General features: G+C 72.6%; 37 protein-coding genes (2 of these 37 only partly in view). 27 read left to right on the forward strand and 10 right to left on the reverse strand.

Annotated elements, in window-relative coordinates; all coding sequences use genetic code 11:
* The 12 genes in view from ACIRSS_RS25625 to ACIRSS_RS25680 are tightly spaced (at most 53 nt apart) and all read left to right on the forward strand, a layout consistent with a single transcriptional unit that may run on beyond the window.
* Window positions 1-148 carry the 3' end of a glutamate synthase-related protein gene (locus tag ACIRSS_RS25625; protein WP_400899075.1) on the forward strand. 1106 nt of this gene lie to the left of the window's left edge, so only the last 148 of its 1254 coding nucleotides appear in the window; its start codon lies beyond the left edge, outside the window; it ends in the stop codon at window positions 146-148.
* Complete coding sequence (locus ACIRSS_RS25630; protein ID WP_400899077.1) at window positions 145-1392, forward strand: MFS transporter; 1248 nt, start codon at window positions 145-147, stop codon at window positions 1390-1392. Before ACIRSS_RS25625 ends, ACIRSS_RS25630 begins: the two co-directional genes overlap by 4 nt.
* Entirely contained in the window at window positions 1389-1595 is a 207-nt protein-coding gene (locus ACIRSS_RS25635; protein WP_400899079.1) for an MbtH family protein, read from the forward strand. Before ACIRSS_RS25630 ends, ACIRSS_RS25635 begins: the two co-directional genes overlap by 4 nt.
* Window positions 1596-1612: 17 nt before the next feature.
* Complete coding sequence (locus ACIRSS_RS25640) at window positions 1613-21730, forward strand: non-ribosomal peptide synthase/polyketide synthase (protein WP_400899081.1); 20118 nt, start codon at window positions 1613-1615, stop codon at window positions 21728-21730.
* A complete protein-coding gene (locus ACIRSS_RS25645) occupies window positions 21727-25707 on the forward strand; it encodes an amino acid adenylation domain-containing protein (RefSeq protein ID WP_400899083.1) in 3981 nt (1326 codons plus the stop codon). Before ACIRSS_RS25640 ends, ACIRSS_RS25645 begins: the two co-directional genes overlap by 4 nt.
* 11 nt (window positions 25708-25718) lie before the next feature.
* On the forward strand, window positions 25719-26642 hold the full coding sequence (locus ACIRSS_RS25650) for a kinase (protein ID WP_400899085.1): 924 nt from the start codon (window positions 25719-25721) through the stop codon (window positions 26640-26642).
* A 5-nt stretch (window positions 26643-26647) separates the two neighbouring features.
* Window positions 26648-27670, forward strand: coding sequence for a pyridoxal-phosphate dependent enzyme (locus tag ACIRSS_RS25655; RefSeq protein ID WP_400899087.1), 1023 nt, complete (start codon window positions 26648-26650; stop codon window positions 27668-27670).
* Complete coding sequence (locus tag ACIRSS_RS25660; RefSeq protein ID WP_400899090.1) at window positions 27667-28860, forward strand: ATP-grasp domain-containing protein; 1194 nt, start codon at window positions 27667-27669, stop codon at window positions 28858-28860. The genes ACIRSS_RS25655 and ACIRSS_RS25660 overlap by 4 nt, the downstream gene beginning before the upstream one ends.
* The gene (locus tag ACIRSS_RS25665) at window positions 28857-28979 is read left to right on the forward strand and encodes a hypothetical protein (protein WP_400899092.1); all 123 of its coding nucleotides are present in this window, start codon (window positions 28857-28859) and stop codon (window positions 28977-28979) included. Before ACIRSS_RS25660 ends, ACIRSS_RS25665 begins: the two co-directional genes overlap by 4 nt.
* Complete coding sequence (locus tag ACIRSS_RS25670) at window positions 28976-30451, forward strand: argininosuccinate lyase (RefSeq protein ID WP_400899093.1); 1476 nt, start codon at window positions 28976-28978, stop codon at window positions 30449-30451. Before ACIRSS_RS25665 ends, ACIRSS_RS25670 begins: the two co-directional genes overlap by 4 nt.
* 17 nt (window positions 30452-30468) lie before the next feature.
* Complete coding sequence (locus tag ACIRSS_RS25675; protein WP_400899095.1) at window positions 30469-31584, forward strand: GntG family PLP-dependent aldolase; 1116 nt, start codon at window positions 30469-30471, stop codon at window positions 31582-31584.
* A 53-nt stretch (window positions 31585-31637) separates the two neighbouring features.
* On the forward strand, window positions 31638-32072 hold the full coding sequence (locus ACIRSS_RS25680) for a VOC family protein (protein ID WP_400899097.1): 435 nt from the start codon (window positions 31638-31640) through the stop codon (window positions 32070-32072).
* A gap of 6 nt (window positions 32073-32078) precedes the next feature.
* Here ACIRSS_RS25680 and ACIRSS_RS25685 read toward each other — a convergent pair whose 3' ends face one another.
* Complete coding sequence (locus tag ACIRSS_RS25685; protein WP_400899099.1) at window positions 32079-32357, reverse strand: DUF6355 family natural product biosynthesis protein; 279 nt, start codon at window positions 32355-32357, stop codon at window positions 32079-32081.
* 265 nt (window positions 32358-32622) lie between these two features.
* Here ACIRSS_RS25685 and ACIRSS_RS25690 point away from each other — a divergent pair, with 265 nt between their 5' ends.
* Window positions 32623-33660: a glycoside hydrolase family 43 protein gene (locus ACIRSS_RS25690; protein ID WP_400899101.1), complete on the forward strand. Its 1038-nt coding sequence runs from the start codon at window positions 32623-32625 to the stop codon at window positions 33658-33660.
* Window positions 33661-33700: 40 nt separating this feature from the next.
* On the opposite strand, the gene ACIRSS_RS25695 is transcribed toward ACIRSS_RS25690, so the two are convergent.
* From ACIRSS_RS25695 to ACIRSS_RS25705, 3 genes are read right to left on the reverse strand one after another with little or no spacing between them, the layout of a single operon-like run.
* Complete coding sequence (locus ACIRSS_RS25695) at window positions 33701-34456, reverse strand: SDR family NAD(P)-dependent oxidoreductase (protein ID WP_400899103.1); 756 nt, start codon at window positions 34454-34456, stop codon at window positions 33701-33703.
* An 11-nt stretch (window positions 34457-34467) separates the two neighbouring features.
* Window positions 34468-35460, reverse strand: a complete 993-nt coding sequence (locus ACIRSS_RS25700; RefSeq protein ID WP_400899105.1) for an LLM class flavin-dependent oxidoreductase — start codon at window positions 35458-35460, stop codon at window positions 34468-34470.
* Complete coding sequence (locus ACIRSS_RS25705; protein WP_400899107.1) at window positions 35457-37004, reverse strand: long-chain fatty acid--CoA ligase; 1548 nt, start codon at window positions 37002-37004, stop codon at window positions 35457-35459. The genes ACIRSS_RS25700 and ACIRSS_RS25705 overlap by 4 nt, the downstream gene beginning before the upstream one ends.
* Window positions 37005-37120: 116 nt before the next feature.
* On the opposite strand from ACIRSS_RS25705, the gene ACIRSS_RS25710 reads away from it, so the two are divergent.
* Window positions 37121-37732 carry a TetR/AcrR family transcriptional regulator gene (locus tag ACIRSS_RS25710; RefSeq protein WP_400899109.1) on the forward strand — a complete coding sequence of 204 codons (612 nt, stop codon included), beginning with the start codon at window positions 37121-37123 and terminating at the stop codon, window positions 37730-37732.
* Between the two features lie 9 nt (window positions 37733-37741).
* Here the strand turns inward: ACIRSS_RS25710 and ACIRSS_RS25715 are convergent, their stop codons facing one another.
* From ACIRSS_RS25715 to ACIRSS_RS25730, 4 genes are read right to left on the reverse strand one after another with little or no spacing between them, the layout of a single operon-like run.
* The gene (locus tag ACIRSS_RS25715) at window positions 37742-38920 is read right to left on the reverse strand and encodes an NADH:flavin oxidoreductase (RefSeq protein ID WP_400899111.1); all 1179 of its coding nucleotides are present in this window, start codon (window positions 38918-38920) and stop codon (window positions 37742-37744) included.
* The gene (locus tag ACIRSS_RS25720; RefSeq protein WP_400899113.1) at window positions 38917-39504 is read right to left on the reverse strand and encodes a TetR/AcrR family transcriptional regulator; all 588 of its coding nucleotides are present in this window, start codon (window positions 39502-39504) and stop codon (window positions 38917-38919) included. The genes ACIRSS_RS25715 and ACIRSS_RS25720 overlap by 4 nt, the downstream gene beginning before the upstream one ends.
* 47 nt (window positions 39505-39551) lie before the next feature.
* Window positions 39552-40181 carry a 3-oxoacid CoA-transferase subunit B gene (locus tag ACIRSS_RS25725; RefSeq protein ID WP_400899115.1) on the reverse strand — a complete coding sequence of 210 codons (630 nt, stop codon included), beginning with the start codon at window positions 40179-40181 and terminating at the stop codon, window positions 39552-39554.
* 1 nt (window position 40182) lies between these two features.
* Window positions 40183-40953, reverse strand: coding sequence for a CoA transferase subunit A (locus ACIRSS_RS25730; RefSeq protein ID WP_400899117.1), 771 nt, complete (start codon window positions 40951-40953; stop codon window positions 40183-40185).
* Window positions 40954-41058: 105 nt separating this feature from the next.
* Between ACIRSS_RS25730 and ACIRSS_RS25735 the strand changes: the two genes are divergently transcribed.
* A complete protein-coding gene (locus ACIRSS_RS25735) occupies window positions 41059-41820 on the forward strand; it encodes an IclR family transcriptional regulator (RefSeq protein WP_400899119.1) in 762 nt (253 codons plus the stop codon).
* Window positions 41821-42114: 294 nt separating this feature from the next.
* Here ACIRSS_RS25735 and ACIRSS_RS25740 read toward each other — a convergent pair whose 3' ends face one another.
* Complete coding sequence (locus ACIRSS_RS25740) at window positions 42115-42807, reverse strand: IclR family transcriptional regulator (RefSeq protein ID WP_400899121.1); 693 nt, start codon at window positions 42805-42807, stop codon at window positions 42115-42117.
* Between the two features lie 105 nt (window positions 42808-42912).
* Between ACIRSS_RS25740 and ACIRSS_RS25745 the strand changes: the two genes are divergently transcribed.
* The 10 genes from ACIRSS_RS25745 to ACIRSS_RS25790 all read left to right on the forward strand — a co-directional run bounded on the left by ACIRSS_RS25745 (window position 42913) and on the right by ACIRSS_RS25790 (window position 54776).
* On the forward strand, window positions 42913-43299 hold the full coding sequence (locus ACIRSS_RS25745) for a nuclear transport factor 2 family protein (protein WP_400899123.1): 387 nt from the start codon (window positions 42913-42915) through the stop codon (window positions 43297-43299).
* A gap of 28 nt (window positions 43300-43327) precedes the next feature.
* Window positions 43328-44161 carry an SDR family NAD(P)-dependent oxidoreductase gene (locus ACIRSS_RS25750; protein WP_400899125.1) on the forward strand — a complete coding sequence of 278 codons (834 nt, stop codon included), beginning with the start codon at window positions 43328-43330 and terminating at the stop codon, window positions 44159-44161.
* A complete protein-coding gene (locus ACIRSS_RS25755) occupies window positions 44154-44930 on the forward strand; it encodes an SDR family NAD(P)-dependent oxidoreductase (protein WP_400899127.1) in 777 nt (258 codons plus the stop codon). Before ACIRSS_RS25750 ends, ACIRSS_RS25755 begins: the two co-directional genes overlap by 8 nt.
* On the forward strand, window positions 44927-46357 hold the full coding sequence (locus tag ACIRSS_RS25760; RefSeq protein ID WP_400899129.1) for an FAD-dependent oxidoreductase: 1431 nt from the start codon (window positions 44927-44929) through the stop codon (window positions 46355-46357). The genes ACIRSS_RS25755 and ACIRSS_RS25760 overlap by 4 nt, the downstream gene beginning before the upstream one ends.
* Window positions 46354-47655, forward strand: coding sequence for an MFS transporter (locus tag ACIRSS_RS25765; protein WP_400899131.1), 1302 nt, complete (start codon window positions 46354-46356; stop codon window positions 47653-47655). Before ACIRSS_RS25760 ends, ACIRSS_RS25765 begins: the two co-directional genes overlap by 4 nt.
* A gap of 32 nt (window positions 47656-47687) precedes the next feature.
* Complete coding sequence (locus ACIRSS_RS25770; RefSeq protein WP_400899133.1) at window positions 47688-48209, forward strand: MarR family winged helix-turn-helix transcriptional regulator; 522 nt, start codon at window positions 47688-47690, stop codon at window positions 48207-48209.
* A gap of 81 nt (window positions 48210-48290) precedes the next feature.
* Window positions 48291-49490: a homogentisate 1,2-dioxygenase gene (locus ACIRSS_RS25775; RefSeq protein WP_400899134.1), complete on the forward strand. Its 1200-nt coding sequence runs from the start codon at window positions 48291-48293 to the stop codon at window positions 49488-49490.
* Window positions 49487-50287: a hypothetical protein gene (locus ACIRSS_RS25780; protein ID WP_400899136.1), complete on the forward strand. Its 801-nt coding sequence runs from the start codon at window positions 49487-49489 to the stop codon at window positions 50285-50287. Before ACIRSS_RS25775 ends, ACIRSS_RS25780 begins: the two co-directional genes overlap by 4 nt.
* Window positions 50284-51450 (forward strand): fumarylacetoacetase, encoded by a 1167-nt coding sequence (gene fahA / locus ACIRSS_RS25785; RefSeq protein ID WP_400899138.1) that lies wholly within the window; start codon window positions 50284-50286, stop codon window positions 51448-51450. The genes ACIRSS_RS25780 and fahA overlap by 4 nt, the downstream gene beginning before the upstream one ends.
* Window positions 51451-51983: 533 nt before the next feature.
* On the forward strand, window positions 51984-54776 hold the full coding sequence (locus ACIRSS_RS25790) for an AAA family ATPase (protein ID WP_400899140.1): 2793 nt from the start codon (window positions 51984-51986) through the stop codon (window positions 54774-54776).
* Here the strand turns inward: ACIRSS_RS25790 and ACIRSS_RS25795 are convergent.
* A complete protein-coding gene (locus ACIRSS_RS25795; RefSeq protein WP_400899142.1) occupies window positions 54749-55999 on the reverse strand; it encodes a cation:proton antiporter in 1251 nt (416 codons plus the stop codon). The genes ACIRSS_RS25790 and ACIRSS_RS25795 overlap by 28 nt on opposite strands.
* A gap of 291 nt (window positions 56000-56290) precedes the next feature.
* On the opposite strand from ACIRSS_RS25795, the gene ACIRSS_RS25800 reads away from it, so the two are divergent.
* Window positions 56291-57532 (forward strand): NAD(P)/FAD-dependent oxidoreductase, encoded by a 1242-nt coding sequence (locus tag ACIRSS_RS25800; protein WP_400899144.1) that lies wholly within the window; start codon window positions 56291-56293, stop codon window positions 57530-57532.
* Window positions 57533-57575: 43 nt separating this feature from the next.
* On the forward strand, window positions 57576-57671 hold the 5' end (the start) of the coding sequence (locus ACIRSS_RS25805; protein ID WP_400899146.1) for an SDR family NAD(P)-dependent oxidoreductase. The gene runs 10266 nt beyond the window's last position; only the first 96 of its 10362 coding nucleotides appear in the window; its start codon is at window positions 57576-57578; its stop codon lies off the right edge, out of view.

A 57671-nucleotide genomic window follows, 5' to 3' on the forward strand; every position in this document is an offset into this window, starting at 1 on the left:
CGGACTGATCCGCTTCGTGGAGGCGCTGGCGTTGGAGCTGAGGTTGCTGCTGAGCGCACTGGGCCAGTACCGAGCGGACGCGTTGACTCCGGACGACGTGTGGTTCCCGGGCCAGGCGGAGCGAGTGGCCGAAGAGGTGCTGTCATGACGACGGCCGCCGAGCCGAGCACCACAACACCGGCGAGCCCCTCCACCAAAGCCCTTCCGGCACCCTTCCTCGGCCTGGTCCTCGCCATGGGTCTGTCCTCCTTCGGCGACGCGGTCTGGCTCATCGCCCTCTCCGTCACGCTCGTCGGCACCGCGGGGCCCGCCCTCGCCGGTCTCGTCCTCGCCCTCGGCTCGCTCCCGAAAGTCCTCACCCTCCTCGTCGGCGGCGCCGTCGCCGACCGGACCGGGCCGCGGCGGGTCCTCATCACCACCGACCTCATCCGCGCCGGGGCCATGCTCGCCGGAGCGGCCGGGGTCCTCCTCGTCGGCCCCGAACTCCCGCTGCTCACCGGCCTCATCGTCGTCATGGCCGTCGCCAGTGCGTTCTTCATCCCGGCCTCCGATGCCCTCCGGCCGAACCTCCTGCCGCCCGAACACCTCGTGCGCGGCAACGCCGTCTACCTCGCCGCCGTGCGGGGCGGGCAGGCCGCCGGGGGTGCGCTCGGGTCCTGGCTGGCCGGGCTCGGCGGGCTCGTCACCGTCGCCGTCGTCAACGGCGTCAGCTTCGCCGTCTCCGCCCTCGCCGCCGGGAACACCAAGACCCTGACCCGCACCGAACCCCGGCAGCGCGTCAAGCTCAAGCAGCTCGGCACGGAGATCGCCGAAGGCTGCCGGTACGTCGCCCGCCGGCCCGCCCTGCGGACCGCCATGATCGTCACCGGCCTGCTCGAACTCAGCGGCGCCGGCCCGATCAACCTCGGTCTGGTCCTGCTGGGCGGACAAGCCGGCGCGGGCTGGCTGCTCACCGCCATGACGCTGGGCGCGTCCCTCGCCTTCGTCGTCTCGGTCAAGTGGCCACCGCGCGAAAAGGCCGGGCGGCTCGCGACGGCCGGGCTCGCCGCGCAGGTCGGCTGCCTCGCCCTGCTCGCCACCGCGAACGTCGCCGTCGGCATCGCCGCCTTCTTCACCCTCGGCCTGGTCGCCGGGCTCACCGCGCTCGTGCTCGTGAGCCTCGCCCAGCGCTGGGCCACCCCGGACATGCGCGGCCGGGTGATGTCGATCCTCGCGCTGTTCACCCTCGCCGCCACCCCGGTCGGCAACCTGCTCATCGGCGTCCTGGTCGAGACGCTCGGCGTCCCGCTCACCATGCTCGCCCACGCCGCGGTCGCGCTCGTCGCGCTCGCCCTGCTCGTCGCCACCCCGGCACTCGGCCGGGCCGCACTGACAGAGGAGAAGCAGTCATGACCAACCCCTTCGAAGACGAGAACGGCACCTTCCTGGTCCTGGTCAACGCCGAGAACCAGCACTCGCTCTGGCCGTCCACCGTGGACATCCCGGCCGGCTGGACGAAGGTCCACGGCGAGGACACCCGCGCCGCGTGCCTCGAGTACGTCGAGCAGAACTGGACCGACCTGCGCCCGGCGAGCCTCATCGCCGCGATGCGCTGACCCTTCCCCCGCCGGCAGTGAACGAACTGGAGCTGATCACCGTGAACCACGACGCCCGGCAGCTGCTGGCGGCCTGGAACGACACCACCACCGACGTCCCGGAGGCGGGCCGCACGCTCACCCGGCTGCTCGCCGAGCAGGCGGCCCGCACCCCGGAAGCGCCGGCGCTGGTGTTCGAAGGCGAGTCCCTGACCTACCGCGAACTCCACCGGCGGGCCGACGGACTCGCGAACCTCCTGGTCGAGCGGGGCGTGGGCCCCGGTGTCCTCACCGGCGTCTGCGCCGACCGCAGCCTTGAACTGGTGATCGCCCTGCTGGGGGTGCTCAAGGCCGGCGGCGCCTACGTCCCGCTCGACCCGGACTACCCGGCCGACCGGCTGGCCTACATGGTCGCCGACAGCGCCGCGCCCGTCGTCCTCACCCAGACCCACTACCGAACCCTGTTCGACGCCGAGACGATCTGCCTCGACGACGTCGACTTCGCGGCGCACCCGATCGAGCGTCCACAAGAGACGTCCACAAAGGATCTCGCGTACGCCATCTACACCTCCGGCTCCACGGGCCGCCCCAAGGGTGTCCTGGTGCCGCACGAAGGCATCGTCAACCGCCTCGCGTGGACGCAGGCCCAGTACGGCCTCACCGCCGACGACCGCGTCCTGCAGAAGACGCCGTCCAGCTTCGACGTCTCCGTCTGGGAGTTCTTCTGGCCGCTGCTGACCGGCGCGACACTCGTCGTCGCCCGTCCCGGCGGCCACCGCGATCCCGCTTACCTGGCCGAGCTCATCCGCACCGAGCGGATCACGACCGTCCACTTCGTCCCGTCGATGCTGCAGGCGTTCCTGCTCGACCCCGCCGCCGCGACCTGCACCGGCCTGCGCCGCGTCCTGTGCAGCGGCGAAGCCCTGCCCGCCGAGCTGCAGGCCCGGTTCTTCGCCACCCTCCCGGGCGTCGAGCTGCACAACCTCTACGGCCCCACCGAAGCCTCGGTCGACGTCACCTACTGGGCATGCCAGCCCGAAGAAACGACTGTCCCCATCGGACGTCCGGTGTGGAACACCCGCACGTACGTCCTCGACGCCGAGCTGAAGCCGGTCGCGCCCGGCGTCCCCGGCGAGCTGTACCTCGCCGGGATCCAGATGGCCCGCGGCTACCACGGCCGGCCCGGCCTGACCTCCGAGCGGTTCGTGGCCAGCCCGTTCACGCCGGGGGAGCGGATGTACCGCACCGGCGACCTCGCCCGCTGGTCCGACGACGGCGCCCTGCACTACCTCGGCCGCACCGACCACCAGGTCAAGATCCGCGGCCTGCGCGTCGAGCTCGGCGAGATCGAGGCCGTCCTCGACCGCCAGCCCGGCGTCGGCGGCTCGTGCGTCCTGGCCCGCGAGGACCGCGAAGGCGACCAGCGCCTGGTGGGTTACGTCGTCCCGGACGGCGCCGCCCCCGACGTCGACGCCCTGCGCGCGGCACTGGCCGGGAACCTGCCGGAGTACATGGTCCCGGCGGCGTTCGTCGTGCTCGAAGACCTGCCGCTGACGCCGAGCGGCAAGCTCGACCGCAAAGCCCTCCCCGCGCCGGACTGGTCCGCCGCCCGCACCGGCCGCGCCCCGCGCACCCCGCGTGAAGCCGCGCTGTGTGAACTGTTCTCCGAGATCCTCGGCGTCGACGGCGTCGGCATCGACGACGGCTTCCTCGCCCTCGGCGGCCACTCCCTCCTGGCCGCCAAGCTCGTCTCCCGCATCCGCGCCACCCTCGGCGTCGAAGCCGGCATCGGCGACGTCTTCCGCGCGCCGACCCCGGCCAGCCTGGCCGAACTCCTCGAGGACGCGCCCGAGGCGCGCCCGGCCCTGACCCCGCGCCGCCGTCCCGAGCCGATGCCGCTGTCGTTCGCGCAGCGCCGGCTGTGGTTCCTCGACCAGGCCGACACCCGGAACGCGAGCTACCACGTCCCGCAGGCCGTCCGCCTCGACGGGCCGGTCGACGCCGGCCTGCTGCGGCTCGCCATCGGCGACGTCGTCGCCCGCCACGAGGCACTCCGCACGGTCTTCACCCGCATCGGCGACGAGCCGGTGCAGCAGATCCTGCCGGCCGGTGAGGTCCGGTGGGCGGTCGAACAGTCCACTGAGGACACCCTGGCCGAGGATCTGACCGCGGCTACCGAGGCCGGCTTCGACCTCACCCGCGAACTGCCGATCCGCGCCACCCTGTTCACCTTGCCCGGCGACACCGCCGTGCTGCTGCTGGTCGTGCACCACATCGCGAGCGACGGCTGGTCCTTCGCCCCGCTCCTGCGCGACCTGTCGACGGCCTACACCGCCCGCGCCACCGGTAACCCTCCGAAGTGGACACCGCTGCCGGTCCAGTACGCGGACTACACGCTGTGGCAACAAGAACTCCCCGTAGAGCGCGACCTCGCGTACTGGCGCGCGACCCTGGCCGGGTTGCCCGAGGAACTGCCGCTGCCCGCCGATCGCCCGCGCCCCGCGGTCGCGAGCCACCGCGGCGGCGTCGTCCCGATGGACGTCCCCGCCGACGTCCACCGCAAGCTGGCCGACCTGGCCGCCGCGGAAGGCGCGACGCTGTTCATGGTGCTGCAGGCCGCGTTCGCCGCGCTGCTCACCCGCCTCGGCGCGGGCGAAGACGTCCCGGTCGGCTCGCCGGTCGCCGGCCGCACGGACGCCGCCCTCGACGACCTCGTCGGCTTCTTCGTCAACACCGTCGTCCTGCGCACGGACACCGGCGGCGACCCGACGTTCCGCGAACTCCTGGACCGCGCCCGCGCGACGTGCCTGGCCGCGTTCGAGCACTCCGAGGTGCCGTTCGAGCGGGTCGTCGAAGAGCTGAACCCGGCGCGCTCGCTCGGCCGCCACCCGCTGTTCCAGGTGCTCCTGGTGCTGCAGAACAACCTCGCCGCCGAGCTGAACCTGCCAGGCGTCCGCGCCACCGGCGAGCGCGTCGACATCGGCTACGCGAAGTTCGACCTGGCCGCGATCTTCGAGGAACGCGACGGCGAGCTGACCGGCCTGCTGGAGTTCTCGAGCGATCTGTTCGACCGCGCCACCGCCGCCACGCTGGCCGGCCGCCTCCGGCGCGTGCTGGCCGCCGTCGCCGCGAACCCGGACGTCCGCATCGGCGACCTCGACCTCCTCGACCCGGCCGAGCGGCGCCAGGCCGAGACGGGCGGGCTGCCCGCGCCCGCCGCCCCGGCCGTCACCCTGCACGAGGTCATCGAGGGCCACGCCCGGCGCACTCCGGACCGCACCGCGCTGCTGTTCGAGGACCAGGTCGTCACCTACGCCGAGCTGGACGCCCGCGCCAACGGCGTCGCCGCGCTGCTGACCGGCGTCGAGCCCGGCCGGATCGTGGCGATCTGCCTCGACCGCGGCCCGGAGCTGGTCACCGCCATCCTCGGCGTGCTCAAGGCCGGCTGCGGGTACACGCTCCTGGACCCGTCGTTCCCCGCCGACCGCCGCCAGCTCCTGGCCGAGCAGGTCGACGCGCCCGTCGTGCTCGACGATCTGTCCGAATTGGACACAGTGGACGCCCGCGCGGAAGCGCCGAGCCGCGCGGTCAGCCCGGCCGGCCCGGCGTGCGTCATGTTCACCTCCGGCTCGACCGGGACGCCGAAGGGTGTCGTCGCGTCACACGAAGCCGTGGCGACGACGATCCTCGGCCAGGGCTACGCGGGTGACGTCTGGCTGCAGACCGCGCCCGTTTCCTGGGACGCCTTCGCGTTCGAGCTGTTCGGCGCCCTGCTCACCGGCGCCGCCTGCGTCCTGCAGCCCGGCCCGAAGCCCGAGCCCGCGCTCATCGCCGACCTGGTCGCGCGGCACGGCGTCACGACGATGTTCGTCTCGGCCAGCCTGCTCAACTTCCTCCTCGACGAGTACCCGGCCGTCTTCGTCCACGTCAGCGACGTCTACACCGGCGGTGAGGTCGCCTCGGTCACGCACCTGGCCAAGGCCCTGGACAGCTTCCCGGACGTGACGTTCACCAACGCCTACGGCCCGGTCGAGAACATGATCTTCGTCAGCTCGCACCGCGTCACGACCGCGGACCTCGACGCGCCCATCCCGATCGGCGTGCCGCTCAACGGCAAGCGCGCGTACGTCCTGGACGAGCGGCTGCGGCCGGTCGTGCCCGGCGTCGTCGGCGAGCTGTACGCCGCGGGCGGCGGCATCGCGGACGGCTACGTCGGCCGCCCCGGCTTGACCGCCGAGCGGTTCGTGGCCAGCCCGTTCGAGGCGGGGGCGCGGATGTACCGCACCGGCGACCTGGTGCGCCGCCGCGCCGACGGCGTCCTCGAGTACGTCGGCCGCGCCGACGACCAGGTCAAGATCCGCGGGTTCCGCGTCGAGCCGGGCGAGATCCGGACCGCGCTGGGCACCCACCCGGCGGTCACCGAGTCCGCCGTCGTCGTCCGCGAGGACCGGCCCGGCCAGAAGCTCCTGGTCGCCTACGTCGTCGGCGAGCCCGCCGACTTCCGCGCATACCTCGCCGAGCGGCTGCCGGAACACCTGGTGCCGAGCGCGTTCGTCCTGCTCGACGCGTTGCCGCTGACCCCCAACGGCAAGCTCGACCGCCGGGCCCTGCCCGCGCCCGAGCGCACGACCACGACCCGCGCGCCCCGCACCCCGCGGGAAGAAGTCCTCTGTGGACTCTTCGCGGACGTCCTCAGCGTCGAAACGGTGGGCGTCGACGACGGGTTCTTCGCCCTCGGAGGCCATTCGCTGCTCGCCGCCCGGCTCGTCGCCCGCATCGGCTCGGTGCTGGGCGCCCGGATCGGCGTCGCCGACGTCTTCCGCGCCCCGACCGCCGCCGGACTGGCTGCCGTCTTGGACAGCGCCCGGGCCGCCCGGCCCGCCGTCGTGGCCCGGCCGCGCCCCGACGTCCTGCCGCTCTCGTCGGCGCAGCGCAGCCTGTGGTTCGTCGAGCAGCTCGACCAGGCCGGCGCGACCTACAACGTGCCCCGCGCCCTGCGGCTGACCGGTGCCCTCGACGTCACCGCGCTGCGTCAGGCGTTCGCCGACGTCCTGGAGCGTCACGAGGCTCTGCGGACGGTGTTCCCGGACACCGACGGCGTGCCGCGCCAGGAGATCCGGCCGCTCACCGAGCTGCCGTGGACCGAAGCCGCGGTGGACGTCGCCGAGTTCGCCGCCCGCGAGTTCGACCTGACGACCGACCTGCCGATCCGCGCGGCGCTGCTGCGTGAGGGCGACGACCACGTCCTGGTGCTCGTCACCCACCACATCGCGAGCGACGGCTGGTCCTTCGCGCCGCTGCTGCGCGACCTCTCGACGGCCTACGCCGCCCGCGTCGCCGGTGACAGTCCGGAGTGGACGCCGTTGCCGGTCCAGTACGCGGACTACGCGCTGTGGCAACAAGAGCTGACCGATGACTCCTTGGACTACTGGACCGAGGCGCTCGCCGGGCTGCCCGACGAGATCAGCCTGCCCTTCGACCACCCGCGCCCGCCGGTCGCCAGTCACCGCGGTGCCACCCTGCCGGTGCGCCTCGACGCGGACCTGCACGCCCGGCTCCTGGACCTCGCCCGCGGTGAGCACGCGACGCTGTTCATGGTGCTGCAGGCCGGGTTCGCCGCACTGCTCTCGCGGCTCGGCGCCGGGGACGACGTCGCCGTCGGCACCCCGTCGGCCGGACGTCCCGACGCCGCGCTCGACGACCTCGTCGGTTTCTTCGTCACGACGCTCGTCCTGCGCACGGACCTCAGCGGCGACCCCACCTTCACCGAGCTCGTGCGGCGGGTCCGCGAGAGCGCGCTGGCCGCGTTCGACCACGCCGACGTCCCGTTCGAGCGGGTCGTCGAACGGCTCAACCCGGCGCGCTCGACCGCGCGGCACCCGCTGTTCCAGGTCATGCTGGCGCTGCAGAACAACGTCGCGGCCAACCTCACCCTGCCCGGCCTGGCCGCGGCGGACGTGCCGGTGACCACCGAGACCGCCAAGTTCGACCTCACGCTCAACCTGGAGGAGAACACCGGCGCCGACGGGCGACCGGCCGGGATCGGCGGGTACCTGGAGTACGCGACCGACCTCCTGGACGAAGGCACCGCGGCCGACCTCGCCGACCGGTTCATCCGGTTCCTGGCCGCGGCCGTCGAGGCGCCCGGAGCGACCTTGTCCACTGTGGACCTCTTGTCGGAGGGCGAGCGCGCGGCCATCGACACGGCCAACCGCACGACGGCGCGCTCGCTCCCGGACACCTCGGTCATCGAACTGTTCGAAGCCCAGGCCGCAGCCACCCCGGACGCGCCGGCGCTGGAGTTCGGCGCGACGACGCTGACCTACGCCGAGCTGAACACCCGGGCCAACCGGCTCGCCCACCACCTGGCCGGCCGCGGCGCCGGGCCCGAGCGGTACGTCGCCCTGGCGCTGCCGCGTGACGAGCAGCTGATCGTCGCGATGCTCGCCGTGCTCAAGACCGGCGCCGGCTACCTCGCGCTCGACCTGGAGTACCCGGCCGACCGCCTGACGATGATGCTGGAGGACGCCGCCCCGGCCCTGGTCCTCGCCCGCGACGACCTCGTCTTCGCCGACGAGACCGGGAACCTCGAGCACACCGCGTCGCCGGACAGCCCGGCGTACGTGATCTTCACGTCCGGCTCGACCGGCCGCCCCAAGGGCGTCGTCGTGCCGCGGCGGCCACTGCTGAACTTCCTCCTCGACATGGTCGACCGGTTCGGGATGTCCGCCGGGGACCGGCTCCTCGCGGTCACGACCGTCGGTTTCGACATCGCCGGCCTGGAGATCTTCGCGCCGCTGCTCGCCGGGGCCACGGTCGTGCTCGCGAGCCGGGACGACGTCCGCGACACCCGTGCCCTGGCCGCGCTCGCCGAGGACGTCACGCTCCTGCAGGCCACGCCGAGCCTGTTCCACGCCCTGCTGGCCGAGCCGGTCGACCTCGCGGGCGTGCACGTCCTGGTCGGCGGCGAAGCCCTGCCCGACGACCTCGCCGTCGCGCTGCGGGCGCGGGCCGCGTCGGTGACCAACATGTACGGCCCGACCGAGACGACGATCTGGTCGACGACCGCCCGCGTCGGCGAAGGCTCGCCGACCATCGGCACGCCGATCGCGAACACGCAGGTCCACGTGCTCGACCGCGCGTTGCGGCCGGTGCCGCCGGGCGTGCCGGGTGAGCTGTACATCGCGGGCGAAGGTGTCGTGCGCGGCTACCTCGGCCGGCCCGACCTGACGGCGGACCGGTTCGTCGCCTCGCCGTTCGCGGTGGGGGAGCGGATGTACCGCACCGGCGACCTGGTCGCCCGCCGCCGTGACGGCGAGATCCGGTTCCTCGGCCGCGTCGACCACCAGGTCAAGATCCGCGGCTTCCGCATCGAGCTGGGCGAGATCGAGGCCGTGCTGGCCGCGCACCCGGCCGTCGCGCTGCGCGCGGTCGTCGTCCGCGAGGACCGGCCAGGCGACAAGCGCCTGGTCGCCTACGTCGTGCCCAGCGGACCGGTCGACGTCGAGGAGCTGCGCCGGCACCTGGCGGCCGCGCTGCCCGGGTACATGGTCCCGTCGGCGTTCGTGCTGCTCGACGAGCTGCCCCGGACCCCGAACGGCAAGCTCGACCGCAAGGCCCTGCCCGCGCCGGCCGTCGAGAGCGGCGCCGGCCGGGTCCCGCGGACCGCGCGTGAGCACGCGCTGTGCGAGCTGTTCGCCGAGGTCCTCGGCGTGCCCGAGGTCGGCATCGACGACGGCTTCTTCGACCTGGGCGGCCACTCCCTGCTGGCCACCCGGCTGGCCGGGCGGATCCGCGCGGTGCTCGGCCTCGACGTCACCGTGCGGGCGCTGTTCGCGACCCCGACGGTCGCCGGGCTCAGCGAGAGCCTCGGCGACGCCGTCGTGGCACGCCCCGCCGTCACGCGGCGCGCGCGGCCGGACCGGCTGCCGCTGGCCCCCGGTCAGGAGCGGCTGTGGTTCCTGTCCCAAATTGACAGTGGAGACACCGCGTACCACATGCCGATCGCACTGCGGCTGCGCGGCGACGTCGACGCCTCGGCGCTTTCGGCGGCACTGTCCGATGTGGCCGGTCGTCACGAAGCCCTGCGCACGTACTACGCCGAGGACGAGTCCGGTCCGTACCAGGTGATCCTGGACTCCTTCGAGGTCCCGTTCGAGCTCGGCACCGGGTCGGTCGCCGAGGCCGCGCGGACCCCGTTCGACCTGGCCGCCGCCCCGCCGGTCCGGTCGTGGCTGTTCAGCGAGGGCGACGAGCACGTCCTGCTCGTGCTGACCCACCACATCGCCGGGGACGGCTGGTCGATCCCGGTCCTGCTGCGCGACCTCGCCGACGCGTACGCGGCCCGGCTCGACGGCCGCGCTCCCGAGTGGACACCGCTGCCCGTGCAGTACGCGGATTACACGCTGTGGCAACGAGAGCTCGACAGCGACCTCGCTTACTGGGCGGACGCGCTCGCCGGCCTGCCCGAGGAGCTCGCGTTGCCGTACGACCGCGTCCGGCCCGCCACCGCGGACCACACCGGCGGGTCGGCGGCCGTCGAGATCCCGGCCGAGCTGCACGCGCGGCTCCTGGAGCTGGCGGCCGGCCAGCGCGCGACCCTGTTCATGGTTCTGCAGGCCGCCCTCGCCACGCTGCTGGCGCGGTTCGGCGCCGGGGACGACGTCCCGATCGGCACCCCGGTCGCCGGGCGCCCCGACCCGGTTCTCGACGACCTCGTCGGCTTCTTCGTCAACACCGTCGTGCTGCGCACCGACGTCAGCGGCGCTCCGACGTTCACCGAGCTGCTGGACCGCGTCCGCGAAGCCGACCTGAGCGCGTTCGAGCACGACGACGTCCCGTTCGAGCGCCTGGTCGAGGAGCTGAACCCGGCCCGCTCGGCCGCGCGGCACCCGCTGTTCCAGGTGATGCTCGTGCTGCAGCAGGACGCGCCGGCGCCCGTGCTGTCCGGAGTGGAGTGTGAGCCGTACGAGGTGGCCCGCGCGGTCGCCAAGTTCGACCTCACCGCCGCCCTGGAGGAACGCGGCAACGGCGGGGGGATCACCGGCGCCTTCGAGTACGCGACCGCGCTGTTCGACGCCGCCACCGCCGAGCGCCTGGCGACCGCGTTCGTGCGGCTGCTGGAGCAGATCGCCGACGCACCCGCGAAGCCGGTGACGGCGTACGACGTGCTCACCGGCGACGAGCGTGACCTCGTCCTGGCGGCGGGCAACGCCGTTCAGGTGAGCGACGCGCCGGAAGACTGCCTGCACACCATCGTCGAACGGCAGGACCCCGACGCCGTCGCGATCCTGTTCGAGGGCGAGTCGCTGACCTACGGCGAGCTGAACGCCCGCGCCAACCAGGTCGCCCACCACCTCCTCGACGACGGTGTCCGCCGCGGCGAGGTCGTGGGAGTCCTGATGGACCGCGGTTTCGAGTTCGCGATCGCGGTGCTCGGAGTGCTCAAGTCCGGGGCCGCCTACACCCTGCTGGACCCGAGCTACCCGGCCGAGCGGCTGGCCGCGGTCACCGAGCAGGCGCGTGTCGAGCGGGTGCTGAAGTCCCTGCCGAGCCACGCCGAGAGCACGAACCCGGACGTCGAGCTGACCCCGGCCGACCTGGCCTGCGTCATGTTCACCTCCGGCTCGACCGGCGTCCCCAAGGGCGTCGCGACGTCGCACCGCGGGGTCGTCGCCACCATGGGCCAGGACTACGCCACCTTCGACTCCGGCCAGGTGTGGCTGCAGTGCGCGCCGGTCTCGTGGGACGGCTTCGCGCTCCAGCTGTTCGGCGCGTTGCTCTACGGCGGCCGCACGGTCCTGCAGCCCGGCCAGAACCCCGAGCCGGAGCGGATCGCCGCGCTGGTCGCCGAGCACGGCGTCACCGTGCTGCACGCCTCGGCGAGCCTGTTCAACTACCTCCTCGACCAGGAACCGCAGGTCTTCACCGTGCTGCGCCGGGCGATGACCGGCGGCGAGCCGGCGTCCGTCGAGCACGTCACGAAGGCGCTGCGCGAGTACCCGGACGTCCGGCTGATCAACGGCTACGGTCCGGCCGAAAGCATGGGCTACACGACGTTCCACCCGGTCACCGCCGCGGACCTCGGTGGCACGGCCATCCCGATCGGCCGGCCCGTCGCGAGCAAGCGCGCGTACGTCCTCGACGCGCACTTGGCGCTGGTCGCCCCCGGCGTCACGGGTGAGCTGTACCTCGCGGGCCACGGTCTCGCCGACGGCTACCGCGGCCTGCCCGCCGCGACGGCCGAGCGGTTCGTGGCTTCGCCGCATCTGCCGGGGGAGCGGATGTACCGCACCGGCGACCTGGTCCGCTGGCGCGCCGACGGCGTCCTCGAGTACGTCGGCCGCGCCGACGACCAGGTCAAGGTCCGCGGCTTCCGCGTCGAACCCGGCGAAGTCCGGGCGGTGCTCGCGCGGCACGACGGCGTCGAGCAGGCCGCGGTCGTCGTCCGCGACGGCCGGCTGATCGGCTACGTCGTCGGTACGGCCGAGCCCGCCGCCTTGCGGGCGTACCTGGCCGAGCGGCTGCCGGACTACCTGGTGCCGTCGGCGATCGTGCCGCTGGCCGAGCTGCCCCGGACCGCGAACGGCAAGCTCGACCGCCGCGCGCTGCCCGCGCCCGACTTCGCGGCGGCGTCCCGGCGGCGGCCGCGGACCGTGACCGAGAACGTCCTCTGTGGACTGTTCGCCGAGGTCCTCGGGCTGCCCGAAGTCGGCCTGGACGACGGTTTCTTCGACCTGGGCGGTCATTCCCTGCTGGCCGCCCGGCTGATCGGCCGCGTCCGCGCGGTGCTCGGCGTCGAGCTGGGCATCCGGGACCTGTTCCGCACACCGGCCGTCGCCGGGCTCGCCGAGGTGCTCGGGGACGCGGCCCCGGCCCGGCCGCCGGTGACCCGCCGGGAGCGCCCGGACCGGTTGCCGCTGTCGTTCGCGCAGCAGCGGCTGTGGTTCGTCGACCAGGCCGAGGAGGCCAACGCGGGCTACGACGTCCCGCGGGCCCTCCGCCTGCGCGGTGCCCTCGACGTGCCCGCCCTGCAAGCGGCGTTGGCCGACGTCGTCGAGCGGCACGAGTCGCTGCGGACGGTGTTCCCGTCGCACGAAGGCGAGCCGTGGCAGGAGATCCTGACCACTTGCGAGGTGCCGTGGACACTCACCCGGTCCACTGAGGACGAACTGCCGGACGTCCTCGCGGAGGCCGCGGCGCACGTCTTCGACCTGCGCGCCGAGCTACCGATCCGGGCGCACCTGGTCGCGGTGTCCGCCGACGACCACGTCCTGCTGCTGGTGCTGCACCACATCGCGTCCGACGGCTGGTCCGCCGCGCCGCTGTGGCGCGACCTGGCCACCGCCTACGCGGCCCGCGTCGACGGGCGCGCGCCGGACTGGGCGCCGCTGCCGGTGCAGTACGCGGACTACACGCTGTGGCAGCGCGAAGTCCTCGACGAGCCGGAGCTCGCCGGTCAGCTGGCGTTCTGGCGCGACACCCTCGCCGGCGTCCCCGAGGAGCTGGCGCTGCCCGCCGACCGGGTCCGCCCGGCCGTGGCGAGCCACCGCGGTGGCTCCGTGGAGTTCGCGCTCGGCGCGGACGTCCACAAGGGACTGGCCGACCTGGCCCGGGGGAGCGGCGCGACGCTGTTCATGGCGCTGCAGGCCGGGTTCGCGGCCCTGCTGTCCCGGCTCGGCGCCGGGGACGACGTACCGCTGGGGACCGCCGTCGCGGGTCGTGGCGACACCGCGCTCGACGATCTCGCCGGGTTCTTCGTCAACACCCTGGTCCTGCGCACCGACGTCTCCGGGCAGCCGACGTTCCGGCAGCTCCTGACCCGCGTCCGCGACGCCGGGCTGGCCGCGCTGGCGCACGCCGACGTCCCGTTCGAGCGGGTCGTCGCGGAGCTGAACCCGGCGCGGTCGGCCTCCCGGCACCCGCTGTTCCAGGCGATGCTCGTGCTGCAGAACAACGCGACCGCGCAGGTCAGCCTGCCCGGCCTCGCCACCGAGGGGGTCACGGTCCGCCGGGACGTCGCCAAGTTCGACCTCACCGCGGGCATCGAAGAGAACCACGCCCCCGACGGCACCCCGGCCGGGCTGACCGGGCAGCTGGAGTACGCGACCGACCTCTTCGACGCGGCCACGGCCGCGGCCATCGCGGAGCGGTTCGCCCGGTTCCTCACCGCGGCCGTCGCGACGCCGGACGTGTCCGTTGTGGACCTGGACGTGCTCGGTTCCGGCGAGCGGGCCGAACTGCTGGCCTTCGGTTCCACTCAGCCGACCGCGCCGGCGATGCGGCTGCACGAACTCGTCGAGCGGCAGGCGGCCTGGGCGCCGGACGCGACCGCGCTGGTCTTCGAAGGCTCGTCACTCACCTATCGGCAGCTCGACACCGAGGCCAACCGGCTCGCCCGGCACCTCGTCGCCGAGGGAGTCCGGCCCGGCGATCTGGTCGGTGTCCACATCGGACGCTCTCCGCGACTGGCCGTCGCGCTGCTCGCCGTCCTGAAGGCGGGCGCGGCCTACACCGTGCTGGACACGGACTTCCCGGCCGAACGCTTGCTGTCCGCCTTGCGCCGGACGTCGGCCGCGGTCGTCCTGACCGACGGCGGTGAGCTGCCCTGGCGGCGGATCGACGTCGTGGCCGACGCGGCCGCGATCGCCGTCCGCGACGGCGGTGTCCTCGGCCTGCCCAGCAGCCCGGACGACCTCGCCGTCGTCATGTTCACCTCCGGCTCGACCGGCGTCCCCAAGGCGGTCGCGGCCCCGCACCGCGCGGTCGTCGGCACGTTGACGGGTCAGAACTACGCCGGGTTCGGTCCGGACGACGTCTGGCTGCAGTGCGCGCCGGTGTCGTGGGACGCGTTCGGCACGCAGCTGCTCGGGCCGCTGCTTTCGGGCGGCACGGTCGTGCTCCAGCCCGGCCAGCGACCGGAGCCGGCGCTGATCGAGGACCTGGTCGTGGCGCACGGCGTCACGGTCCTGGACGTCTCGGCGAGCCTGTTCAACTTCCTGGTGGACGAGCACCCGGCGGTGTTCGCGACGGTCCGCCGCGCGATGACCGGCGGCGAGGCGGCCTCGCCCGCGCACCTGGCGAAGGTGCTGCGGTCGTACCCGCACGTCGCGGTGATCAACGGCTACGGCCCGGCCGAGACGATGGGCTTCAGCACGTTCCACGAGGTCACGGCGGTGGATGGGCCGGTGCCGATCGGCCGCCCGCTCGCCGGCAAGCACGCGTACGTCCTCGACGCGCGGCTGCGGCCGGTGCCCGCGGGGGTCGTCGGCGAGCTGTACCTGTCCGGCGTCGGCACGGCGCTGGGGTACCTCGGCGCGCCGGGGGCGACCGCGGAACGGTTCGTCGCCTCGCCGTTCGTGGCGGGCGAGCGGATGTACCGGACGGGCGACCTCGCGCGGTGGACCGCTTCCGGCGTCCTCGAGTACGCGGGCCGGGCGGACGACCAGGTCAAGATCCGCGGCTTCCGCGTCGAGCCGGGCGAGGTGCAGGCCGCGCTGGCCGCGCACGACGGCGTCACGCAGGCCGCGGTCGTGGTCCGGGACGGGCTGCTGGTCGCCTACGTCGTCGGGACGGCTGATCCCGCGGCGCTGTCGGAGTTCGTCGCCGCGCGGTTGCCGGAGTACCTGGTGCCGTCGGTGATCGTGCCCCTGGCGGAGCTGCCGCGGACCGCGAACGGCAAGCTGGACCGGGCAGCGCTGCCCGCGCCTCGTCCGGTCAGTGCCGGGCAGGTCGCTCCGCGGACCCCGATCGAGGTCGCGCTGGCCGCGATCTGGGCGGACGTGCTCGGGATTCCGTCGCCGGGGGTGGAGGACAACTTCTTCGCGCTGGGCGGCCACTCGCTGCTGGCGGCGAAGGTGACCGGCCGGATGCGCACGGAGTTCGGCGTGCGGCTCGGGGTGCGGGCGCTGTTCGAGGCTCCGACGATCGCTTCCTTGGCCCGGCTCGTGCCCAATGCGTCCACTGTGGACTTCGAGCCGATTCCGGTGCGCGAGCACGGGGTCCGGACGCCGCTTTCGCCGGTGCAGCGCGGACTGTGGTTCGCCGAACGGCTCGCGCCGGGCTCGGCGGAGTACTTGGTGCCGCTGGCGTTGCGCATCGGCGGCGACCTCGACGTGGCGGCGTTGGACGGCGCGCTGTCGGCGGTGGTGGCGCGGCACGAGGTGCTGCGCAGCCGGTTCGTCGAGGCCGACGGTGAGCCGATCCAGGTGGTGGACCCGGTGCGCCCGGTGCCGCTGCCGGTGACCGACCTCGCCGCGCCGGCGGCCGCCGCGAGCCGGCCCGCGGTCGACCCCGCGGCCGGGACCGCCCGGGACCAGGCGGTCGAAGCCTTCGTACGCTCGCAGGTCGGGATTCCGCTCGACCTCGAACACGGTCCCGTCTTCCGCGCCGCCCTCGGGCGGATCTCGGCCACCGACCACGTGCTTGTCCTGCTCCTGCACCACATCGTCGCCGATGGGTGGTCCATGGGTGTCCTGGCGCAGGAGCTGCGCGACCACTACGCCGGCGTGAAGCCCACGGCCCTGCCGGTGCAGTTCGGTGACGTCGCCGCCTGGCAGGCGACGGCCGACGACCAAGCCGGGCTCGACTTCTGGCGCCACGCCCTCGACGGCATGCCGCACGTCGCCGAGCTGCCAGCCGACCGGCCGCGACCCCTCACCCGGGACATCGCCGGCGCCAAGACCCCCGTGCACGTCCCCACCGAGGTCGTCGACCGCCTGCAGAAACTCGGCGCGAAGCAGGGCGCGAGCCTCTTCATGACCGTCCTGGCCGCCTTCGAGGTCCTGATCAGCCGCTACACCGCCATGCGCGACTTCGCGATCGGCACCCCGGTGTCCGGCCGCGGCCACCCGCAGACCGAGCCGCTGATCGGCCACTTCGTCAACACCGTGCCGCTGCGCGCGGACCTGACCGGCGACCCGGCGTTCACGGAACTGCTGCACCGGGTCCGCACCGGCACCCTGGCCGCGTTCGACCACGACGACGTCCCCTTCGACCGGATCGTCGAACTCCTCCGCCCGCAGCGCGACCTCACCCGCACGCCCCTCGTGCAGATCGTGTTCGCCCTGCAGAACAACGAGGAAGCCGGCTGGGCACTGCCGGGCCTGACCGTCGAAAAGGTCGCCGTGGACACCCAGGTCAGCAAGTTCGACCTCGAACTCGCCCTCGCCCAGGACGCCGACGGCGCCCTCACCGGCATCTTCGAGTACCCGACCGCCCTGTTCGACGCCACCACCATCGAGCGCCTCGCCGGCCACTTCACCACCCTGCTCGAAAGGATCGCCGAGGCGCCCGAAACCCCGATCGGTGAGCTGGACCTGCTCAGCGAGACCGAGCGGGAGCACCTCGTCCACGGCGTCAACGACACCCGGGTCGCCTACAACGAGGACGTCTGCCTCCACCACCTCATCACCGAGCAGGCGAAGAGGACCCCGGACGCGATCGCCGTCGAATACCTCGACGACCACCTCGACTACGCCGAACTCGAACGCCGGGCCGGAGTCCTCGCGGCCCGTCTGGCCGAACACGGCGTCGGCCCGGACGTCCCGGTCGGCCTGCGGATGGACCGCTCGATCGACCTGATCGTCGGCCTGGTCGCGATCCTCAAGGCCGGCGGCGCGTTCGTCCCGATCGAGACCGACGCCCCCGAACCCCGCGTCCTCGGCATCCTCGGCGACGCGCACTCTCCGGTCTGCCTGGTCAACGAGGGTGCGCAAACCCCGGCGGGAAGCCAAGTCACCTTCCTCGAAGTGTCCGATCTGGACGGTGAAGCGCCGCGGCTGACCGACACCACCCACCCCGACAACCTCGTGTCGATCTACTACACCTCCGGCTCCACCGGCAAACCGAAGGGTGTCGCGAGCACCCACCGCGGCTGGGGCAACCGGCTGCGCTGGCACCAGGACACCTACCGGCTCCAGCCGGGCGAAGGCGTCCTGCAGAAGACGACCCTCGTCTTCGACGACGCCGCCGTCGAATGCCTGTGGCCGCTCATCGTCGGTGGCCGCGTCGCGCTGATCCCGCCGGGCCTGCACCGCGACCCGGCCGCCATCCTGGAAGGCGCGATCAAGCACCGGGTCGCCAACCTGCAGTTCGTGCCGAGCATGCTGACGCTGTTCCTGGAGCAGCTGACCCCGGCCGACCGCGTCGCGCTCAAGACCGTCCGCAACGTCATCACCAGCGGCGAAGCCCTGCAGCCGGAACTGCTCAAGCTGTTCTTCGACCGCTTGGGCGAGACCGCCACGCTGCACAACCAGTGGGGCGCGACCGAGGTGTCGATCGACTCGACCATGCGCACGTGCCTCCGATCGGACCTCGACGGCGCGGGCTCGGTGAGCGTCGGCTCGCCGATCGCGAACAACCAGATCCACGTCCTCGACGAGCACCTGCGGCCCGTCCCGGTCGGCGTCCCCGGCGACCTGTTCATCGGCGGTGTCGGCCTGGCCCGCGGCTACCTCGGCGACCCGGTCAAGACGGCGTCGGCGTTCCTCGCCAGCCCGTTCGACCCGGGGGAGCGGCTCTACCGCACCGGTGACCGCGGCCTGCGCACCCCCGACGGCGCACTGACCTTCCTCGGCCGCCAGGACTCGCAGGTCAAGATCCGCGGCATCCGCGTCGAACCGGGCGAGGTCGAGCAGGTCCTCCTGGAACTGCCCGGCGTTCGCGAAGCCGCGGTCACGGTGTGGCAGCCGGTGCCGGGTGACAAGCGGCTCGCCGGGTACGTCACCCCGCAGGCCGGCGTCACGCTCACCGAGGCCGGGATCCGCGAGCAGCTGCGCGAGCGGCTGCCCGTCTACCTCGTGCCGACGGCGCTGAGCGTGCTGCCCGAGTTCCCGACCACCACCAGCGGCAAGATCGACCGCAAGGCGCTGCCCGCGCCGGCCGCGGCCGGCGCCGAGTACCGGGCGCCGGAAGGCCCGGTCGCGGAACTGGTCGCCGAAGTGCTCCAGCACGTCCTCGGTGTCGAGCGGGTGGGCGCCGACGACAACTTCTTCGACCTCGGCGGGCACTCCCTGCTGGGTGTGCGGGTGGTCGCCGAGCTGCGCAAACGCCTCTCGGCCGACATCCCGATCCGGCTCATCTTCGACTCGCCCACGGTCGCGGAGCTCGCCGGGGCCGTCGCCCGCGCCACCAAGCGCGAGTTCGAGGCCATCCCGAAGCGGCCGGACGGGCCGGCGCCGCTGGCCGGGGTCCAGGTCGGCATGTGGCTGGCCGACCGGATGGCGCCGTCGAGCGCGGAGTACCTGGTGCCCAACGCGGTCCGTCTCCGCGGACCCCTCGACGTCGACGCGCTGGCGGCCGCGCTCACGAAGCTGGTCGAGCGGCACGAGATCCTGCGGACCCGGTTCGTCGAGATCGACGGCGAACCGCGGCAGGTCGTCGACCCGGCCGGGCCGGTGCCGTTGCCCGTCACCGAGATCGACGAACTCGCGCCGTTCCTGCAAGCACAGCCCATCGACCTCGCCACCGGGCCGGTGTTCGCCGCCGCCCTCGGCCGGCTCGCCGAGGACGACCACGTCCTGGCGTTGTCGGCGCACCACATCGTCCTGGACGGCTGGTCCGAAGGCATCCTCGCCGAGGAGCTGCGCGACCTCTACGCCGGCGCCGACTTGCCGCCCCTGCCGGTGCAGTACGCCGACGTCGCGGCCTGGTCCCGGCCCAGCGAGGCGGACGTCGAGTTCTGGCGGACGCAGCTGGCCGGGGTGCCGCAGGTCGTGCAGCTGCCGGCGGACCGCCCGCGGCCGCCGGTGCGTGACCCGCGGGGCGCGCGGTACGAGTTCAGCGTGCCCGCGGAGCTGGCCGCCCGCCTCGGCGAGGTGGGCACGGAAGCCCGGGCGAGCCTGTTCATGACGCTGCTCGCGGGGTTCCAGGTGCTCGTCGCGCGGCACACCGGGCTGCGGGAGTTCGCGATCGGCAGCCCGGTCGCCGGCCGCGACCACCCGGACACCGAGCGGCTGATCGGCCAGTTCGTCAACACCCTGGCGTTGCGCGCCGACCTGACCGGCTCCCCGGGCTTCACCGAACTGCTGGAGAGGGTCCGCGAGACGGCGCTGAACTCCTTCAGCCACCAGGAAGTCCCGTTCGACCGGGTCGTCGCCGAGCTGCGGCCCGACCGCGACCCGAGCCGGAACCCGTTGGTGCAGCTGATGTTCGCGCTGCAGACGGTGTCCGAGGGCGGCTGGGAGTTCGCCGGGCTGGACTGCGAACCCGTCGGCGTCGAGACGGGCGCCGCGAAGTTCGACCTGGCCGTGGTGCTGCGCGAGCAGGCCTCCGGCGCGGTCGACGGCGTTCTCGAGTACCCGGTCGCGTTGTTCGACGAGGACACGGTCGCCGCGTTCGCCGAGCGCTACCTGCGCCTGCTCGGCGGGTTCGCCGCCGACCCGCGGCGGCCGGTCGACCGCGTCCCGATGCTCGACGCGGCCGAACTCGCGCCACTCGACGACACCGCCCCCGGCGGGACGTTCGCCGGGCTGGTCGAAGCCCAGGCGCGGCGGACCCCGGACGCCCCGGCCGTCGTGGCCGGACCGGACTCGCTCACCTACGCCGAGCTGGACGCGGCGGCCAACCGCGTGGCCCGGTCGCTGCGGAGTCAGGGCGCCGGTCCGGAGAAGGTCGTCGCGCTGCTGCTGCCGCGCTCGGCCGACCTGGTCGTCGCGCAGCTCGCGGTGGTCAAGACCGGGGCGGCGTTCCTCCCGATCGACCCGAGCTACCCGGCCGAGCGCATCCGGTACATGCTCGACGACGCGAACCCGGTACTCACGCTGCGGGAATTGCCAGCGTCCACAATGGACGACGGTCCGCTGGACGTCGAAGTGCAGCCCGAGAACGCGGCCTACGTGATCTACACGTCGGGTTCGACGGGACGCCCGAAGGGGGTCGTCGTCAGCCACGCCGGCCTCGGCACCCTGGTGGCGAACACCATCGCCGCCTACCGGGTCGGCCCCGGTGACCGGGTGCTGCAGTACGTGTCGCCGAGCTTCGACGCGTCGATCCTGGAGCTGTGCGCGTCGCTGATGACGGGCGCCGCCCTGGTCGTCACGCCGCCCGGGCCGCTCCTGGGCGACCAGCTGCGGGACGTCCTCGCCGAGGGCCGCGTGACGCACGCGCTGATCCCGCCCGCGGCCCTGGCCACGGTCGAGGACCCGGACCTGCCGGACTTCCGGACGGTCGTGGTCGGCGGCGACGTCTGCCCGCCCGAGCTGGTCGCGAAGTGGGCGCCGGGCCGCCGGATGCTCAACATGTACGGCCCGACCGAGGCGACGGTCGTCTCGACGGTGTCCGAACCCCTGGTGGTGGGCGCCCCGGTGACCATCGGCTCGGCGTTGAAGCACACGCAGGCGTACGTCCTGGACGACCGGCTCCAGCCGGTGCCGCCGGGCGTGGCCGGTGAGCTGTACGTCGCGAGCCCGGGCCTCGCCCGCGGCTACCTCGGCCGGCCAGGGCTGACGGCCCAGAGGTTCGTGGCGAACCCGGCGGGCGGGCGGATGTACCGCACCGGCGACCTCGTCCGCCGGACCCGCGCCGGGGAGCTGGAGTTCCTCGGCCGGACCGACGACCAGGTCAAGATCCGCGGCTTCCGCATCGAACTCGGCGAAGTCGAGTCCGCGCTGCGGGCGCACCCGGCGCTCACCGCGGCGGTCGTGCTCGCCAAGCCCGACCCGGCCGGGCAGAAACGCCTGGTCGCCTACGTCGCCGGCGACGTGACGGCCGCCGAGCTGCGGACGTTCCTCGGGCAGCGGCTGCCGGAGCACCTGGTGCCGAGCGCGTTCGTCGTGCTCGACGCGCTGCCGGTCAACGCCAGCGGCAAGCTCGACCGGGCCGCGCTGCCCGAACCGGCCGAGGAGACGGCGGACTACGTCGCCCCGGGCAGTCCGGAGGAACAGCTGATCGCCGACATCTGGGCCGAGGTCCTGGGCGTGCCCCGCGTCGGGCTCGGCGACGACTTCTTCGCCCTCGGCGGGCATTCCGTGCTCGCCGCCAAGGTCCGCATGCGGCTGCAGGCCGCGTTCGGCGTGGACCTGCCCCTGCCCGTGCTGTTCCAGACCACCACGGTCGCCGCGCTCGCCGCCGTGGTCCACACCGAGATCGAGGCCGAGCTCGCCGGCATGTCCGAGCAGGAGCTCCTCGACTCCCTCACCGAGGAGGCCAGCGCATGACCACGTTCGACATCCGCCCGCAAGCCGAGGCGGACGCCGACCGCGCCGCCCGCTTGCGGGCCGCGGTGCTCGCGAAGCGGTTGCGCGGCCGGGCCGCCACCCCGGCCCGGGCGTTCGGCCGGGCCGAGCGCGGCGCCCCGCTGCCGCTGTCGGCCGGGCAGCAGCGCCTGTGGTTCCTCGACCGGCTCGACCCGGACAGCGCCGAGTACGCCGTGCCGCTCCTGCTCCGGCTGGAGGGCGCCCTCGACGTCGACGCCCTCCGGCGGTCGCTCGACGCCTTGGTGGCACGGCACGAGATCCTCCGCACGACGTACACCGCGGAGAACAACCGGCCGCGCCAGGTGATCGGGGCTCCGGCGCCGGTCGACCTCCCGGTGGTCGAGGGTGACCTGGACGCGATCCTCGCGGAGTACGTCGGCCGTCCGTTCGACCTGGCCACCGGCCCGGTGTTCCGGGCGCTGCTGGTGCGTGAGGCGCCGGAGCGGCACGTCCTCGCCTTGAACGTCCACCACATCGCCTGCGACGGCTGGTCCCTGCCGATCCTGATGGACGACCTCCGCCGGCTCTACACCGGTGCGGAACTGCCGCCGGTCGAACTGTCCTATGCGGACTTCGCGGTCTGGGAACAGTCCCGCGTGGACGCCCACACGGCCGACCTCGCGTACTGGAAGGACCGGCTCGCCGGGCTGGAGACCCTCGAACTGCCCGCCGACCGGCCGCGCCCGGCCCAGCGCGACCACCACGGCGCTTCGGTCCGCTTCACCATCCCCGCGGCCGCCGCCTCCGCCGTGATCGACCAGGGCAAGGCAACCGGCGCGACGCCGTTCATGACGCTGCTCGCCGCCGCGTACGTGGTGCTCGGGCGGCACACCGGACGCGAGGACATCGCCGTCGGCACCCCGGTCGCCGGCCGTGGCCGGGCCGAGCTGGAGCACATGGTCGGGTTCTTCGTGAACACCGTCGTCGCCCGCGGCGACCTCTCCGGCGACCCGGACTTCGCCACGCTCGCCGACCGCGTCCGCGTCGCCCGCCTGGCCGACCAGGCGCACGAGGACCTGCCGTTCGAGCGCCTGGTCAAGGAGCTGGCGCCGGAGCGCGACCTCGCGCACACCCCGGTCGTCCAGGTCATGTTCGCCGTCTACGACTCCTCGGCCGGCTCGCCGGACCTGGGCGACCTGCGGGTGTCACCGGTGGACCTGCCCTCGACGACGGCGAAGTTCGACCTGATGATCTCCTTCGTCCGCCAGGCCGACGGCTCCGTCGAGGGCGTGCTGGAGTACGCGACCGCGTTGTTCGACGAGGTCCGGATGGCCCGGATGGGCGAGCACTTCGTCCGGCTGTTCACCGAGCTGGCCGCCCGCCCCGGCGTCCGGCTGTCCGAAGTGGACGTCCTCGGGACGGCCGAGCGGAAGCTGCTCCTGGAGACCTGGAACGCCACCGCCGAGCCCTACCTGCGCGGCACGCTGCACGGCCGGATCGCCGCGCAGGCGGCGTCCACTCCGGACGCCATCGCCGTCCGTTGTGGACACACCGAGCTGACCTACGCCGAGCTGGAGGACCGCGCCACCCGGCTGGCCCAGCGGCTGCGGGCGCACGGAGTCGGCGTCGAAACCCCGGTCGGGGTGCTCTGCGAACGCGGTCCGCTGCTGCTGCCGGTGCTGCTGGCCGTCCTCAAGACCGGCGGCCACTACATCCCGCTCGACCCGGCCTACCCGCAGGACCGCAAGGAGTACATGCTCCGCCAGGCCGGCGCCCGCGTCCTCGTCACGACCCGCCGCTACGCCGAAGAGGACCTCGGTGACGTCGTGGTCCTCGCCGACGAGCCGGTCGCCGACGACCCGGTGCCGTGGCAGGACCCGGTCGTCGACCCGGAGAACCTCGCCTACATCATCTACACGTCCGGCTCCACCGGCCGCCCCAAGGGCGTGCTGATCAGCCACCGCGGCGTGCTGCACTACCTGGACTGGTGCCGCCAGGCCTACCGCGCCGACGAGGGCGACGGCGCCCCGGTGCACTCGTCGCTCGCCTTCGACCTGACCGTCACCGGGCTGTTCCTGCCGCTGCTGTGCGGGACGACGGTGACGCTGGTGCCGGAGGACGAGCACCCCGTGGCGGGCCTCGCGGACGTCCTGTCCAGTGGACGCAAGTTCAGCTTCGTCAAGCTCACCCCGGCCCACCTCGAACCGCTGCGCCGCTGCCTGACGCCGGAAGCCGCCGACGCCGCCGCGCACCTGGTGGTCGGCGGCGAGCAGCTGACGGCCGAGGCGCTGGAGTTCTGGCGGGAGCACGCCCCGGATGTCGTGGTGGCCAACGAATACGGCCACACCGAGACGTCGGTGGCGAACGTGATCAACCTGCTGCCGGCCGCCGAGTGCGTGACGACACCGATCTCGGTCGGGCGCCCGATCTGGAACACCGAGGTCTACCTGCTCGACGAGCACCTGCGCCCGGTCCCGGTCGGCGTCACCGGCGAGCTGTACGCGGGCGGCGCCGGAGTCGCCCGCGGCTTCGCCGGCAACCCCGGCCTGACCGCGGCGAAGTACGTGCCGAACCCGTTCGGGCCCGGCCGGCTCTACCGCAGCGGCGACCTGGCCCGGTACCTGCCGGACGGGCGGCTGGAGTTCGTCGGCCGCACCGACCACCAGGTCAAGGTCCGCGGCTACCGCATCGAGCTGGGCGAGATCGAGGCCGCGCTGGTCGGCGGCCCCGGCGTCACCGAGGCGGTCGCCGTGGTCCGCGACGGCGCGCTCGCCGGGTACGTCGCCCCGTCCACTGTGGACGCCGACGCGCTGCGGGCGCACCTGTCCGAGCGTCTCCCGGAGTACATGGTCCCGGCGACACTGACCACATTGGACACGCTGCCGCTCACGTCGAACGGCAAGATCGACCGGATCGCGCTGCCCGCCCCGGACGCCGCGCCGGTGTCGACGTCCGGTGTCCTGCCGCGCGACGAGCTGGAGATGGCGCTCGCCAAGCTGTGGGAGGACCTGCTGGGCCGCCGCGTCGGCGTCACCGACGGCTTCTTCGACGTCGGCGGTCACTCGCTCCTGGCGGTCGTGCTGGTCGACCGGATCAAGGCCGAGCTGGGCGCGACCGTCGGCCTGGCCGAGGTGTTCCGCGCCCCGACGATCCGGGCCCTGGCCGACCTCATCCGGGCCGGGGACCACGGCGGGGGACTGGTCGTGCCGCTGTCGCCGGGCCGCGCGGGCGTCGCACCGCTGTTCCTGCTGCCGCCGACCGCCGGGAGCCCGTTCCCGTACCTGCAGCTGGTGGCCGAGCTGGACCCGGCGCTGCCGGTATTCGGCCTGCAAGCGCCCGGGTTCGCGCCCGGCGAGGACCCGGTGCACACGATCGAAGAGCTGGCCGCGGCGTTCGTCGCCGACCTCCTGCCGGTCGTGGGGGAGCGGCCGATCCGCCTGGCGGGCTGGTCCCAGGGCGGGTCGGTGGCGTTCGAAATGGCCGCCCAGCTGGAAAAGGCGGGGCGGGCCGTCGAGCACCTCTGCATCATCGACGCCACCGTCCTCGGCGTCGACGACTACGGCAACCCGCTGCCGGAGGTCGACACCAGCGACCCCCTGGCGTGGTTCGGCGAAGCCGTGCTGAAGCTGGCCCCGGGAGCCGTCGACACCCTCGACGAGATGCTCGCCGAGGCCCGGGACCGCGGCATGGTCTCCGAAGTCGCGGGCAACGCGGTCGTCGAGCAGATGGCCCGGGTCTACCTGGCCGGCAAGGACGCCGTCGAGGCCTACCGCTGCCGGGCCGTCGTCGACACCGGCATCCACCTCATCACCTCCACCGGCACCCACCCGGTGAAGGGCCGCCCGGAGGTGCGCCCGGAGAGCTGGCGCGCCCGCACGCGCGGCGAGCTCACGGTGACGCCGGTGCCCGGGCACCACTGGGACATGGTCGAACCGCCGCACGTGGCGGAGCTGGCCCGGGCCGTGCTGGCCGGGCTCGCCGTGACCGCCGACGAGTGAAGGAGAACGCCATGACCGAAGACCTCGCGGTCGCCGCACCGGCCCCCGCCACCGTCACCGACCCGCGCGCGGGGAGCTTCCGCGTCGATGCCCACCACGGCGAGATCCTGCAAGGGGTCTTCGTCGCCGACGGCCGGCTGCGCCGCGGCCTCGTCACCCTGCCGTGCCCGCTCTACAGCACCCGCGCGACCTTCCTGCCCACCGACGACGCCGGCACGACCGTGCGGCCCGCGTGGCGCAGCAAGGCCCGGCGCGCCGCCGACCTCACGCTGGCCCGGCTCGGGTACCCGGTGCCGGGCGGCCTGCTCGACATCACCAGCGACATCCCGCTGTGCCGCGGCTTCGGCTCGTCGACGGCGGACGTGACGTCGGCGATCGGCGCGGTCCTCGCCGCGACCGGCCGCCGGCTTTCCCCGGCCGAGGTCGGCGCGCTGGCGGTCGAGGCCGAAACCGCGTCCGACTCCCTCATGTACGGCGGCCGGGCGGTGGTCTTCGCGCACCGCGAAGGCGAGCCGATCGAGGACCTGGGCGAGCTGATGCCGCTGTCCGTCCTGGGGTTCGGCACCAGCCCGGGCGGCCGCGGTGTCGACACCCTCGAACTCACGCCCGCGCGCTACACGTCGTGGGAGATCGAGGCCTTCCGCCCGCTGCGTGGCCTGCTTCGCCGCGCCGTGCGGGACGGCGACGCGGGCCTGCTCGGCCGCGTCGCCACCGCCAGCACCCTGCTCAACCAGCGGCACCTGCCCGTGCCGGGGCTGGACGGCATCCTCGCCGTCGCGCGCGCCGCCGGGGCCGTCGGCGTGCAGGTCGCCCACAGCGGCGACGTCGCCGGCCTGCTCTTCGACGCCACCGACGCCGAAACCCCGGCGCGGCTGGAGTTCGCCGCGACGCGGCTCGACGTGACCGAGACCTGGCAGTTCGAAACCGAGAGGTGAGTCCGATGACCCTTGCCGCACCCGTCAGCCGGTCCGTCGTGGAGGCGACCGAGCTGCCCCGGATCATCCGGATCCGGCCCAACTTCCACGTCGCCGCCTTCGGCCTGATGAAGCTGCTGCCCGCCCGGTTCATGCTCGACCGCGCCGAGGAACGCGGCGAAGTCGGACCGGGCACGACCGTGCTCGAGACGTCGTCGGGCACGTTCGGCCTCGGTCTCGCGATGGTCTGCCGGCTGCGCGGCTACCCGCTCACGATCGTCGGCGACCCGGCGATCGACGCGCCGCTCAAGCGCCGGCTCGAACACCTCGGCGCCCGCGTCGAGATCTGCCCGGAGCCCAGCCCGGTCGGCGGGTACCAGCGCGCGCGGCTCGACCGGCTCGAGGAGCTGCGCGCGGAGTACCCGAACCACTGGGTCCCGGGCCAGTACAGCAACCCCGACAACCCGCGGTCGTACGCGCTGGTGGCCGAGCAGCTCGCCGAGACCATCGGCGTCCCGGACTGCCTGGTCGGCGCGGTCGGCTCCGGCGGGTCGACGTCCGGCACGAGCTCCTTCCTGCGGATGCTCGTCCCCGACCTGACGCTGATCGGCGTCGACACCCAGCGCAGCGCCATCTTCGGCCAGCCGGACGGGCCGCGCGTCCTGCGCGGGCTCGGCAACAGCCTGGTGCCGCCGAACGTCGACCACGGCAGCTACGACCAGGTGCACTGGATCGGCGCGGCCGAGGCGTTCGCCGCGACGCGGGACCTGTACGCCCGGCACTGCCTGTTCATGGGCCCGACGAGCGGCGCCTCGTTCAAGGTCGCCGACTGGTTCTCGCGCCGCAACCCGGACGCCACGGTCGTCGCGCTGCTGCCGGACGAGGGCTACCGCTACCAGGACACGGTCTACTCCGACGAGTGGCTGCGCGCGCAGGGACTGGCGCACGCCGGCGCGGCCGAGCCGTACGAGGTCGTCGAGCCGACCGAGCCCGGCGGGTCGTGGACCTGGCTGAACTGGGGCCGGCGCTCGCTGGCCGACGCGTCATGACGCGCACGCTGCTGCTCGTCGAGAGCAACACGACCGGCACCGGGCGGCTGTTCGCCTGGCAGGCCCGCGCGCTCGGGTTCGAGCCGGTGCTGGCCGCGGCCGACCCGTCCCGCTATCCCTACGCGGCCGAAGACGGCGTCCGCGTCGTCCAGTGCGACACGGCCGACGCGTGCGCGGTCCTGGCTGCGGAGATCGGCGAACCCGCCGGGGTGACCAGCAGTTCGGAGTACTTCATCCCGGTCGCGGCCCGGATCGCGGCGAAGCTGGGGCTGCCCGGACCCGACCCGGTCGCGGTGGCAGACTGCCGGAACAAGGCGCACCAGCGGGCGGTGCTCGGGGCGCCGTGCACGGTGGCGACCTCCGTGGAAGAGGCGGTCGCCGCGGCGGCCGAGTTCCCGGTGGTGCTCAAGCCGGCCGAGGGGTCGGGCAGCGTCGGCGTGCTGCGGTGCGAGACGCCGGAGGCGGTGGCCACCCAGGCGGCGGCGCTGCTTTCGGTGACGCACAACGAACGCGGGCTGCCGGTGCCGGCGCAGGTGCTGGTCGAGCCGTACGCGAGCGGGCCGGAGTACTCGGTGGAGATGTTCGGCGACGTCGTGGTCGCGGTGGTCCGCAAGCACCTCGGGCCGGCGCCGTTCTTCGTCGAGGTCGGCCACGACGTCCCGGCCGCGTTGCCTCCGGCGGACGAGACGGCGTTGATCGACACGGCCCGCGCCGCGGTGACCGCGCTGGGCCTGGGCTTCGGCGCGGCGCACGTCGAGATCCGGCTGACGCCGTCCGGGCCGCGGTTGATGGAGGTGAACCCGCGTCCGGCCGGGGGCATGATCCCGGAGCTGGTCCGCGCGGCGACCGGCGTCGACCTGGTGGCGGCGCAGGTTTCCGCGGTGCTGGGGCTTCCCCCGGACCTCCGCGCCACTCGGCGGGCGTGCGCGTCGCTGCGGTTCCTGACGGCCACCGCCACGTCGGTGCTTTCGGCCGGGGACGCGGTGGCGAAGGCGTCGTGCGTACCGGGTGTGGCCGAGGCCCGGCTCTACCGCGCGGACGGCACGCTCGTCCGCCCGGCGCGCGACTACCGCGACCGGGCCGGGCACGTGCTGGCCGTGGCGGACCGTCCCCGCGGCGCCCGCGCGGCCGCGGTCGCGGGACTGGATCGCCTCCGCGCGGCTCTCGTGCCGGAAGGAGCACGCCGATGACCCTGCGGTTCCTCATCACCACCGTGGCCCAGACCGCCCGCGCCGATCGCGCGGACGACGAACGGGACGAAGAACGTCCCGCACCCCACCCGGAGACCCCGGAAGGAGCACCTCGATGACCATCGCCCCAGGCGGGACCGGCCGGCTCACCAGCCCCATCTCCGCCGCGGCCCGCGAAATCCTCTTCGACCGCGACACCGCCCCCGCCCCCGACCCCGTCGCCGCCGAGCTCGGGCTGATCAGCCAGGTCGACCGCGCGCACGTCGTGATGCTCGCCGAACGCGGCATCGTCGAGCCGGGGCCCGCGGCCGAGCTCCTGCGCGGCATCGAAACCCTGCGGGACCGGCGGTTCGCGCCGCTGCACGACGTCCCCGCACCGCGCGGCCGCTACCTCGCCTACGAGTCCCACCTCATCGACACCCTCGGCGCCGAGGTCGGCGGCATCCTCCACAGTGGACGCTCGCGCAACGACCTCAACGCCACCGTCGTCCGGCTGCGGCTGCGCGAACCGCACGAACGCCTGCTCGCCGAGTCCGACGCCCTCGGCCGCGCCCTGCTCGACCGCGCCCGGCGCTGGGCCGCTGTGACTATGCCCGCCTACACCCACCACCAGCCGGCCGTCCCGATCACCTACGGCCACTACCTCGCCGGGGTGGCGAGCGCGCTGGTCCGCGACGTCGAAGGCCTCTGGCAGGCCGGCGCCGAGATCGACCAGAACCCGCTCGGCGCGGGTGCGGTCGGCGGCACGTCCCTGCCAGTCGACCAGCACCGCACCACCGCGCTGCTCGGCTTCGCCACCCCGATCGCGAACTCGCTGCACGCCGTCGCATCGCGGGACCTGGTGCTGCGGCAGCTTTCCGCGGCCACCGTCCTCGGTGTCCTGCTCTGCCGCGTCGCCCACGACCTGCAGGCGTGGACCAGCGCCGAGGCCGGGCTGCTGCGGCTGGCCGACGACGTCGTCGGGTCGAGTTCGATGATGCCGCAGAAGCGCAACCCGTTCCTGCTGGAACACGTCCAGGGCCGGGCGCTCGCGCCGCTCGGCGCGTTCACGGCGTCGGCGAGCGCGATGGCCACCGCGCGGTTCACCAACGCCATCGCCGTCGGCACCGAGGCCGTCGCCCCGGCGTGGTCGGCGCTGGAAGCCGCGACCGACGCGGTCGTCCTGCTACGGCTGGTCGTCGAGGGCGCCGAACCGGTGCCGGACCGGATGTACGCGCGGGCCGTCGACGGCCAGACCGCGGCGACGCACCTGGCCGAACGGCTCGTCGACGCGGGCGTCCCGTTCCGGCAGGCCCACCACGAAGTCGGTGCCATCGCGAAGGAGGCCCTCGACGCCGGGGCGCCGTTGCACGAGATCGCCCGCGTCCGGCTGGCCGGGCAGCCCGAGCACGTCCTCGCCGCGCTCGACCCGGCCGAGGTCGCGCAGCACGCGGCGCACGGCGGCGGCCCGGCGCGGGCGTCCGTGCTCGCCGCCGTCACCGAAGCCGAGACGGCGTTCGCCCGGATCCGCGCCGCCGCGGAAGAACGCCGCTGGCGCTGGAGCCAGGCCGAAGTCGGCCTCGACGACGCCGTCCGAACCCTCATCCGCTGACCTCCGAGGAGCCTCTTGTGACCACCTTCGCCGACGACCTCGCGACCCTCCGCCCGGAGACCGCGTCCACTCAGGACACCTACGTCGAGCTGCGCAGCGACACGTTCACCCTGCCCACGCCGACCATGCTGGAAGCCGCCGCGCGCGCCCCGCTCGGCGACGACGTCTACGGCGAAGACCCGACCGTGGACCGGCTGGAGCAGCTCGCCGCCGAGCTGCTCGGCAAGCAGGCCGGCTGCCTGATGCCGAGCGGCACCATGGCCAACCTGACCGCGCTGCTGGCGCACTGCCCGCGTGGCGGCAAGGCGATCGTCGGGCACGAGTCCGATGTGTACGTCTACGAAGCGGGCGGCGCGTCGCTGTGCGGCGGCATCGTCTACGACCCGCTGCCGAACCTGCCCGACGGCACGATCGACCCGGCGGCCATCGCCGAAGCGTGCGCGGTGGACCGCAGCGACCCGCAGATCGCGCCGCCGGCCGTGCTGAGCCTGGAGACGCCGCAGAACCGGTGCGGCGGGCTGCCCCTGCAGCTGGACTACCTCAGCGAGGTGTCGCGGCTGATCCGGTCGCACGGCATCGCCCTGCACCTCGACGGCGCCCGGTTGTTCAACGCGGCGGTGGCGCTCGGCGTCAGCGCGGCCGAGGTGGCCAAGCACGCGGACACCGTGCAGATCTGCCTGTCGAAGGGCTTGTGCGCGCCGATCGGCTCGGTGCTGGTGGGCGACCGCGTGACGATCGCGGCGGCGCGTCGCATGCGCAAGATGCTCGGCGGCGGCATGCGCCAGGCGGGGATGATCGCGGCGTGCGGCATCGTGGCGCTGACGGACATGACCGAGCGCCTGGCCGACGACCACGCCCGCGCGGCGCGGCTGGCGCGTGGCCTGTCGCGCATCCCGGGCGTCCGGCTGGACCCGGGGCCGCCGTTGACGAACATGGTGTTCTTCAAGGTCCGCGACGACCGCTACACGACCCGCACGCTGATCGAGGCGGCCCGCCGTCGCGGGATCCGGGTGGAGGAGCTGGGCACGGACCGCATCCGCGCGGTGACGCACGCGGGCATCGACGACGACGCGGTCGACCGCGCGATCTCGGTGTTCGGCGACCTCCTGGGCCACGACGCGATGGTGCGCTGAGGCCCCGGCGGCCCGGGGCCGGGCGCGGGCCCCGGGCCGTCTAGGGTGGGCGGATGGGGAAGATCAGGCAGGTGCAGATCACGTTCGACTGCGCGGAACCCGAGCGCGTCGCCCGGTTCTGGTGCGAGGTGCTGGGGTACGTCGTCCCGCCGCCGCCTTCGGGGTTCGCTTCCTGGTCGGAGTTCGACGCGTCGCTGCCCGCCGACCGCCAGGGGGCGGCGTTCGCCTGCGTCGACCCGTCCGGGGTGGGACCGCGCCTGTTCTTCCAGCGGGTGCCGGAGGGCAAGGTCGTGAAGAACCGCGTCCACCTGGACGTGCGGGTGGGCACGGGGTTGGCGGGCCAGGAGCGGCTCGCGGCGCTGGAAGCCGAGCGCGACCGGTTGATCGCACTCGGGGCGAGCCACTTCCAGACGCTGTACGCCGACGGGTTCAACGAGTCGTGCATCGTCATGCAGGACGTCGAGGGCAACGAGTTCTGCCTCGACTGAGGCGCCTCAGCACAGCTTCCCGGTGTAGTAGGCCCCGCGGTAGATGAGCGCAGGCCCGAGGTGCGTTTCGCCCGGGCCGACACACCGGTTCTTGTCGGGTTCGCCCACCAGGTCCATGCGGATCTGGATGTGGGAGCCGTCCGACGTGCAGTGGCCGTAGTAGGCCTCGATGCCGCGGATGAAGTAGCCGCAGTTCGCTGTCGTGGTCGCCGCCGCCGGCGTGGCCAGCAGGGCGGCCGCGGCCGCTGCCACGCCGAGTGCCGCGGTGATGCGGGTGAACGTCATGGGTCCCTCCTCGGGGCGGCGGTCCGGCCGGTCCGGCAACCGCCGACCTGCCCACGCCCCGGACACGGGCCCGGTTGATCACGAACCACCGACGTCACCCGGATGGCCGCGCGTGCGTGCCCCGAGTCCCGGTCACCGGTTCAGACCAATTTCGGCCCGACTGGATCGAGCAAGTACCGGCGGCCCTACCCATCCCTCTCGATCACCGGTGATCCTGCCTGAGGTTCCCGCTCTCCGGGACCGCACTCGACCGAGGGGTGGGGTCATGAAACTCGCCGCCGCTTTCCTGCTCTTCCTGACGACGATCCTCACCGGCACACCAGCCGAAGCCGGGCAGACCTCGCTCAAAGCCGCCGACCCCAGCGTTCTCCGGGTCGGCTCCACCTACATCGGCGTGCAGTCCTCCGGCGGAGGGATCGTCGTGCGGCAAGCCACCTCACCGGACGGTCTCGCGAGCGCCACCGCGCGGCGGATCTGGTCGGACACCCGGGGGCTCGGGGAAGTCTGGGCGCCGGAGATCGTCACCGACGGCGGCCGCTTCTACGTCTACTTCACCGCCGGTACCGGGGCCGCGCACCGGATGTACGCCATCAGCTCGACCACCGCCGACAGCGGGTACACCGGCGAAACCCAGCTCGCCCTCCCCGACGGCAAGTGGGCCATCGACGGCACCCTCTTCACCTTCAACGGCCAGCGCTGGTTCGTCTGGTCCGGGTGGGCCGGCGACACCAACGTCGAGCAGAACCTCTACATCGCCCGGATGAGCAGCCCGACCCAGCCGACCGGCGCGCGGTACATCATTTCGCAGCCGCGTGAAAGCTGGGAGCGCGTCGTCGGCAACCCGTACATCAACGAGGCACCCGAGGCGATCAAGGACCCCAACGGCCAGTTGCACATCGTCTACTCGGCCAACGGCAGCTGGAGCGACCAGTACTGCATCGCCGAACTGCGGCTACGCGCCGGCGGCGACCCGACCTACGTGTGGGACTGGTACAAGTCGAACGGGTGCCTCTTCGGGTCGAACCGCGCCACGATGATGACCGGCTGGGATCCGACCCTGTACGTCAACGGGCCCGGCCACAACACCTTTGTCCTGCTCAACGGCGACATCGCGACCAGCCCGCCCGCCGGCCCGCGGTTCCCGCTGATGTTCCACGCCGTCCCGAAGGGAACGCCGTACTCCTGGGCGAACCGCTCCTGGTACACCGGCACGTTCTGCTGGTGGGGCTCGACGACCTACAGCCGCGCGAACGTCCCGGGCGCGAACACCGACACCGGGTTCAGCCTGAAGTTCTTCGAATGAGGGGACCGGCGGGCCGGGGCATGGCCCGCCGGCCGGTTCCTCACACCAGCGACGCCGTCAGGCCGCCGTCGAGGACGTAGTGGCTGCCCGTGATCCAGGTCGCGCGGTCGGACGCGAGGAACGCCGCCACCTCCGCGATGTCCTGCGGGGTGCCGAGCCGGCCCTGCTTCGCCGCGACGAGGTCGCCGAACGGGACCTGGGTCGCCGCCTCGAAGTCGGGGACCAGGCGCTCGACCATGGCCGTGTCCGCGAAGCCCGGGCACACCGCGTTCACCCGGATGCCGGCGGGCCGCATCTCGACCGCCGCGACGCGGGTCAGCTGGATGACCGCCGCCTTCGTCGCGCAGTAGGAGCCGAGCAGCGGGCTGCCGCCGATGCCCGCGATCGACGCGATGTTGACGATGTTCCCCTTGGACTCCACCAGGTGCGGGGTCGCCGCCTTCATCGTCACGAACGTGCCGCGCACGTTGACCGCGAAGATCTTGTCGAAGCTCTCCGTCGACTGCTGCAGCAGCGGCGACGACACCTCGATGCCGGCGTTGTTGACCAGGACGTCGAGGCCGCCGAGGAGGTCGACCGCCTGCTGGATGGCCGCCTGGACCTGGCCTTCGTCGGTGACGTCGCAGTTGGCGACGCCGGCGGCGCCGATCTCGTCGGCCGCCTGCTTGGCCGCGTCCGCGTTCACGTCACTGATCACGACCCGGGCGCCGCGTTCGGTGAACAGCGCCGCGATCGCCTTGCCGATGCCCGCGCCGGAGCCGGTGACGAAGACGCGCTTTCCCTCGAGTTCGGACATGCTGGTTCCTCTCACATCGCTTCGATCTTGGGCAGGATCTCTTCTTTGAGACGCTTCATGTCGTCGAGCGTCTTCGCAACCGGGACGTCCTGGAACGGCGGCCACAGGAACGGCATCGTCAGCCCGGCTTCCTTGTAGCGCTTGAGCTGGTCGGTGATCTGCCCTTGCGACCCGACCAGCAGGTTGGTGCCCTTGCCCAGGAACGACTGGTCCATGTCCTGGTCGGTGATGACGAACCAGATCATGCTGGAGATCTCGAGGTCGTCGACCGAGCGCGGGGTGTCGAGGGCTTCCAGTTCGCGCTGGATCTCGGTGCGCCACTTCTTGATGTCGTCGGGCGAGTCCTGGATGCCGATCCAGCCGGCGAGGTTGTACTTGGCGATGCGGCTCGCCGAGCGCTTGGCGTCCTTGAGGCCGCTGAAGAAGATCGGCGGGTGCGGCTTCTGCACCGGCTTCGCGCCGAACCCGCTGCGCTGGAAGTCGGCGAACTCGCCGTGGTACTCGAACAGGTCGTTGGTCCAGATGCCCTGCATGATCTCCAGGGTTTCGCGGACGTGCTTGTGCCGCTTCGGGTAGATGTGCGACGCGCTCGCGGCGGCGAACTCCTCGGGCATCCAGCCGGAGCCGACGGCGACGTTCAGCCGGCCGCCCGACAAGTGGTCGATGGTGGCCAGCTCCGCGGCGAGGACGCCGGGGGCGCGGTAGGGCGTGTCGATGATGCTCATCCCGATCCGCACCTTCGACGTCTTCGCCGCGAGCCAGGGGATGAGCGGCATGCCCTGCAGGAACTCGCCCCGCGAGCTCACCGGCAGGCCCTTGGGGAACCCTTCGATCATGCCGAAGGCGTGCTCCATCTCCTCGGTGTCCGACGTCTCCGGGACGATGATCCGGTCGAGCGTCCACACGGAGTCGAAGTCGAGGTCCTCGGCCAGGGCGGTCAGGTCCTCGAGCTCCCGCACGGTCACCTTGTCGCGGAAGTTCGGCAGGTAGAGGGCGAGTTTCATGGTGTTCCTTCCAGCTGGGTGGTGAGGGTCGTGCGGATCTCGGCCTTGAGGACCTTGCCGACGGTCGAGCGGGGGAGCTCCGGCCAGACTTCGATCTGCTTGGGCGCCTTGACGCTGCCGATCCGGTCCTTGACGAACGCGACCAGCTCGCCGGCGTCCAGTTCGGCGCCGGGTCTCAGCTGGACGACGGCCGTGACGCGCTCGCCCCACTTGTCGTCGGGCAGGCCGATCACGGCGCAGTCGCGGACGGCGTCGTGGGCCATCACGGCCTGCTCGACCTCGGCGGAGTAGACGTTGAACCCGCCGGTGATGACCATGTCCTTGGCCCGGTCGACGATGTGGAGGAAGCCGTCGCCGTCGAGGAAGCCGATGTCGCCGGTGTGGTGCCAGCCGTGGGCGGACGCCTCCGCCGTGGCTTCCGGGTTGCGGTAGTAGCCCGCCATCACCAGCGAGCCGCGCACGCAGATCTCGCCGCGTTCACCTTGCGGTACCGAGTTTCCATCGGCGTCCAGGATCGCCACCGTGACCAGCGGCGACGGCCGGCCCGCCGACGACAACCGTCCCGTGTGGACGGTGCCGTCCGGGTGCCGGTGCTCGGCCGGCGACATCGTCGAGATCATCATCGGGGCCTCGGACTGGCCGAAGAGCTGGGCCATCGGCCCGATCCGGTCGAGGGCTTCGGTGAGCCGGGCCGTCGACATCGGCGCCGCGCCGTACCAGAAGCACTGCAGCGACGAGAGGTCCGTCGTGTCCAGGGCGTCGTGGCCGAGCACGAGGTAGATGAGCGTCGGCGGCAGGAACGTGTGGGTGACGCGGTGGCGTTCGATGAGCTCCAGGAACTGCCCGACGTCGGGTTTGGGCATGATCACGACCTCGCCGCCGCGGGCGAGGACCGGGAAGCACAGGACGCCGGCCGCGTGGGTCAGCGGGGCGAGCGCCAGGTACACCGGGCGGCCCTCGAAGGGGTAGCTCATCAGCGTGATCGCCGACATGACCTCGAGGTTGCGGTCGGTGAGCATGACGCCCTTGGGGCGGCCGGTGGTGCCGCCGGTGCCGACGAGGGCGACGACGTCGTCGGGCTGGGCGGCCGCGGCGGAGGGGTCGTCTTCCGCCTGGCCGATCCAGTCCCGGAAGCCGGGTGCGAAGCCGTCGCCGTCGCCGAGGCGGACGAGCGTGGTCAGCTTCGGCAGGTTCGGGGCGATCTTGCCGACCAGGTCTTCGAAGGCGGGCTGGAAGATCAACGTGGTGCAGTCGAACAGGTCCAGCAGCTCGGCGTTCTCGCCGGCGGCGTTGCGCGGGTTGATCGGGCACCAGACGGCGCCCGCCCGGGAGATGCCGAAGACGCAGGTGAACGCGGTCGGGTCGTTGGCCGAGAGGATGCCGACCTTGTCGCCGGGCGCGACCCCCGACCGGCGCAGGGCGCGGGCGACGGCCTCGGCGAGTTCGACGACTTCGCCGTAGGAGCGGGAGACCCCGTCGAGGGTGAGGCAGGGCGCCCCGGGGTCCAGTGAGGCGCCTTTTTCCAGGTAGAAGAACAGAGACATCGTCGTCCCTTCCGAACTCCGCCGGCGGCTGGTGACGACCTTGGCCGCCGTTTGGACGAATGTCAAGATTTTCTTGGACGATTGGTCAGAGAAGGTTGCGATGGTATGTTCGGCCGGTGACCAGCGCAGCCGCCGTGAGGCGCCGAGTCGACAAGTTCGAGGACCGCCGCCGGGAACTGGCCGACGCGGCGCTGCTCGCCTTGGCCGACCTCGGCTACGCCCGCACGAGCCTGCGCACGATCGCCGAGCACACGAAGTTCTCGCACGGGCTGCTGCACTACTACTTCGCCGACAAGGTCGAGCTGATCACCTACTGCGTGCGGCGGTACAAGGAAGCGTGCGTGCAGCGGTACGAGGGCGGGGTCGGGCACGCCGACACCCCCGAGGACCTCGCCGCGGCGTGCGCCGGCGGTCTGGCGGCGGCGCTCGAGGAAGCCCCGCTCATGCACCGGCTCTGGTACGACCTGCGCACGCAGTCGATGTTCGAGGAAGCGTTCCGCGCCGACGTCGCCGAGATCGACACCGGGCTGCAGGACATGATCTGGCGCAACGTGTCGGCGTACGCCGAGCTCGCGGGCGCGTCGCCGAACTGCTCCTCGTCGGAGGCGTACGCGCTCTTCGACGGCCTGTTCCAGCAGGCGCTGCTGCGCCACCTGTCGGGGACGCCCGAAGCACTGGACGACTTCCGCGCCGGTGTCCGCGAGCTGTTCCCGCGGCTGGTCGGCTGAGCCTGCTCGCTACCCGGCGCCGGGTTCGGTGAGCACGCACCGCGTCCCGCGGTAGATCGTCGGCATGCAGCGGTTGCAGTGGACGCACAGGCCGCGGACGTCCGCGTCCGCCCGCATGCGGTGCACCAGATCGGGTTCGCGCAGCAGCGCCCGAGCCAGCGCGACGAACGCGAACCCCTCCGCCATCGCCCGGTTCATCGTCTCGACCGTGGTGATCCCGCCGAGCAGGATCAGCGGCATGCTCAGCGCGGCGCGGAACTGGCGGGCCCGGTCGAGCAGGTACGCCTCGCGGTACGGGTACTCGCGCAGGAAGAACCGGCCGCCCACGCGCAGGCCGAGCCGCGCCGGCTGGGGGAACGCCGCCGCGAAGTCGCGGACCGGGGCGTCGCCGGTGAACAGGTACATCGGGTTGAGCAGCGAACTGCCCGCGGTCAGTTCCAGGGCGTCCAGGCCGCCGTCGGCTTCGAGCCACCGGGCGACTTCGATGCTTTCGTCCAGCCAGAACCCGCCGGGGACGCCGTCGTCCATGTTCAGCTTGGCGGTGATCGCCAGGCGGTCGCCGACCGTGTCGCGCACCGCCCGGGCGATCGCTCGCGCGAGGCGGGCGCGGTTGGCGAGGCTGCCGCCGTAGCCGTCGGTGCGGTGGTTGAGCCGCGGGCTGAGGAACGCGCTCACGAGGTAGTTGTGTCCGAAGTGGATTTCCACGGCGTCGAAGCCGGACGCCAGCGCCGTGCGGGCCGCGTCCGCGTGCGCCTCGACGATCCGGGTCAGGTCGTCGGCCGTGGCGGCGCGCGTCGGACGCAGGCCGAGCGGGCTGAACCGGCGGGTCGGCGACAGCGCGGGCAGCCGGTTGGACGCCGCGTTCGCCACCGGCCCGGCGTGCCCGATCTGCGCGCAGGCCGCCGCGCCTTCGGCGTGGATCGCGTCGGTGAAGCGGCGCAGTCCCGGGACGGCCTCGGGCCGCATCCAGATCTGGTGGCGGTCCGTGCGGCCTTCCGGGGACACCGCGCAGTACGCCAGCGTGGTCATCCCGACGCCGCCGCGGGCCGGCCGCCGGTGGTACTCGATCAGCTCGTCCGTGACGAGCGCGTCCGGCGTCCGGCCTTCGAACGTGGCCGCCTTGATGACGCGGTTGCGCAGCTCGACCGGGCCCAGCCGGGCCGGGGCGAACACGTCGGGGGCGCTCACGGCGCGTCCAGCCCGGCGACGACGAACGACCGCACCGCGGCGAGCGGGAGCCCCGGCGGCCGGGGTGCCGGCGCGGCGGGCGTGCCGAACACCTGCAGCAGCAGCTGGAACGCGAGCGTCCAGCGGGCGGCCGCCTGCTCGGCGGTCAGATCCGGCCGGGCCGCGCGCAGCAGCCCGACCCACGGGTCGAGGCTGAACCACGGCGACTGCCAGTGCATCCGTTGCCCGGAAAGGAGAACCCGGCCGAGCAGGTGCAGCCGGAGGTGGCCGACCGGGTCCGCGGCCAGCCCGGCCAGCGGCTCCAGGACGGCGTCGGCCAGGTCCGCCGCGGCGGGCACCCAGCCCTGCTGCCGCCGGCGCTCGACGTCGTCGAGCACGTCCCGCCAGACGGGCGCCAGCCGGTCCTCCAGCATCGCCGCGACCAGCGCGTCCTTCGAGCCGAAGTGGTAGTGGACGGCGGCCGGGTTGAGCCCGGCCGCCGTGCAGATCGCCCGGACGGACACGCGCTCGTAGCCGGTGTCCAGCAGCAGCCGTTCCGCCGTGGCCAGCAGCCGGTCCCGCGTCGAGTCGATCGTTTCCGCCATCCGCCGAGTACACCACCGCGCGGCCCGGCGTTCAAGCACTGATTCAATCAGTGATTGATTTCAGCTCCGGTCTTCGCCCGGACCTCGTCGAAGTCGACGTCCGGGGCGAGTTCGACGAGCTCGAGCCCGCCCGGGGTGACGTCCAGGACGCACAGGTCGGTGATGATCCGCTGGACGACGCCGCGGCCGGTGTAGGGCAGCGTGCACTCGTCGAGGATCTTGGGCGAGCCGTCGCGGGCGACGTGCTCCATCAGGACGATGACCTTCTTCGCGCCGTGGACCAGGTCCATCGCGCCGCCCATGCCCTTGACCATCTTGCCGGGGATCATCCAGTTCGCGAGGTCGCCCGAGGCGGAGACCTGCATCGCGCCGAGGACGGCGGCGTCGATCTTGCCGCCGCGGATCATCCCGAACGACATCGCCGAGTCGAAGAAGGACGCGCCCTTCCGGACGGTGACGGTCTCCTTGCCGGCGTTGATCAGGTCCGCGTCGACCTCGTCCTCGGCCGGGTAGGGGCCGACGCCGAGGATGCCGTTCTCCGACTGCAGGACCAGTTCGACGTCGTCGGGGACGTAGTTGGGCACCAGGGTCGGCAGGCCGATCCCGAGGTTGACGTAGTCGCCGTCACGCAGCTCCGCGGCGGCGCGGGCGGCCATCCGGTTGCGGGTCCAGGCCATCTCAGGCGCCCTCCTCGGCGATGCGCACGGTGCGCTTTTCGATCGGCTTGTCCGCGGCCTGCGCGGGCGTCAGCGCCACCACGCGGTGGACGAACGCGCCGGGCAGGTGGACGTCGTTCGGGTTCAGCTCGCCGGGCTCGACCAGCTCCTCGACCTCGGCGACGGTGACCCGGCCGGCCATCGCGGCCAGGGGGTTGAAGTTGCGGGCCGCGTCCTTGAAGACGAGGTTGCCGTGCCGGTCGCCGCGCCAGGCGCGGACCAGCCCGAAGTCGGCGACGATCGCGCGTTCGAGGACGTACTCGTGGTCGTCGAACGTCTGCTTCTGCTTCGCCGGGCTGGACTTGGCGACGGTGCCGTCGGCGGCGTACTTCCACGGCAGGCCGCCGTCGGCGACCTGGGTGCCGACGCCGGTGGCGGTGAAGAACGCGGGGATGCCGGAGCCGCCGGCGCGCAGCCGCTCGGCGAGCGTGCCCTGCGGCGTCAGCTCGACCTCGAGCTCGCCGGACAGGTACTGGCGCGCGAACTCCTTGTTCTCCCCGACGTAGGAGGCGACGACGCGGCGGAGGCGGCCCGCCCCCAGCAGGACGCCGAGGCCCCAGCCGTCCACACCGGCGTTGTTCGACACGACTTCGAGGTCCGTGGTCCCGGCTTCGAAGAGCGCTTGGACGAGAACGGCGGGCACCCCGCACATCCCGAACCCGCCGACGGCGAGCGTGGCGCCGTCGGGGACGTCGGCGATGGCTTCCCCGGCTGAAGCGAACACTTTGTCCATGGCGGTCATCAGACTTCGGTGGGTCGGCTGTGGTCAACCAGTGAACGCCTTTGAGCTGGGAATCGTTCGTCTGGTGGTCGGTTTCGGTGGGGTAGTGTCCGGTGAGTGGACGCACCTGTGGATCTCGTCGGGCGGGCTCATTCGGCTTTGCGGGCCGTTGCGGCGTTTGAGCCTGGTGGGGCTACGACGACTGCCGTGGCCCGGGAAGCCGGGTTGCCGCGGCCCACCGTGCATCGGCTGCTGACTTCGCTGCAGGGGGTCGGGTTGGTGGAGCGTGACGCCGATCGCTGGGTGCTGGGGCCGGAGCTTTACTTCCTCGGGGTTGCCGCTTCTCGGCGTTACGACGTCACTGAGGCCGCGTTGCCGGTTGTGCGGCGGTTGGCTTTGGCTACCGGGGAGAGTGCTTTCTTTTCCGCGCGGCGGGGGGAGGAGACTATTTGTTTGATTCGGGAAGATGGGGCTTTTCCGATTCGGAGCCATGTTCTGTTCGAGGGGGCTCGGTTTCCGTTGGGGGTTGTTTCGGCGGGGATGGTGGTGCTGGCTCATCTGCCGGATCGGGAGGTTGATGAGTATCTGGCTCGGGTGGATCTGGTTGCCGATCATGGGCCGCAGCATCACGTTGATGAGATTCGGCGGCACATCGCTTTGACTCGTCAGCGGGGGTATTCGGTCAATCCGGGGCTTGTGGTGGAGGGTAGCTGGGGTTTGGCGGCTGCTGTTTTCGATCAGGGTGGGTCGCCTCGGTGGGCTTTGACTTTGACCGGGGTTGAGCATCGGTTTGGGGCTGATCGGATTCCGCAGTTGGGGGCTTTGTTGCTGCGGGAGGCTCATGGGCTTTCGGAGACTTTGGCCCGTGGTCGGTCGTGAGTGAGGAACAGTGTTCTAGCCCTGTTTCTCACTCACGACCGTCGGTGGGCCTTCTTCCGGGCTTGGTTTGTTCGCAACCCCGAAGCCTGATTGTGACTACGGCCGGCGGCACCGCGTCAAGGCGGGAAAGCGTGCCTTGACCCGGCACCGCCGGCCGTGTTCTGGCTTCGGATCGGGGTTGCGGGAGGGTCTGGGCTCCGGTGGGACCCTTTGCGCGTCTGGTGGCTCGCTGAGCTGGCGCTCAGCCTCGCGGCCCGGTCGCTCGCTGAGCTGGCGCTCAGCCTTGCGGAGGGCTCAGCCGAGCTGGGTGCTCAACCTCTGCGCGGCCGCCATCACCAATCTTCCCAGCTCGTCCGGGTCCGGCGCCTCGAACAGCGACAACCCGATGCTCGTCTCCGGCTGGTCTCGCCCCGTGCGTACTACCGCTGAAATGCCCGTTATGCCCGGTGCTATCTCGCCCTTCGACACCGCGTAGCCCCGCTCCCGCGCCAAAGTCACCTCCGCGCGCTCGCCCTCCAGCGGTGGCCCGGCCGCCAGCAGGGCCAGGCCCGCCGAGCCTCGGCCGATCGGGTCCAGCTGCCCTGAACGGAATGCCACGTGCATCGCCGCCCTTCTCGGCTCCACGATCATCAACATCCGGACCTGGTCCGCGTTCTCGCGCACCACCAAGTGGGCCGATGCCTGGGCCGAGTCCGTCAGCTCCTCCAGCACCGGTCTCGCCAGCGTGCGCAAGTCCTGCTCCACCGGCTCGGCCAGCCTCACCAAGCCCGTGCCCAGCGAGATGCGCTTGAAGCGGTCGCGGCGGCACAAGTAGTGCGCCTCCAGCGTCCTCACCAGGCGGTGCGCGACCGTCCGGTGCACGCCTATGCCGTCCGCTATCTCGGTCAGCGTCAGGCCTCCCGGGTGCTGGACCAGCAGCTCCAGCACCTGCAGCCCGTGGTGCAACGTCTTCGATGTCCCGGACGCGGGCAGCGTCGATTCCAACACGCGGCTCCCTTGACGACGCGAAAGTGGCGACCTACTGTCCTACACATATTCGCACACTGCGTGCGAATATAGCACGTTTAGGCAACAGGGACAACGGAGGTTCCGATGGTGGCGACCGAGGACGTCGTGGCCGTGCACCAGCTCTACGGCCGGCAAAGCCACGCCATCGACTCCGGGCGCGCCGCCGAGTGGGCCGCCACCTTCACCTCCGATGGCGAGTTCCACTCGCCGACCTATCCCGAGCCCGCCGTCGGCGCCGGTGCACTGACCGCGTTCGCCGAGCGCTTCCACGCCTCCGGGGAGACGCTCAGGCACGTGGTCAGCACGATCCACGTCCGCCCGGGCGATACCGCGGACACCCTGCGCGCCGATGCCTACCTGCAGATCGTCGCCAGTACGCACCTGGTGCGCCTGACCGTCCTCGAGGACGAGCTCGTCCGCGCCGGGGATGGCTGGCTCGTCCGGCGGCGCACCGTTCACCGCGATTCCTGATCCACCACGAAAGAAGAGAGAACGAACGATGACGACCCACGAGCCCACCGGTCCCGGGCGGGTCCTGCACCAGCCGGTCACCACGCTGTACCCCGAGTTCCCCGGCGAGGTCGCCGTGGTCACCGGCGCCGCCCGGGGCATGGGTGCCCGCTTTGCCGCCGCCCTGGCCACGCGCGGGGTCGACGTCGTCGGTGGCGACATCGACGGTGACGCCATGGCCGCCACCGCTGCCGAGCTGACCGCGGCCCTGGCCGAAAACTCCCTCGAGGCCAAGCCTGGCCGGATCGTGCCCGCCACTCTCGACGTCACGAAGGCCGGTGACCACCTCGCCCTCGCGCAGCGCGCGGTCGACGAGTTCGGGCGGATCGACTTCTGGGTCAACAACGCCGGCATCTTCCCCTTCGCCGAGGTCCCCGAGATCACGCCGGAACAGATCCGGGCGACGCTCTCGGTCAACGTCGAGGGCGTGCTGTTCGGCGCCCAGGCCGCCGCGAAGCACATGCGTCCGGGTAGTGCGATCGTCAACATGTCCTCGGTGTCGGCCGTGCGCGTGCGCAAGGGCCGCGGCGCCTACTGCAGCTCCAAGGCCGCCGTCGCGCACCTCACCGAGTCGCTCGCCGTCGAGCTCGGCGACCAGGGCATCCGCGTCAACTCGATCGCGCCCGGTTACATCGACACCGAGATGACCCGGTGGATCCAGGACGACGCCCCCGCGCTGGCCAAGGCCCTCGACGCCGTCCCGCTGCACCGGATCGGCTCGCCCGAAGAGGTCGCCGGCGTGCTGCTGTTCCTGCTCTCGGACAGCGCCCGGTACGTGACCGGGCACAGCATCGCCGTCGACGGCGGGTCCCGTCATGTCTGAGTACCCGGACGTCGTCCTCGTCACCGGTGCGGCGGGCGGCATGGGCGCGTCCCACGCCCGCGCGCTCGGTGCCCTGGGCGTCCACGTCTGCGTCGCCGACGTCGCCGATCCGTCCGATGTGGTCGGCAAGATCGTCGCCGACGGTGGTTCGGCCTCGGCGCACCACCTCGACGTCACCGACGCCGCGCAGTGGGACGCCGTGATCGCGGAAATCAAGGCGCGGCAGGGAAAACTCGGCGGGCTCGTCAACAACGCCGGGATCTCGCGGCGGCTGGAGTTCCTGGACACCACCGCCGAGGTGTGGGACCGGGTTCTCGCGGTCAACTTGAGCGGACCGTTCCACGGGATGCGCGCGGCCGCCACGCTCATGCGCGACTCCGGGGGCGGGTCGATCGTCAACATCTCGTCGATCTCCGGGCAGATCGGGTACTTCTCGCCCGCTTACTCGGCCAGCAAGTGGGGCCTGACGGGACTGTCCAAATCGGCCGCCGGGAACTTCGCGCGGTGGGGCATCCGGGTCAACTCCGTCCACCCCGGACTCGTCGGCACGGCGCTGCTGGCCGGGGCCGACAAGTTCGTGCAGTCCGCTGTGGACAGTGTCCCGGCCGGACGCATGGGCCGCCCGGAGGAGATCACGGACGCCGTGCTCTTCCTGCTGTCGGACCGGTCCACCTACATGACCGGGAGCGAGGTCACCGTCGACGGCGGCCTCGTCTCCAACGGGCTCTACCACCGCATCGTCGCGGAGTCGGGAGGTGACCTCGGATGAGCGCCGAGGAGTACGACGTCGTCGTCGTGGGCGGCGGGGGAGCGGGCCTCGCCGCGGCCGTGTCCGCCGCCGAGCGCGGCGCGTCCGTCCTGCTGTTCGAGGCCGAGAAGGAGCTCGGTGGCTCGACGCAGCTGTCGGCGGGCATGTTCACCGCCGCCGGCACCAGTGTCCAAAGGGGACTGGGCATCGAGGACACGCCGGAGAAGTTCTTCCAGCACTACATGGACCTGAACCAGTGGCAGCTCAAGCCCGGGCTGGTCCGCGCGTTCTGCGAAGAGGCCGGCCCGGCGCTCGAGTGGCTGATCGGGCTGGGCGCCGAGATCCCGGCGAAGGTGTCGCACAACGCGCACTCGCCGGGCCTCACCCGGGCCGGGGTCGAGGACGTCTGGCGCGCGCACGTCCCGAAGGACCAGGGCTACGGCCTCGTCCAGGTCCTCGACCGGGCGAGACGCAAGGCCGGCGTCGAAGCCGTGCTGAACACGCGCGTGGAACGGCTGCTCGTCGACGGCGGGCGCGTCACCGGCGTTGTCGCCGACGGCATCGAGGTCACCGCGAAGGCCGTGATCGTCACGACCGGCGGGTTCGCCCAGGACCCGGCGCTGGTCACGCGGTACTACCCAGCCGCCGACGCCGCGGGCGATGACTTGTTCGTCGTCGCGGCGGACGGCTCGCGTGGCGACCACCTGGCGTTCGGCACGCAGGTCGACGCCGCCATCGCCGGGGACGGCTGGGGCCTGCTGCTGCCCACCGTCTACTTCCAGCGGCTGCACCACTGGCAGTCCGGCTTCCCGCCGGTGTCGCGGATCATGGTCAACGCCCACGGCCGCCGGTTCATGGACGAAGACGCCTCCTACGCCGTGTCGGGCGGGATCATCGACCTCCAGGACGGTCCCGTGTGGACGGTCTTCGACGAGCAGGCCCGCCTGAGCCTGCCCGCCGGGTACGCGCACTGGGACGCCGGCCACGTCCTGGCCGAAGCCGAGGCCGGCCGGACGGTCCGCGCCGACAGCGTCGAGGAGCTGGCCGGGAAGCTGGGCGTGCCCGCCGGCGCGCTCCGGGCGACGATCGACCGCTGGAACGCGCACCTGCCCACCGGCGAGGACCCGGACTTCCTGCGCCACGAAACCCTGAAGGCCAAGGGCCGCACCGAACCGCCGGAGCCGCTCGGGAAACCGCCGTTCTACGCGGCCCGCACGCGGCCCGCCGAGCTCGTCTGCACCCACGCCGGACTCGAGATCGACGGCACCGCCGCCGTCCTCGACGCGCGCGGGGAGCGTGTGCCCGGCCTGTTCGCCGCGGGGGAGGCCGGAGCCGGCGTGCTCGGGCCGCGGTACGTCGGCGGCGGGAACGCCGTCGCCAACGCCATCACCATGGGCCGGGTCGCCGGCCGCACCGCCACCCACTCACCGTCGAGGAGCACCCCATGACCGTCCACACCGGACCCGCGAGCGTCGCGGTCGGGAGACGCACCGTCCGCAAGGTCGCCGTGCGGATCATGCCGATCGTCGGCCTGCTCTACATCTTCAACTACATGGACCGGGCCAACATCGGCTACGCCCAGCTGGGCATGGGCAAGGAACTGGCGATCAACGCGGCCACGTTCGGAGCCGCGTCGGCGATCTTCTTCCTCGCCTACGTCGTGTTCGAGGTCCCCAGCAACATGATCATGAAGCGGGTCGGCGCGCGGCTGTGGCTGAGCCGGATCGCGGTCAGCTGGGGCATCGTCACGGTCGTGACCGGGTTCGTCGCGAGCACGACGCACCTGTTCATCGCCCGGATCGTGCTCGGCATCGCCGAAGCGGGGCTGTTCCCCGGCCTGCTGCTGTACTTGACGCTGTGGTTCCGCGGCAAGGAACGCGGCCGCGCCATCGCGACGCTCGCCCTGGCCCAGCCGATCGCGCTGATCTTCGGCAGCCTCACCGGCGGCTGGATCCTCGACCACGCGCACTGGTTCGGGATGAGCAGTTGGCAGTGGGTGTTCGTGCTGCAGGGCGCGCCGGCCGTGCTCATCGGCGTCGTCACGTTCCTGTGGCTGCCGGACAAGCCCGCCGACGCGAAGTTCCTCACCACCGAGGAACGCACCTGGCTGCAGACCGAGATCGACAAGGAGTACGTGCCCGAGGAGAAGGAGACCTTCCTCGGCCAGCTGAAGGCGGTCCGCAACGGCAAGGTGCTGCACCTGGCGTTCTCCAACCTGTTCATCGCGTGCGGGCTGTACGGGCTGACGTTCTTCCTGCCGCTGATCGTGAAGCAGCTCGACCCGAAGTACTCCTCGACCAACATCGGGCTGCTCGGCGCGATCCCGTACGTCGTGGGCGCGGTCGGCATGCTGCTGCTCGCCCGCAACTCCGACCGGACCGGCGAACGCAAGGGGCACGTGATCGCGCTGGTGCTCGTCGCGGCGGTGGGCTTCTTCGGCGCCATCCAGTTCAAGTCCGTGCCGGCGTTGTCGCTGATCAGCCTGTCGCTGGCGGCGATCGGCGTGCTCGGCTACCTGGCGCCGTACTGGGCGATGGCGGCGAAGGTGCTGTCGAAGGAACACACGGCCGTCGGGCTGGCCGCGATCAACTCGATCGCGGCGCTGGGCGGGTTCTTCGGCCCGTACGCGATCGGCTTGGCGGCGACGGACACCGACGTCACGGTCGGGCTGTACTTCCCGATCGGCTGCCTGGTGCTCTCGGCGATCATGCTCGCGTTCCTGAAGGTGCCGCGCGAGCGCAACTAGTTTCGATATTGACCAGTTGGTAGGGTGCGGGCATGGAGGCGGAGCTGGACTTCTGGTCGTTCGTCGAGCTGGCCAACCGCCGGCTCGCGACGGAGTACGGCTTCCGCCACCAGCTGGCCACCGAGGTGCTGCTGACCCTCAACCGGGCGTCCGACCTGGTCACCTACGACCTGGAGGCCGCGGTGCACCGGCCGCGCGGGCGGTCGTGGTCGGCGTTCCGGCTGCTGTTCGTGGTCTGGCTGGCCGGGCCCCTGGAACCGAAGAGCGCCGCCCGGCTCACCGGGATGAGCCGGGCGGCGGTGTCGAACCTGATGAAGCCGCTCGTCGCGGACGGCCTGCTCGACCGCGCCCCGGACGAGCGCGACGGCCGCTCGGTCCGGCTGTCGCTGACCGACGCGGGCCACGAAGAGATGGTGTCGGTGTTCCGCGAGCACAACGAGCGCGAGTTCGGCTGGACCGGCGCCCTCACCGAGGAAGAGCAGCGGATCCTGGTGCTGCTGCTGGGCAAGCTGATCACCGGCCGGGCCGGGGCCGACACCCGCAGCCGCAACTAGGCCCTACCCGCGGAGCGGGCCGGGGGCTAGGCTGCCCAGAAGATAGTAAAAGCGTGAACTAAATCGGCCAGGAGGCGAACCATGGCGTACTACCGCCGAGCGGGGACCATCCCGCCGAAGCGGCACACCCAGCACCGCACCCCCGAAGGCGGGCTGTACTACGAAGAGCTGATGGGCGAGGAGGGCTTCTCCTCGGACTCCTCGCTGCTCTACCACCGCGGGGTGCCCTCGGCGATCGTCGGCGCGACGCCGTGGGACCTGCCCGACCAGACGCTCACCGAGAACCGCCCGCTGGTGCCGCGCCACCTCAAGCTGCACGAGCTGTTCGCGGGCAACGACTGGAAGAGCGCCGACGTCGTCACCGGCCGGCGGCTCGTCCTGGGCAACGGCGACGTCCGCATCTCCTACGTCGCGGCGGGGGAGACCTCGCCGCTCTACCGCAACGCCGTCGGCGACGAATGCGTGTACGTCGAGTCCGGCGAAGCGCGCGTCGAGACCGTGTTCGGCCTGCTGGAGGCCCGGCAGGGCGACTACGTGATCCTGCCGCGCGCGACCACGCACCGCTGGGTGCCGACCGGTGACGAGCCGCTGCGCGCGTACGTCGTCGAGGCGAACTCGCACATCACGCCGCCGAAGCGGTACCTGTCGAAGTTCGGGCAGCTGCTGGAGCACGCGCCCTACTGCGAGCGCGACCTGCACGGCCCGGAGGAGCCGCTGCTCGCCGAGGGCGAGGACGTCGAGGTGCTGGTCAAGCACCGCGGCTCGCGCGGCATCACCGGCACCCGGTACGTCTACCCGACGCACCCCTTCGACGTCGTCGGCTGGGACGGGTTCCTCTACCCCTACACGTTCAACATCGCCGACTTCGAGCCGATCACCGGCCGCGTGCACCAGCCGCCGCCCGTGCACCAGGTGTTCGAGGGCCAGAACTTCGTCATCTGCAACTTCGTGCCGCGCAAGGTCGACTACCACCCGCTCGCCGTGCCGGTGCCGTACTACCACTCCAATGTGGACTCCGACGAGGTCATGTTCTACTGCGGTGGCAACTACGAGGCTCGCAAGGGCTCAGGGATCGCCCAGGGCTCGATCAGCCTGCACCCGGGCGGGCACAGCCACGGCCCGCAGCCCGGCGCGGTCGAACGCTCGCTCGGCGCGGAGTTCTTCGACGAGCTGGCCGTCATGGTCGACACGTTCCGGCCGCTCGAACTCGGCGAGGGCGGGCTGGCGAGCGAGGACCCCGGCTACGCCTGGACCTGGTCCGGACGGGGGCCGGTGGCGTGATCCCCGACCTCTTCGCCGGGCTGTGCGACGACGCCGCGGTGTTCCCGCCCGGGCTGGCACCGCTGCCGGACGCCGTCGCCGCGCACGACGGGCACACGAAGGCCTGGTACCGCGACCTCGTCGGCCCGCTGGTGCTCGCGGCCCCGGCGCTCGACGCGCTGGCCGACCTGCTCGGGTCGCGCGAGAACCCGCTGCCGGTCGCGGTGACGCTGCCCGGCGGTCCCGCGCAGCTGCCCGGCGTGCTCGCCGCCGTGCCCAGCCTGCCGGTGGACCTGCGGGCGCTGGAGATCGCCGTGCCGGACGGCATGGGACCGGACGAAGTCCTCGACGCCGTGGCGGCCGCGACCGCGCCGGTGTACGTCGAGATCCCGCGGGACGACCGGCGTGGCCCACTGCTGCGGGCGCTCGCGGGGACGGGCCACCGGGCGAAGTTCCGGACCGGGGGCGTCCGCGCCGACCTGTATCCGTCCGAGGCCGAGCTGGCCGCCGCGATCTGCGACGCCGTCGACGCCGACGTCCCGTTCAAGGCGACCGCGGGGCTGCACCACGCGCTGCGCAACACCGACCCGGAGACCGGGTTCGAGCAGCACGGGTTCCTCAATCTGCTGCTCGCCGCCGGCGACCCCGACCACGCCGAGGCGCACCTGGCCGAGCGGGACGGCGCGGTCGTCGCGGGGCTGGTCCGGGACCTCGACGCCGGCGTCCGCACGCGGTTCGCGTCGTTCGGCACGTGCAGCATCACCGACCCCCTGACCGAGCTGGCCGCGCTCGGCCTGCTGCCCCGAGGAGAGGCATGACCACGATCGACATCCCCGCCGGTTCCCCGTTCGGCACCGCGAACCTGCCCTACGGCGTGTTCTCGGTGGGCGGCGACGCCCCGCGCGTCGGCGTCCGCGTCGGGGACTCGGTGCTCGACCTGGCTCGCGCGCTCGGCGACGACGTCTTCGCCGCGCCGACGCTGAACCCGTTCATGGCGCAGGGGTACGACCGCTGGGTGGCCGTCCGTTCGCTGGTGACCGAGCTCGTGGCCGGCGAGGTCCCGGACGACGCCGTGCACGCGGTCGCCGACGTCACCCTGCACCTGCCGATCGAGGTCGCGGACTACGTCGACTTCTACGCGTCCGAGCACCACGCTTCGAACGTCGGGCGGCTGTTCCGGCCGGACGCGGAACCGTTGCTGCCCAACTGGAAGCACCTGCCGGTCGGCTACCACGGGCGGGCCGGGACGGTCCTGGTGTCGGGCACGGACGTCGTCCGGCCGAGCGGCCAGCGCAAGGGCGACCCGGCGCCGGTGTTCGGCCCGAGCACCCGCCTGGACATCGAGGCGGAGCTCGGCTTCGTCGTCGGCACGGGCACGCCGCTCAACACTCCGATCGCGCCGGACGACTTCCCGCGGCACGTGTTCGGCGCGGTGCTGCTCAACGACTGGTCCGCGCGCGACATCCAGGCGTGGGAGTACGTCCCGCTGGGGCCCAACCTGGGCAAGAGCTTCGCGACGTCGATCTCGGCGTGGGTCGTGCCGATCCTCGCGCTGGAGGCCGCGCGGACCCCGCTGCCCGGCCAGGACCCGGAACCGCTGCCGTACCTGCGGGAAAGCCGGCCGTGGGGGCTGGACGTCGAGCTGGTCGTCGAGTGGAACGGCCAGGAGGTCAGCCGCCCGCCGTACCGCGAGATGTACTGGTCGCCGGCGCAGATGCTGGCCCACCTGACGGTCAACGGCGCGTCCTCGCGCACCGGCGACCTCTACGGCTCGGGCACGATCTCGGGCCCGGAGAAGCACCAGCGCGGCGCGTTCCTGGAGCTGAGCTGGGGCGGCAAGGAACCGCTGACGGTCAAGGGCGAGGAGCGCAGCTTCCTGGAGGACGGCGACGAGGTGGTGATCACCGCGACGGCCCCGGGCGCGAACGGGGAGCGCATCGCCTTCGGCGAGGTCCGCGGCCGCGTCCTCCCGGCGGGCTGAGCGGGGCCGGTGCCCGGTCCGGCAAACACCTTTCCCGGGCACCGGCAATTCGGCATCGCCGTCGTTCCCGGCTATTTCCCGGCGAATTCGGCGCGGTTCTTCGGCGCTCGTCAGGAACAAGATTGACCAACTTCGCCCGAGTTCGGTCAGTTGATCACGGACCGCCGGTGCGCGAGAGCGCCACACGGTGCGGTCGTTTTGCGTTAAGATCGGCCTCGAGGGGATCCGACGCAGGGAGTGTCCTTGCGAGTACAGGGGGTGGAGCCGCTCGAAGGCGGCCGCGGGGCCGGCGTCGGCCCCCGTGCGCGCTCATTCCGATCGGCGCTGGGCACGGGACGTGCGACCGGCGTCCGAATAGGAATTGCGCGCGAAAGCGGATTCATACCAATGTTTGACGCAGGTTATCCGCTTTGACCGGCTTCGGAGCCCGTGCTACTGTGAAATCTTGTCCGTCAACGTCGACGCGCACAATCCGAATTCTTCTGGATTCCCCGATCACCCGGGGATCATTGTGCGAGCCGGGGGGACATCGCATGCGGAACACGGTGGAGGGTGGCGTCCTCGGCCAACTGGGGGAACTGTTCGACCAGGCTCGTCAGGGCCGGGGATCCGTGGCCGTGGTGTCCGGGCACGCGGGGCTCGGCCGGAGCGCGGTCCTCGCCACGCACGCCGAGCAGGTCGCCCGCCGCGGTGGCCTGGTCCTGCGGGCGACGGCGAGCGTGGCCGAGCGGCCGCTGCGGCTCGGCGTGGTGGGACAGTTGCTGCAGAGCTGTCCCGCGGGACAGGCGGGGCTGGAACGGCTCTTCCTCGCCCTCGACGAAGGCGTGGAGACGGCGCCGGGGCTCGACCGCGGCCGCGGCGCGCAGGGCGACTCGGTCTGGGCCGAGGCGATGCGCGGCATGTGGACCGCCCTGCTGGCGCTGTCCGAATCCAGCCCCGTCACGATCCTGGTCGACGACCTCGGCTACGCGGATGTCGCCTCGACGGACTGCCTGCTGCACTTCGCCCGGCGGCTGCCGGGGAACCGCGTTTCCCTTGTGCTGAGCGAACTCGAGCACCCGCACGCCGGCCGCGGCGCCGTGCACGCCGAGCTCGCGCGGCTGCCGCACTTCCACGCGCTGCGCCTGGCGCCGTTGTCGCTGGCCGAGACCGAGCGGCTGCTGTCCCGGCGCGACGACGCGGCCACCGCGCGGGCCTGGGCCGCCGACCACCACGAGGCGACCGGGGGCAACCCGAAGCTGCTCATGAGCCTGCTGCGCGACCGCGGCGAGGCCGACCGGCCCGGCACCCCGCCGACGGCGGGCCCGGCGTTCGAGGCCGCCGTCACGGGCCTGATCGACTCCTACGGCCGGGAAGCTCGCGGGGTCGCGCGCGGGTTCGCGCTCCTCGGGGACTGCGCCTCGCCGCGGCTGCTCGGGCAGCTGCTCGGCATCGACACCGCGTCGGTCGCCCAGCTCGTCGCGGCGCTGACGGAAACGGGGCTGCTGAGCGGAAACCGCTTCCGCCACCCGGCCACCGCCGCGGCCGTCCGGCGCGGCATGTCGCCGAGCGACCGGTCCGCCCTGCACCGCTGCGCGGCCGAGCTGCTCCACGGGGACGGCGTCCCGGCGACGACGGTGGCGGGGCACCTGCTCGCGGCGCCGCCGGTGCGGGAGCCGTGGGTCGTCCCGGTGCTGGAGGAGGCCGCCGACGAGGCGCTCGCCGACGACCGGCTGCCGATCGCGACCGAGGCGCTCAAGCTCGCCCTGCGCCTCTGCGACGACGAAGATCGGCGGGCGGTGATCACCATGAAGCTCGCGCTCGCCAAGTGGCGCGCCGACCCGGTGCTGGCCGCGCGGTACTACCCGGCGCTGGTCGACGCGCTCCGCCGCGGCACGCTGCGGGGCCGCCACGCCGCGGCGCTGATCCGCTCGCTGCTCTGGTACGGCCGGTTCGACGACGCCGTGGCGGCGCTCGACCAGCTCGCCGCCGACCGGGCCGACGCCGAGACGACCGCCGAGCTGCGGCTGACGCACCTGCGGCTGAGCCACACCTACCCGGCGCTGACCGTCCACACCCGGCAGCTCGCGGAGGAGAACACCGAGCACTCGCCGACGACCACAGTCGTGAAGACCAACGCCAACACCCTGCTCGCGGCGGTGCTGCGGCAGGAGGCGCCGGACGACGACGGCCGCCGCGCCGAGCAGTTGCTGGCCGGCACGGCGATGAGCGACGCGAACCTCGACACCCTCCAGGCGGCGCTACTGGCCCTGATCTACGGCGACCACACCGACGCGGCGGCGTCGTGGTGCGAGCGGCTGCTGGCCGACGCCGGGGCCCGGCAGGTCCCGAGCTGGCGCGCTGTCTTCGCCGCGATCCGCGCCGAGGTCGACCTCCGCCGCGGCGACCTGCCCGGCGCGGAGTACCACGCACGGGCCGCGCTGACGTTCATCCGGCCCCGCGGCTGGGGGGCCGCCGTCGGGGCGCCGCTGGGCGCGCTGCTGCGGGCCCTCACCGCGTCCGGGCAATACGAAGAGGGCGCGAAACTGCTGGAGCAGGACATCCTGGACGCGACGTTCCGGACCCGCTACGGCCTGCACCTGCTCGCGGCCCGCGGCCACCACTCGCTCGCCACCGGGCACACCGCGGCCGCACTGGCGGACTTCCACCACTGCGGTGAGCTGATGCGCGAGTGGGGGATCGACCTGGCGAGCGTCGTCCCGTGGCGGACCGACGCGGCCGAAGCCCACCTGCGCCGGGGCGAACCCGGCGCGGCGCGCGAGCTCGCGACCGAACAGCTGCACCGGCACACCGTGGACGGGGCCCGGGCCCGCGGGCTCGCCCTGCGGATCCTGGCCGACACCGAACCCGACGACGACGTCCGGCGGTGCCTGCGCGCCGACGCGGTCGAGCTGTTCGACGCGTGCGGGGACCGCTACGAGCTCGCGCGGGCGCTGGTCGCCTCCGGCCGGGAGTTCCTGGACGCCGGGGACCGGGACGAGGCCGCGGCGGCGGCGGTCCGCGCGCATGCCCTCGCCCGGGAGATCAAAGCCGGGCCCGTGCTCGGCGAGCTCGGCGCCGCGGGCCTGGACGTGTTGCTGCCGCCGGAATCCGGCAGCCGGGGCGGTCCGCGCGTCGCGGAGAGCATCAGCGCCCTGAGCGACGCCGAGCGCAAGGTCGCGAGCCTCGCGGCCCAGGGGCGGACGAACCGGGACATCGCCGCCGCGCTGTTCATCACGGTCAGCACCGTGGAGCAGCACCTCACCCGCGCCTACCGGAAGCTGCGGGTGAACCGGCGGATGGACCTGCCCGCGGACCTTCAGTTCGACGTGGTCGGCAGTGAGTGATCCGGCTCCACCACGGGGTTGTGGTCCTCACGGCCGGCCAGCAGGCGCAGCAGCGGGCCGGACATCGCCGTGGTGACCACCGCCATCACGACCATCAGCGAGTAGAGACCGCGGTCGAGCACGCCGATCTGCAGGCCGACGCCGAGCGCGATCAGCTCGGTCAGCCCGCGGGTGTTCATCAGCGTGGCGAGGACGGCTGAGCGGCGCGTCGACAGGCCTTGGGTCTTCGCGCCGGTGAAGGTGCCGGCGAACTTGCCGACGACGGCAACGGCGATGATCGCGGCCAGTTCGAGCAGCCCGCTCGTGCCGACGCGGGAGAGGTCGACGTTCAGCCCGGCGACGATGAAGTAGACCGGCAGCAGCAGCGACGTGGTGGCCTGGGTGCGGTGCAGCAGGTCTTCCCGCACCTTCGCCGTCGCGCGCCGGGGCATCGCCAGCCCGAACAGGAACGCGCCGAACACGTAGTGGAGCCCGGCCAGCTGGGTCACCGCGGCGGAGACCAGCAGGCCGGCCAGGACGGCCGCGTAGTGCCCGAAGTTCGGGTGCGCACCGGGCCGCCGGGTCAGCAGCCGGCCCAGCGCGGGGCGGACGCCGAAGAACAGCAGGGCACCGAACGGGACGACCAGCAGCACCACCCAGTGGTGCGCGCCCGAGCCGCCGACGATCGCCTGGACGGCGGCCAGCATCGTCCAGGCCGCCAGGTCGCACACCGCGGCGGCCGACAGCGCGATCGTGCCGATCAGCGTCCGGTTCATCCCCCGGTCGGTCAGGATCCGCGCCAGGACGGGGAAAGCGGTGATCGACAGGGCCACGCCGACGAACAGGACGAAGCCCAGCCGGTCGGCGGGGTGGTGGCGGCCGGCGAGCACGAGCGCGAGGCCCGACCCGAGCACCAGCGGCAAGACCAGGGCACCGAGCGCGGTCGCGCCGGCGATCCGCCCCGAACCCCGCAGCCGCTCGTGGTCGAACTCGAGGCCGACCGCGAACATGAACAGCACCAGCCCGACGGAGGCGAGCCCGGTCAGGTGCGGTCGGATGTCCACCGGGAACAGCGTGTTCGCGATAGCGCCGTGGAAGAGGCTCGGCCCGGCCAGGATCCCCGCGACGATCTCGCCGATGACCGCGGGCTGCCCCAGCGCCCGCGCCACCCGTCCGGCGAGCCGCGCGAGCACCACGATCAGCGCGAGGTCGCAGAGCAGGATCGCCACCTGAACGTCGGTCATGCGCCTTCCCCCTGTGTCGCGTGCACCGCCGCCGACAGCTAAACGCCGACCACGCGCGGCAGGCACCCCTAAGGCGGCCGACCCGGACCCTTAACCCGGGCGCTACGGGTTGCCGCCGCGCCCGGTAAGGGTTGCCACCCGGGGCGCGGATCGCAAAACTCGGTGACGCGCCGGCCGCCGGGAGAGCTCCTCCGCACATCGCGCGCCGCCCGTTCCGCACCGCTACCGCTTTCCTGCCGGAAAACCGTGTGCGCACGCCGTTTCTCGCCACCGTCGAAGGGATTCCACCCAATGCAGAACGACTACGACGTCATCGTGATCGGCGGTGGGCCCGCCGGATCCACTGCCGCCGGTCTGCTGGCGAAATGGGGCCGGCGGGTCCTGGTGCTGGAGAAGGAGAAGTTCCCGCGCTACCACATCGGCGAGTCCCTGGTGCCGGGGTGCGTACCGGTGCTGGCCGAGCTGGACGCGATCGACCTGGTCGAGGCCGCCGGCGCCACCAAGAAGTTCGGGCTTTCCCTGCTGTGGGGCGACGACCCCACCCCGTGGTCGGTCGACTTCGACGAGATCTGCCCGCACCCCTACGCCTACGAGGTCAAGCGCGCCGAGTTCGACAACCTCCTGCTGAGCAACACCCGCCGCCTCGGGGCGACGGTCGTGGAAGAGGCATCGGTCCGCGAGCTGGTGTTCGAGGGCGAGCGATGCGTGGGCGCGCGCTACAGCGTGGGCCGCGCGGACGAGACCACCGAGGTCCGCGCCAAGTTCGTGATCGACGCCTCGGGGCAGACGAAGCTGCTGGCCCGCCACCTCGACGCGGTCGACTGGCACGACGACCTCAAGAACCTGGCCACGTGGACCTACTTCCAGGGCGGCACGCGCTACGAAGGCCGCCAGGCCGGGAACATCCTGGTCGAGAACCGCCCGCCGGGCTGGCTCTGGATGATCCCCTTCAGCGACGGCACCTGCAGCGTCGGCTTCGTCGCGCCGACCGACGAGTACGCGGCCACTGGCCTCACCCCGCCGGAGGTGCTGCGGCAGCGGATCGCCGAGTCCAAGGAGGTCAAGCGCCTGCTGGGCGACGCGGTCGAGGTCGCCGCGCCGCGCACGACCAAGGACTGGTCCTACACGGCGGCCCGGATGACCGCGCCCGGCGTGCTGACCACCGGGGACGCGGCCGCCTTCATCGACCCGCTGTTCTCGACCGGCGTGATGCTGGCGATGAAGGGTGCCTCCACGGCCGCCCGCACGGTCAACGCCGTGCTCGACGCGCCGGAGCGCGACGAGGAACTGCGGGGCGCCTACGAGAAGTCGTACAAGGACTTCCTCGAGGTCGTGCTCTCGTTCGTCCGGTTCTTCTACGACCCCAGCAAGAAGGTCGTGGAGTACTTCGAACGCGCCCGCGCGCTCGTCGACCCGGCCGAGGCGCTGGCCGCCCGCGAGGACTTCATCGTGCTCATCTCCGGGCTCTACGGCATGGCGCCGGTGATGGAGTCCGAAGTGGACGAACCGCGGCCGGTGCCCGCTTCGGCCTGACCTGCCCTCCCGCTACCCGCACGGCGACGACCGGGGACTTCCGATGGCGAACGAAGAAAAACTGCGTGAATACCTCAAGCGCGTCACCGCCGACCTCCGGCAGGCGCGCGGCCGGTTGGCGGAGCTCGAGAGTGCCACC

This window comes from Amycolatopsis sp. NPDC101161 (genome assembly GCF_044768185.1).
Lineage (GTDB): Bacteria > Actinomycetota > Actinomycetes > Mycobacteriales > Pseudonocardiaceae > Amycolatopsis.

What these genes read in the sequence shown, in the direction of transcription:
- ACIRSS_RS25630 (WP_400899077.1), top strand. Translation starts at nt 145, where the DNA reads ATGACGACGGCCGCCGAGCCGAGCACCACAACACCGGCGAGCCCCTCC.
- ACIRSS_RS25635 (WP_400899079.1), top strand. Translation starts at nt 1,389, where the DNA reads ATGACCAACCCCTTCGAAGACGAGAACGGCACCTTCCTGGTCCTGGTC.
- ACIRSS_RS25645 (WP_400899083.1), top strand. Translation starts at nt 21,727, where the DNA reads ATGACCACGTTCGACATCCGCCCGCAAGCCGAGGCGGACGCCGACCGC.
- ACIRSS_RS25650 (WP_400899085.1), top strand. Translation starts at nt 25,719, where the DNA reads ATGACCGAAGACCTCGCGGTCGCCGCACCGGCCCCCGCCACCGTCACC.
- ACIRSS_RS25655 (WP_400899087.1), top strand. Translation starts at nt 26,648, where the DNA reads ATGACCCTTGCCGCACCCGTCAGCCGGTCCGTCGTGGAGGCGACCGAG.
- ACIRSS_RS25660 (WP_400899090.1), top strand. Translation starts at nt 27,667, where the DNA reads ATGACGCGCACGCTGCTGCTCGTCGAGAGCAACACGACCGGCACCGGG.
- ACIRSS_RS25665 (WP_400899092.1), top strand. Translation starts at nt 28,857, where the DNA reads ATGACCCTGCGGTTCCTCATCACCACCGTGGCCCAGACCGCCCGCGCC.
- ACIRSS_RS25670 (WP_400899093.1), top strand. Translation starts at nt 28,976, where the DNA reads ATGACCATCGCCCCAGGCGGGACCGGCCGGCTCACCAGCCCCATCTCC.
- ACIRSS_RS25680 (WP_400899097.1), top strand. Translation starts at nt 31,638, where the DNA reads ATGGGGAAGATCAGGCAGGTGCAGATCACGTTCGACTGCGCGGAACCC.
- ACIRSS_RS25685 (WP_400899099.1), bottom strand. Translation starts at nt 32,357, where the DNA reads ATGACGTTCACCCGCATCACCGCGGCACTCGGCGTGGCAGCGGCCGCG.
- ACIRSS_RS25690 (WP_400899101.1), top strand. Translation starts at nt 32,623, where the DNA reads ATGAAACTCGCCGCCGCTTTCCTGCTCTTCCTGACGACGATCCTCACC.
- ACIRSS_RS25695 (WP_400899103.1), bottom strand. Translation starts at nt 34,456, where the DNA reads ATGTCCGAACTCGAGGGAAAGCGCGTCTTCGTCACCGGCTCCGGCGCG.
- ACIRSS_RS25700 (WP_400899105.1), bottom strand. Translation starts at nt 35,460, where the DNA reads ATGAAACTCGCCCTCTACCTGCCGAACTTCCGCGACAAGGTGACCGTG.
- ACIRSS_RS25705 (WP_400899107.1), bottom strand. Translation starts at nt 37,004, where the DNA reads ATGTCTCTGTTCTTCTACCTGGAAAAAGGCGCCTCACTGGACCCCGGG.
- ACIRSS_RS25720 (WP_400899113.1), bottom strand. Translation starts at nt 39,504, where the DNA reads ATGGCGGAAACGATCGACTCGACGCGGGACCGGCTGCTGGCCACGGCG.
- ACIRSS_RS25725 (WP_400899115.1), bottom strand. Translation starts at nt 40,181, where the DNA reads ATGGCCTGGACCCGCAACCGGATGGCCGCCCGCGCCGCCGCGGAGCTG.
- ACIRSS_RS25730 (WP_400899117.1), bottom strand. Translation starts at nt 40,953, where the DNA reads ATGGACAAAGTGTTCGCTTCAGCCGGGGAAGCCATCGCCGACGTCCCC.
- ACIRSS_RS25745 (WP_400899123.1), top strand. Translation starts at nt 42,913, where the DNA reads ATGGTGGCGACCGAGGACGTCGTGGCCGTGCACCAGCTCTACGGCCGG.
- ACIRSS_RS25750 (WP_400899125.1), top strand. Translation starts at nt 43,328, where the DNA reads ATGACGACCCACGAGCCCACCGGTCCCGGGCGGGTCCTGCACCAGCCG.
- ACIRSS_RS25755 (WP_400899127.1), top strand. Translation starts at nt 44,154, where the DNA reads ATGTCTGAGTACCCGGACGTCGTCCTCGTCACCGGTGCGGCGGGCGGC.
- ACIRSS_RS25760 (WP_400899129.1), top strand. Translation starts at nt 44,927, where the DNA reads ATGAGCGCCGAGGAGTACGACGTCGTCGTCGTGGGCGGCGGGGGAGCG.
- ACIRSS_RS25765 (WP_400899131.1), top strand. Translation starts at nt 46,354, where the DNA reads ATGACCGTCCACACCGGACCCGCGAGCGTCGCGGTCGGGAGACGCACC.
- ACIRSS_RS25770 (WP_400899133.1), top strand. Translation starts at nt 47,688, where the DNA reads ATGGAGGCGGAGCTGGACTTCTGGTCGTTCGTCGAGCTGGCCAACCGC.
- ACIRSS_RS25775 (WP_400899134.1), top strand. Translation starts at nt 48,291, where the DNA reads ATGGCGTACTACCGCCGAGCGGGGACCATCCCGCCGAAGCGGCACACC.
- fahA (WP_400899138.1), top strand. Translation starts at nt 50,284, where the DNA reads ATGACCACGATCGACATCCCCGCCGGTTCCCCGTTCGGCACCGCGAAC.
- ACIRSS_RS25790 (WP_400899140.1), top strand. Translation starts at nt 51,984, where the DNA reads ATGCGGAACACGGTGGAGGGTGGCGTCCTCGGCCAACTGGGGGAACTG.
- ACIRSS_RS25795 (WP_400899142.1), bottom strand. Translation starts at nt 55,999, where the DNA reads ATGACCGACGTTCAGGTGGCGATCCTGCTCTGCGACCTCGCGCTGATC.
- ACIRSS_RS25800 (WP_400899144.1), top strand. Translation starts at nt 56,291, where the DNA reads ATGCAGAACGACTACGACGTCATCGTGATCGGCGGTGGGCCCGCCGGA.